The organism is Pseudomonas koreensis, assembly GCF_025447595.1.
Lineage (GTDB): Bacteria > Pseudomonadota > Gammaproteobacteria > Pseudomonadales > Pseudomonadaceae > Aquipseudomonas > Aquipseudomonas koreensis_H.
The window spans coordinates 57,672-114,477 of record NZ_JAOEJU010000022.1; the positions used below are offsets into that span (position 1 = coordinate 57,672).

The following is a 56,806-nucleotide window of genomic DNA, read 5'->3' on the forward strand; positions in this document are numbered from 1 at the left end:
TAAATCTTGTTTACGTACAGCTCAAGGATCTCGTCCTTGGTCAGCTGCCGCTCGATCTGCAAGGCCAGAAGGATTTCCGTGGTCTTGCGTGAAAAGCTGCGTTCGCTGGTCAGGAAGAAGTTCTTCGCCACCTGCATGGTGATGGTGCTGCCGCCGGACTGGATGTGCCCGCTCTTGACCAGTTGGGTCGCGGCACGCATCAGGCTGCTCGGATCGACGCCGTAGTGATTGGCGAAATTGTCGTCTTCAGCACTTAGTAACGCATTGATGAAATTGGGGGGAATGTCGGCGAAACGGATCGGTGTGCGGCGCATTTCGCCAAATTCTGCGATCAACTTGTTGTCGCTGCTATACACCCTCAGTGGAATCTGCAACTGAATGCTTCTCAGCGCCTCCACAGATGGCAAACCCGGACTAAGGTAAAGAAACGCGCCGCTGAGACCTAAAAGCAGTCCGCAGAAAACGGCGACGATGGACCAACCGAAAAATTTCAGCAGACGAATCAAGGCTTTTGGACATCCAGGGCAAAGAATGAATTTGGCGACAGGGTTCCGGAACACACAGAACGGCCCGCGCTGGCAGTAAAAAGCGGAAAAAATCGCTGGGCATTATAAGCACTTTTCCGCCGAGGGCGTCATTTGCGCTTCTGTCAAGACGGGGCGAGGGAACGCAATGCGCATTACAGAGTCCGTAACTCACGGATAGTCATAGGGAATTGGTAGTGCTAGGACTCTTCAATAAAAAGGCCAATACGTTACTGGGGATCGACATCAGTTCCACTTCGGTGAAACTGCTGGAGCTGAGTCGTCAGGGGGAGCGCTACCGGGTCGAGGCGTATGCAGTCGAGCCGTTGCCGACTAATGCGGTGGTCGAAAAGAACATCGCCGAACTCGAGGGTGTTGGCCAGGCGTTGTCCCGGGTGCTGGTCAAGGCGCGCACCGGGTTGAAAACCGTGGCAGTGGCGGTGGCCGGGTCGGCGGTGATCACCAAGGTCATCGAGATGGACGCCGGACTGTCCGACGACGAACTGGAAAACCAGCTCAAGATCGAGGCCGATCAATACATTCCCTATCCGCTGGACGAGGTCGCCATTGACTTCGAAGTCCAGGGTGTTTCGCCGCGCAACCCCGAGCGGGTCAACGTACTGCTGGCCGCCTGTCGCAAGGAAAACGTCGAAGTCCGCGAAGCGGCGCTCGCTCTCGCCGGGCTGACTGCGCGGGTGGTGGATGTCGAGGCCTATGCGCTGGAGCGCTCTTTCGGCCTGCTGGCCACGCAACTGGCCGCGTCCCAGGACCGACTGACGGTGGCCGTGGTCGACATCGGCGCCACCATGACCACCCTCAGCGTCCTGCACAACGGCAGGATCATCTACACCCGCGAACAACTGTTCGGCGGTCGACAGCTGACCGAGGAAATCCAACGTCGTTATGGCCTGACCCTTGAACAGGCGGGGCTCGCCAAGAAGCAGGGCGGTCTGCCGGACGACTACGTCGGCGAGGTGCTGCAACCGTTTCGCGAGGCACTGGTGCAGCAGGTATCGCGCTCTTTGCAGTTCTTTTTCGCGTCTGGCCAGTACAACGCCGTCGATCACATTCTGCTGGCCGGAGGCACGGCGTCGGTGCCCGGGCTCGACCGGCTGATCGAAGAGCGCCTGAACACCCCGACCCAGGTCGCCAACCCGTTTTCCGACATGGCCTTGAGCAGCAAGGTCAACGCCGGGGCCCTGGCGAGCGATGCGCCGGCCCTGATGATTGCCTGCGGACTCGCGCTCAGGAGTTTCGACTGATGGCGCGGATTAACCTTTTACCTTGGCGCGAAGAGCGGCGCGAAGAGCGGCGCAAGCGCTTTCTGCTGGCCTTGACGGGGGTGGTGGTCGGCTCCGTCGGCGCGGTGCTGATTGCCGACCAGATCATCAGCAATGCGATCGCCCGGCAGGTTTCGCGCAATGACTACATCGGCAAACAAATCGCCGTGGTCGACGAGCGGATCAAGCAGATCAGCGAGCTCAAGGCCCATCGCCAGCAACTGGTGGAGCGCATGCGCATCATCCAGGACTTGCAGGTCAACCGGCAGATCAGTGGGCGGATCTTCGATCAGTTGGCGCGCACACTGCCTGACGGGGTGTATTTCACCGACGTGAAAATGGTCGGCAAGACCCTGTCGATCAGCGGCGCGGCGGAATCGAACAATCGTGTGTCCGACCTGATGCGCAACCTTGATGCCTCCGACTGGTTCGACGCGCCCAACCTCAATGAAGTGAAAGCCACCACCGCCGGACAAGTGGATCAGGCCAATGTTTTCCAGCTGACCGTTCGCCAGACTCGACCCAAAATCGAGGAGGACGACCAATGAAACCGTCCGAGTGGCTGGAAAGTCTGCGCAATATCGACTTCAACGACCTTGATACCAGCAATATCGGTTCCTGGCCGGCGGCGGCCAAGAGTCTGGCCGGCGGGCTGCTGATGGTGCTGGTTCTGGCGCTTGGCTATAACTTTTTCATCAGTGATCTGGAGTCCCAACTCGAGCTCAAGCGCGAGGAGGAAGTCACGCTCAAGGAGCAGTTTGCGAGCAAGGCGAGCATGGCCGCCAACCTGGAGCTGTACACGCAGCAGATGAAGGAGATGGAAAACTCGTTCGGCGTACTGCTGCGACAATTGCCCAGCGACACCGAAGTGCCGGGGCTGCTGGAGGACATCACCCGCACCGGGCTGGGCAGTGGTCTTGAGTTCGAAGAGATCAAGTTGCTCCCGGAGGTCACCCAACAGTTCTACATCGAGCTACCCATCCAGATTACCGTGACGGGCGCCTATCACGACCTCGCCACATTCGTCAGTGGCGTAGCCGGGTTGCCGCGTATTGTCACGCTGCACGATTTTGAGCTGGCGCCGGCGAATCCTGAAGGCGGGACGAAGTTGCGCATGAGCATCCTCGCCAAGACCTACCGCTACAACGACAAGGGGCTGCAAAAATGAGCCCGATCCGGTTTTTCACCTTGTCGACCTTGATACTTGCGCTGGGTGGCTGTGGCGGCGATGACTTCAGTGACCTCGACGCCTACATGAACGAGGTGCGGCTTCGCCCTCCCGGCAAAATCGAGCCGACGCCGGCTTTTCGCACCTATCCGACGTTTACCTACAGCGCCGCCAGTCTGCGTAGTCCGTTTTCGCGCCAGGTGCGGGTAGATCTGGCTGGACACAAACAGGGTTCACGAGACGTCAAGCCCGACCCCAACCGGGTCAAACAATACCTCGAAGGTTTCAACATCGAGCAGTTTGAAATGGTCGGCACGATCGCCAATGCCTCCGGCTCCTTCGCGCTGCTGCGGGGGGCTGGGGGAGTTCATCGGCTCAAGGTCGGCGATTATCTGGGACGTAATGACGGGCGCATCGTCGCCATCAGCGCTTCCCAGGTCGATGTGGTGGAAATCGTTCCCGACGGAGAAGGTGCCTGGCTGGAGCGGCCGCGCACCATTCCTTTGAAAGAGCACTCATAGTGGAAGTTGAACAATGAACAGGATTTTATCCACCTTCGGTATTTCGCTATGGATAGCGCTGCTTTCGCCGATGGTACAGGCAGCCAATCTGAAGGCGCTGGACGTCGCGGCACTGCCGGGCGAGCGGGTCGAACTGAAGCTGTCGTTCGACGGCCCGCCCCCGCAACCCAAGGGCTACACCACCGATTCGCCGGCACGGATCGCACTCGACCTGCCGGGTGTCGCCAGTCAGCTGGCGAGCAAGACCCGTGACCTGGGCAGCGGCAATGCCCGCACGGCCACCGTGGTCGAGGCCAATAATCGTACACGGCTGATCATCAGTCTGACGCAACTGGCACCGTACGACACCCGGGTCGAAGGCAATACGGTATTTGTGGTGGTCGGGCAAGGCAGCAAAGCCGCTGCCCCGCGTACGGCGACTCGCACGCCGCGCGCAGCAGCTGCGGCAGTGCCAGTCCGCACGTTTGCGCCGACCGCCAGGGCCATTCGCGGTGTGGACTTTCAGCGTGGAACGGCGGGCGAAGGCAATGTCGTCATCGACCTTTCCGACCCGACCATCGCCCCTGATATCCAGGAGCACGACGGCAAGATCATTCTCAATTTCGCCCGTACCCAATTGCCAGAACCGCTGCGGGTGCGCCTCGACGTCAAGGATTTCGCCACCCCGGTGCAGTTCGTCAATGCCGGTGTCAGCGGTGATCGCGCGACGATCACCGTCGAGCCCAGCGGTACTTTCGACTATTCCACCTACCAGACCGACAACAAGCTGACCGTCAGCATCCGGCCGTTGACCGTCGATGACCTGCAAAAGCGCAACGCTGACCGCAACAGCTATAACGGCGAAAAGCTCTCGTTGAATTTCCAGGACATCGATGTGCGTTCGGTGCTGCAACTGATCGCCGACTTCACCAACCTCAACCTGGTGGCCAGCGATACGGTACAGGGCGGCATTACCTTGCGTCTGCAGAACGTGCCGTGGGATCAGGCGCTGGATCTGGTGCTCAAGACCAAAGGCCTGGACAAACGCAAGGTCGGCAACGTGTTGCTGGTGGCGCCGGCAGATGAAATCGCCGCCCGCGAACGGCAGGAACTGGAGTCGCAGAAACAGATCGCCGAACTGGCACCGCTGCGCCGCGAACTGCTGCAAGTGAACTACGCCAAGGCTGCGGACATCGCCAAGCTGTTCCAGTCGGTCACCAGCGCTGAGGCGAAGGTCGATGAACGGGGTTCGATCACCGTCGATGAGCGAACCAACAACATCATTGCGTACCAGACCCAGGATCGCCTCGACGAGCTGCGGCGGATCGTGGCGCAACTGGATATTCCGGTGCGTCAGGTGATGATCGAGGCGCGGATCGTCGAGGCCAACGTCGATTACGACAAGAGCCTGGGCGTGCGCTGGGGCGGTTCGATCCAGAACAAGGGCAACTGGAATACTTCCGGGGTCAGCAACGGCTCTTCGACCACCATCGGTACGCCGGGCAGCACCAGCACCAACTCGCCGTTCGTCGACATGGGCACGGTCAACAACACGTCCGGGATCGGCATCGCGTTCATCACCGACAATGTTTTGCTCGACCTTGAGCTGACTGCGATGGAGAAGACCGGCAACGGCGAAATCGTCTCGCAGCCCAAGGTGGTCACCTCCGACAAGGAAACCGCGAAAATCCTCAAGGGCACCGAGATCCCGTATCAGGAAGCCAGCTCCAGCGGCGCTACGTCGGTGTCCTTCAAGGAGGCGTCGCTGTCGCTGGAAGTGACGCCGCAGATCACCCCTGACAACCGCATCATCATGGAGGTGAAGGTCACCAAGGACGAACCGGATTACCTGAACAAAGTGCAGGATGTACCGCCGATCAAGAAAAACGAGGTCAATGCCAAGGTGCTGGTGAACGACGGCGAGACCATCGTGATCGGGGGCGTTTTCTCAAATACTCAAAGCAAGGTCGTAGATAAGGTGCCATTTCTTGGCGATGTGCCGTATCTTGGCCGCCTTTTCCGGCGTGATGTGGTTTCGGAGAAAAAATCCGAGCTGCTGGTATTTCTCACTCCGCGTATCATGAATAACCAGGCGATTGCTGTGAGTCGTTGATTCTGTGCGAAATTTGATTCTTGTAGGACCGATGGGGGCTGGAAAAAGCACCATCGGCCGATTACTGGCCAAAGAGCTGCGCCTGCCGTTCAAGGATTCCGACAAGGAAATTGAACTGCGTACGGGCGCCAATATCCCGTGGATCTTCGACAAGGAAGGCGAGCCCGGCTTTCGTGACCGTGAGCAGGCGATGATCGCCGAGCTGTGCGCGTTCGACGGCGTGGTGCTGGCGACCGGTGGCGGCGCCGTGATGCGCGATGCCAACCGCAAGGCCCTGTACGAGGGCGGGCGGGTGGTGTATCTGCACGCCTCCGTCGAGCAGCAGGTCGGCCGCACCTCTCGCGACCGTAATCGGCCATTGCTGCGTACTGCCAATCCGGAGAAAACCTTGCGCGATCTGCTGGCGATCCGTGATCCGCTTTATCGGGAAATCGCCGATCTGGTGGTGGAAACCGACGAGCGGCCGCCACGCATGGTCGTGCTCGATATTCTCGACCGCCTGGCGCAGCTTCCGCCCCGTTAAAGCATCGCTCGAAATGCGCTATCCTCGGCGTCCTGTCACAACCCGCCGAGGTTGTGGCGGATGGCGTGCGAGCGGCGTCATACCCGCTATAGGCCGCAGACAACCAATAATTCAGGGCAGGACGCCTGCTTCCATCTTCACTGTGGGGACACATGCAGACACTCAAGGTCGACCTAGGCGAGCGCAGCTACCCGATTCACATTGGCGAAGGATTACTGGACCAGCCTGAACTGCTGGCCCCACATATCCACGGGCGGCAAGTGGCAATCATCTCCAACGAGACCGTTGCGCCGCTCTATCTCGAGCGTCTGACCCGCAGCCTGGCGCAGTTCTCGGTGGTTTCCGTGGTGCTGCCCGACGGCGAAGCCTTCAAGAACTGGGAAACCCTGCAACTGATCTTCGACGGCTTGCTGACCGCCCGTCATGACCGTCGCACCACGGTGATCGCCCTTGGTGGCGGTGTGATCGGCGACATGGCCGGTTTTGCAGCCGCCTGCTACCAGCGCGGCGTCGATTTCATCCAGATTCCCACCACGCTGCTGTCTCAGGTCGATTCGTCGGTCGGCGGCAAGACCGGGATCAACCATCCGCTGGGCAAGAACATGGTCGGCGCGTTCTATCAACCGAACGTGGTGCTGATCGATACCGCGTCCCTGAAAACCCTGCCAGCGCGCGAGCTGTCGGCCGGCCTGGCGGAAGTTATCAAGTACGGTCTGATCTGCGACGAGCCGTTCCTGACCTGGCTCGAGGACAACGTCGACGCCCTGCGTGCGCTGGATCAAACGGCCCTGACCTATGCCATCGAGCGTTCCTGCGCTGCCAAGGCGGCGGTAGTCGGCGCCGACGAAAAAGAAACCGGCGTACGGGCCACCCTCAATCTCGGCCACACCTTTGGCCACGCCATCGAAACCCACATGGGCTATGGTGTCTGGTTGCATGGCGAAGCGGTCGCCGCTGGCACCGTGATGGCGCTGGAAATGTCCGCGCGCCTGGGCTGGATCAGCGAGCAGGAGCGTGATCGCGGCATCCGCCTGTTCCAGCGCGCCGGTCTGCCGGTGATCCCGCCGGAAGAGATGACCGAAGCCGATTTTCTTGAACACATGGCAATTGACAAAAAAGTGATCGACGGTCGCTTGCGCCTGGTGCTGCTGCGCCGGATGGGCGAAGCGGTGGTGACCGACGATTATCCGAAAGAGGTTCTACAGGCCACGCTGGGAGCGGATTACCGCGCTCTGGCTCAGCTTAAAGGTTAATAAGATTCCGATGACTAGTTTGCATGCCGACGAGGCGTTTCTCGGCCATTTCCAGTTAAGTCACGACCCTTTCGCGCCGCGGGTGCCGGGCTTCAAATTCTTCCCGGCCCAGCGCAAGCCGGTGCTGGGGCAGTTGCATCATCTGGCGCGTTACAGCCAGTTGTTGCTGGTAGTCACCGGCCCGCAGGGCAGCGGCAAGACCCTGCTGCGTCAGGCGCTGGTTGCCAGCACCAACAAGCAATCGGTGCAGAGTGTCGTCGTTTCCGCCCGTGGCGCCGGCGATGCAGCCGGTGTGCTGCGTCAGATTGCCCAGGCGCTGGACGTGGCCCAGGCCGAAGTCGGGGCGATCCTCGATCAGGTCGTGCAGCTCGCGCTGACGGGGCAGGAAGTCTATCTGCTGGTGGACGATGCCGAGCAACTCGACGAGTCCGCACTTGAAGCCCTGATGGCGCTGGGCGCCGGCGCGCCGGAAGGCCGCCCGCACGTGTTCCTGTTCGGTGAGTCGTCGCTGATCGCCCAGCTCGAGGCTTTGCACCTCGAGGAAGAGCGCTTCCACGTCATCGAATTGCAGCCGTACACCGAAGAAGAAACCCGCGAGTATCTCGACCAGCGGCTCGAAGGCGCGGGCCGGGGTGTCGAACTTTTCACCGCGGATCAGATCTCTGATATTCACGAAAGCTCCGAGGGTTGGCCGGGCAACATCAACCAGGTCGCTCGCGATGCTCTGATCGAAGTCATGATTGCCAGCCGCTCTGCGGTCAAGCGTCCAAGTATGGGGTTCAACATGCCGAAGAAACACGTATTGGCGATTTCCGCCGTCGTTGTGGTCGCGGTCGCTGCCGCCTGGCTGATGCCGGGTCGCAACAAGGCACCGACCACCGGTGCGCCGGCCAACGAGCAGGCCCAACTGCCATTGGGCCAGGGCACGCCGCAGGCGGGTGGCGCGCCGTCCGTCGAATTCAACGGCAATACCCAGCCGATGCCGCTGCCGCTGGTCGGCAACTCGCAGCCGGTGATGCGCGGTCCGCTGGCTGAAGCGGCGGGCGGCATTACCGAAGGCGACGACGGTGTGCCAGTCGAGGGTTCCAGCAACACACCGCCGACCGTGACCACCACCGCGCCACCCGCGGGCGTTCAGGCCGGCCCTGCGCCGACCCCGGTTCCAGTCCCGGCACCGAAGCCGACCCCGGCACCGACCCAGGTCGCTACCGCCAAGCCTGCTCCGGCCGCTCCAGCGGCCAAACCGGCTCCGGCGCCTGCCAAGCCTGTTGCCGCCGCCAAACCGGCCGAGAAGCCCGTCACCGTCGCCAAGGCCGCCGGTGGCAGCTGGTACGCCGGTCAGCCGACCAGCAACTACGTAGTGCAGATCCTCGGCACCAGCTCCGAAGCGACCGCGCAAAGCTTCGTCAAGGAGCAGGGCGGCGAGTACCGTTATTTCAAGAAAGTCCTCAACGGCAAGCCTCTTTACGTGATCACCTACGGCAACTTCGCCAATCGTGATGCAGCCGTTTCTGCCATCAAGGCCTTGCCAGCGAAGGTTCAGGCTGGTAAACCTTGGCCTCGCACTGTCGCCAGCGTCCAACAGGAACTGGCAACAACTCGCTGAAGATTCGGCGGCCTTACCCAGGCCGCCTCTCCAAGCACCTCAAAATTTCTACAAGTGCGCGCCGCCCTTACGGGTCGCGTGCCTTGTGGTGTCTGCGTCACAGTAGTCTTTGAGTCGTTGCGGTCAAAATTAAAAAAGTTTTGACTAGCACAGCAGATCGCTTTAAACCTTTCACAAATGCGACATGAATTTGCGACATTTCGTCGTCAAATTTGTGAGCCTCTGTGTCGCTGTGTACAATGACCACCCTTTTGCCCCCGCTAAGCCGGCGTACGTTCGGCGCGAGATGCAAGTGGTTGAATTGAAAAGAAATTTGCCTCGAAAAGAGGCAGCCTGGTGAGAAAGTGTCTATGAAAGCAGGTCTGTACCAACCAGATGAATTCAAGGATAACTGTGGTTTCGGCCTGATAGCCCATATGCAGGGCGAGCCCAGTCATACCCTTTTGCAAACGGCCATCGAGGCCCTGACCTGCATGACCCACCGCGGTGGGATTAATGCCGACGGCAAGACCGGTGACGGTTGCGGTCTGCTGATTCAAAAGCCCGACGCGTTCCTGCGTGCCATTGCCCAGGAAACCTTCAGCGTCGAGCTGCCCAAGCAATATGCCGTGGGCATGGTCTTCTTCAATCAGGATCCGGCCAAGGCCGAAGCCGCTCGCGAGAACATGAACCGCGAGATCCTCGCTGAAGGCCTGCAACTGATCGGCTGGCGCAAAGTGCCGATCGACACCAGCGTCCTCGGCCGCCTGGCCCTTGAGCGCCTGCCGCAGATCGAGCAGGTGTACATCGGTGGCGAAGGCCTGAGCGATCAGGACATGGCGGTCAAGCTGTTCAGCGCCCGTCGTCGTTCGTCGGTGGCCAACGCCGCCGACACCGACCACTACATCTGCAGCTTTTCCCACAAGACCATCATCTATAAAGGCCTGATGATGCCGGCCGACCTGGCCGCGTTCTATCCGGACCTGGGTGACCAGCGCCTGCAAACCGCAATCTGCGTGTTCCACCAGCGCTTCTCCACCAACACCCTGCCGAAATGGCCGCTGGCCCAGCCATTCCGCTTCCTCGCCCACAACGGCGAGATCAACACCATCACCGGCAACCGCAACTGGGCTCAGGCCCGTCGCACCAAGTTCACCAACGATCTGATGGATCTGGAAGAACTCGGCCCGCTGGTCAACCGTGTCGGTTCCGACTCTTCGAGTATGGACAACATGCTTGAGCTGATGGTCACCGGCGGCATCGACCTGTTCCGTGGCGTGCGGATGATCATTCCGCCAGCGTGGCAGAACGTCGAAACCATGGACCCGGATCTGCGTGCGTTCTACGAGTACAACTCGATGCACATGGAGCCGTGGGACGGCCCGGCCGGCGTGGTAATGACCGACGGTCGCTATGCGGTGTGCCTGCTCGACCGTAACGGTCTGCGCCCGGCGCGCTGGGTCACCACCAAGAACGGTTTCATCACCCTCGCGTCGGAAATCGGCGTGTGGGACTACAAGCCTGAAGACGTGATTGCCAAAGGCCGTGTCGGCCCGGGCCAGATCTTTGCCGTGGACACCGAAACCGGGCAGATCCTCGACACCGACGCGATCGACAACCGTCTGAAATCCCGTCATCCGTACAAGCAATGGCTGCGCAAGAATGCCCTGCGCATCCAGGCGACTATGGAAGACAACGATCACGGTTCGGCTTTCTACGACGTCGATCAGCTCAAGCAATACATGAAGATGTATCAGGTCACGTTCGAAGAGCGCGATCAGGTACTGCGTCCGCTTGGCGAACAAGGCTACGAAGCCGTCGGCTCGATGGGCGACGACACGCCGATGGCCGTGCTGTCCCAGCGTGTGCGTACGCCGTACGACTATTTCCGCCAGCAGTTCGCGCAGGTGACCAACCCGCCGATCGACCCGCTGCGTGAAGCGATCGTGATGTCGCTGGAAATCTGCCTCGGTGCCGAGCGCAACATCTTCCAGGAATCGCCGGAACACGCCTCGCGCGTGATCCTCAGCTCGCCGGTCATTTCCCCGGCCAAGTGGCGTTCGCTGATGAACCTCGATCGCCCGGGTTTCGAACGGCAGATCATCGACCTCAACTACGACGAAAGCGTCGGTCTCGAAGCGGCGATCCGCAACGTCGCCGATCAGGCTGAAGAAGCCGTGCGTGCCGGTCGTACCCAGATCGTTCTGAGCGACCGCCATATCGCTCCGGGCAAGCTGCCGATCCACGCTTCGCTGGCCACCGGCGCGGTGCATCACCGCCTGACCGAAAAAGGCCTGCGCTGCGACTCCAACATCCTGGTTGAAACCGCCACCGCACGCGATCCGCATCACTTCGCGGTGCTGATCGGTTTCGGCGCCTCGGCGGTCTATCCGTTCCTGGCCTACGAAGTGCTGGGCGACCTGATCCGTACCGGTGAAGTCCTGGGCGACCTCTACGAGGTGTTCAAGAACTACCGTAAAGGCATCACCAAAGGTCTGTTGAAGATCCTGTCGAAGATGGGTATCTCGACCATCGCGTCCTATCGCGGTGCGCAGTTGTTCGAAGCCATCGGCCTGTCCGAAGAAGTCTGCGACCTGAGCTTCCGTGGCGTGCCGAGCCGTATCAAGGGTGCGCGTTTCGTCGACATCGAAGCCGAGCAGAAAGCACTGGCCACCGAAGCCTGGAGCCCGCGCAAGCCGATCCAGCAGGGCGGTCTGCTGAAGTTCGTCCATGGTGGCGAATATCACGCGTACAACCCGGACGTGGTCAACACCCTGCAAGCCGCCGTGCAGCAGGGCGACTACGCCAAATTCAAGGAATACACCTCGCTGGTGGACAATCGTCCGGTGTCGATGATCCGCGACCTGTTCAAGGTCAAGACTCTCGACACGCCGCTGGACATCAGTGAAGTCGAGCCGCTGGAATCGGTGCTCAAACGCTTCGACTCCGCCGGTATTTCGCTGGGCGCCCTGTCGCCGGAAGCTCACGAAGCCCTGGCCGAAGCCATGAACCGCCTCGGCGCGCGTTCCAACTCCGGCGAAGGCGGCGAAGACCCGGCGCGCTACGGCACCATCAAAAGCTCGAAAATCAAACAGGTCGCGACCGGCCGTTTCGGGGTGACCCCGGAGTACCTGGTCAATGCCGAAGTGCTTCAGATCAAGGTCGCCCAGGGCGCCAAGCCGGGCGAGGGCGGGCAACTGCCGGGCGGCAAAGTGAACGGGCTGATCGCCAAACTGCGTTACGCAGTGCCGGGCGTGACTCTGATTTCGCCACCGCCGCACCACGACATCTATTCGATCGAAGACTTGTCGCAGCTGATCTTTGACCTGAAACAGGTCAACCCGAAGGCGCTGGTTTCGGTGAAACTCGTGGCTGAAGCGGGCGTCGGCACCATCGCCGCCGGTGTGGCCAAGGCCTATGCGGATTTGATCACCATCTCCGGCTACGACGGCGGCACCGGTGCTTCGCCGCTGACCTCGATCAAATACGCGGGTGCACCGTGGGAACTCGGCCTGGCCGAAACCCACCAGACCCTGCGCGGCAACGACCTGCGCGGCAAGGTCCGGGTACAGACCGACGGCGGCCTGAAAACCGGCCTCGACGTAATCAAGGCAGCCATCCTTGGCGCCGAAAGCTTCGGCTTCGGTACTGCACCGATGATCGCGCTGGGCTGCAAATACCTGCGTATCTGCCACCTGAACAACTGCGCCACCGGCGTCGCGACCCAGAACGAGAAGCTGCGCAAGGATCACTACATCGGCACCGTCGACATGGTGGTGAACTTCTTCACCTACGTCGCCGAAGAAACCCGTGAGTGGCTGGCCAAGCTGGGCGTGCGCTCCCTCGAAGAGCTGATCGGCCGCACCGATCTGCTGGAAATCCTCGAAGGCCAGACCGCCAAGCAACATCACTTGGACCTGACTCCGCTGCTGGGCAGCGATCACATCCCGGCGGACAAGCCTCAGTTCTGCGGCGTCGAGCGCAACCCGCCCTTCGACCAGGGCCTGCTGGCCGAGAAAATGGTCGAGATGGCGACGTCGGCGATCAACGACCTCAGCGGCGCCGAGTTCGATCTGGATATCTGCAACTGCGACCGTTCGATCGGCGCACGGATCTCCGGCGAAATCGCGCGCAAGCACGGCAACCAGGGCATGGCCAAAGCGCCAATTACTTTCCGCTTCAAGGGCACTGCAGGTCAGAGCTTCGGCGTGTGGAACGCCGGCGGTCTGAACATGTACCTGGAAGGCGACGCCAACGACTACGTCGGCAAAGGCATGACCGGTGGCAAGCTGACCATCGTGCCGCCGAAGGGCAGCGTTTATAAGACTCAGGAAAGCGCCATCATCGGTAACACCTGCCTGTACGGCGCCACGGGGGGCAAGCTGTTCGCCGCCGGCACCGCAGGCGAGCGTTTCGCCGTGCGCAACTCCGGTGCCCACACGGTTGTGGAAGGCACTGGCGATCACTGCTGTGAGTACATGACCGGTGGTTTTGTCTGCGTTCTGGGCAAGACCGGTTACAACTTCGGCTCTGGCATGACCGGCGGTTTCGCCTACGTGCTCGACCAGGACAACACCTTCGTTGACCGGGTCAACCACGAACTGGTGGAAATCCAGCGGATCAGCGGCGAGGCGATGGAAGCCTATCGCAGCCACCTGCAGAACGTGCTGAACGAGTACGTCGCGGAAACCGACAGCGAGTGGGGGCGTGAACTCGCCGAGAACCTCGATGACTACCTGCGTCGTTTCTGGCTGGTCAAGCCTAAGGCTGCCAACCTGAAGTCGTTGCTTTCCAGCACCCGTGCCAACCCGCAGTGATATGCGCCTGAAGAGTTTGATGAGGTTTTAACAATGGCTGAACGTCTGAATAACGACTTCCAGTTCATCGACGTCGGGCGCAAAGATCCGAAGAAGAAACTGTTGCGTCAACGCAAGAAAGAGTTCGTTGAGATTTACGAACCGTTCAAACCCCAGCAGTCGGCCGACCAGGCCCACCGCTGCCTGGGTTGCGGCAACCCGTACTGCGAATGGAAGTGCCCGGTGCACAACTTCATTCCGAACTGGCTGAAGCTGGTGGCCGAGGGCAACATCCTCCAGGCCGCCGAGCTGTCGCACCAGACCAACACCCTGCCGGAAGTCTGCGGCCGGGTGTGTCCGCAGGATCGTCTGTGCGAGGGTGCCTGCACCCTCAACGACGGTTTTGGCGCGGTGACCATCGGTTCGGTCGAGAAGTACATCACCGACACCGCGTTTGCCATGGGCTGGCGCCCGGACATGTCCAAGGTCAAGCCGACCGGCAAGCGTGTCGCGATCATCGGTGCAGGCCCGGCGGGCCTCGGTTGTGCCGACGTGCTGGTGCGTGGCGGCGTGACCCCGGTGGTGTTCGACAAGAACCCGGAAATCGGTGGTCTGCTGACCTTCGGCATTCCCGAGTTCAAGCTCGAGAAGACCGTGCTGAGCAATCGCCGCGAAGTCTTCACCGGCATGGGCATCGAATTCCGCCTCAACACCGAGGTCGGCAAGGACGTGACCATGGAGCAACTGCTCGCCGAATACGATGCCGTGTTCATGGGCATGGGCACCTACACCTACATGAAGGGCGGTTTTGCCGGTGAGGACCTGCCGGGCGTTTATGACGCGCTGGACTTCCTGATCGCCAACGTCAACCGCAACCTGGGCTTTGAAAAGTCGCCGGAAGATTTCGTCGACATGAAAGGCAAGAAGGTCGTGGTGCTGGGCGGCGGCGACACGGCGATGGACTGCAACCGCACGTCGATCCGCCAGGGCGCCAAGTCGGTGACCTGCGCCTATCGTCGTGACGAAGCGAACATGCCCGGCTCGCGCAAAGAGGTGAAGAACGCCAAGGAAGAAGGCGTGAAATTCCTCTACAACCGTCAGCCGATCGCCATTGTTGGCGAAGACAAGGTCGAAGGCGTGAAAGTGGTCGAGACCCGTCTCGGCGAACCGGACGCCCGTGGCCGTCGCAGCCCCGAGCCGATTCCGGGTTCCGAAGAAATCATCCCGGCTGACGCCGTGGTCATCGCTTTCGGTTTCCGCCCGAGCCCGGCGCCGTGGTTCGAGCAGTTCGAAATCCAGACCGACAGCCAGGGCCGCGTCGTTGCGCCCGAGCAAGGTCAGTACAAGCACCAGACCAGCAACCCGAAAATCTTCGCCGGTGGCGACATGGTGCGCGGTTCCGACCTGGTGGTGACGGCGATCTTCGAAGGCCGCAATGCGGCTGAAGGGATCCTGGATTACCTGGGCGTCTAACCCCGGATCCTGAGCCAAAAGCAATAACCCTGTGGGAGCGAGCCTGCTCGCGATGGCAGTGAATCAGTCACCAGATGTATTGGCTGACACTCCGCTATCGCGAGCAGGCTCGCTCCCACAGTTGTTTCTCAGTGTTGCTGATAGCGCATTTCCAGCGCGACAAATTGACCCGATAGACAAAAGGCTGACCTGCATCCGTGCCTTTTGCGTCGCGCTCTGAGAAAATGCCCGCACTTTTTTTCCGGATGCCGACATGACTGCCCTGAAGAACGACCGTTTCCTCCGCGCCCTGCTCAAGCAACCCGTAGACGTCACCCCTGTGTGGATGATGCGCCAGGCCGGTCGCTACCTGCCGGAATACCGCGCCAGCCGCGCCCAGGCCGGTGATTTCATGAGCCTGTGCATGAATCCGGAATTCGCCTGCGAAGTCACGCTGCAACCCCTCGACCGCTATCCGCAACTGGACGCGGCGATCCTGTTCTCCGACATCCTCACCATTCCCGATGCCATGGGCCAGGGCCTGTACTTTGAGACCGGTGAAGGTCCGCGCTTCAAGAAAGTCGTCAGCACCCTGGCCGACATCGAAGCCCTGCCGATCCCGGATCCGCACAAAGACCTCGGCTACGTGATGGACGCGGTCAGCACCATCCGCCGCGAACTGAACGGCCGTGTGCCGCTGATCGGCTTCTCCGGCAGCCCGTGGACCCTCGCCACTTACATGGTCGAAGGCGGTTCGTCGAAGGACTTTCGCAAGACCAAGGCGATGCTCTACGACAACCCGCAAGCCATGCACCTGCTGCTGGACAAGCTGGCGCAGTCGGTGACTTCATACCTGAATGGTCAGATCCAGGCCGGTGCGCAAGCGGTACAGATCTTCGATACCTGGGGTGGCAACCTGTCGGCGGCGGCTTATCAGGAATTCTCCCTGGCCTACATGAAGAAAATCGTCAGCGGCCTGATCCGCGAGCACGACGGTCGCAAAGTGCCAGTGATTTTGTTCACCAAGAACGGCGGCCTGTGGCTGGAAAGCATCGCCGACGCTGGCGCCGACGCACTGGGCCTGGACTGGACCTGCGACATCGGCAACGCCCGCGCCCGCGTTGGCGACAAGGTCGCGCTGCAAGGCAACATGGACCCGACCGTGCTGTACGCGAAGCCGGAAGCGATCCGCACCGAAGTCGGGCGCATTCTCGCCAGCTACGGCAAAGGCAGCGGCCACGTGTTCAACCTCGGCCACGGCATCACCCCGGAAGTCGATCCGGAACACGCCGGCGCATTCCTGCGTGCGGTGCACGAGTTGTCGGCGCAGTATCACGAGTGATCGGCGCTCAGCTCTAATGGTAGAAATCAAAAACGCCCGGCTTATGCCGGGCGTTTTTGTTTGCGATGGGTTTAGCGACCGATGAGTTGTTCGGCGTAGCGGGCGATGATGTGGTCGAAGGGTTTTTGATTGGGGATTGCGGTAGTTCTGATCGCCGTCACCAACCGCTCAAGCTCTTCCTCGCTGACTTGCATGACGAACTCATCATCGAAGAGGCGGCGGATTGTGTCCTGACGTCGATTTTTGAGGTAGGCGATGTCTAGCGCCAATACCTCGATCATCTTTGTGGCGGGAAGGTCGTCAGAATCTTTTGGTTGAATTTCGCCGTTTTGCAGATATCGGAAACGCTGCTCGCAGTTCTCGTCGGTGGGAGAAATGTGTTGGTTTTCGTCGAACCAGTTGCCCTTCTTATGGCCGCAGTGCAACGGATTGCCGGGCTTGGTTTCTCGCAGGCAGGAGGCATGGAGGTTGTGAAACTCCAACGCTAGCTCTTCGAAATGCTCTTGAGGTCTGAAGTGCTCGATATGGCTGGTCGAGGCATCTATTTCCCGGCCGCAATAACAACAGAAGAAGCCTTGCTCCTTAAGCAGGGCATTATGCAAATCCCGTTTTTGCGGGTTTTGTAGCGTTGGGTAAGTTGGACTCCACTCGTCGTTCGCCGAGTTTTTCCAATCTGTAAATGAAGCGGGTTCAGTTCCTTTGAGCACTCGCTTCATTTGCCGAGAATCTCCTTGCGCCTGATCAGTGCTTCGGCGCCGGCAAATTCCGGTAGGTCGGGGGCTTTCTTTTTCAGCGCCTCAAGTTGTGATTTTGCCTTTTCGAGGTTGTTGTCTTCCAATGTGGAAAAAAGCTCGGACAGCAGATCTTCGATTTCTGGTTCGCGCTGCGTAGCGCCCATTACCTCTTCAAGCACGCTGCTGGAATCCAGACCGTAGGTGACCCGCGGATGAGTAGGATCCCCGTTGTGCAACAGGATCACTTCTTGAGGTTTAAGGCTGCCGATGATTTGTGGGGAGTGGCTTGCGGCGATGAATTGGACTTTGGGAAATGCCTGTCTCAATGCAGGCACGATGCTGCGTTGCCAGGCAGGGTGGAGGTGAATATCCAGTTCGTCGATGATCACCACGCCGGAGGTGTTCTTCAGGACGTCTTTGCCCATGTGGGGATTGAGGATGCACATGCGACGAGCGATATCGGCGAACAGCGCAATCATCCCGCGCTGGCCATCACTCAGATTGCTGAACTTCGAAGTGGTGTTGCCGCCCAAATCAACAATCAAGCTCGCAAGTTCGACGTCGTAATAAAGTCCACGTGAGGCCGGCAACATCGCTTGCAAGGCAGAATTTACGAGTGAAAGCTCATCGTCAAGCTCAGTTCTTGACTTGGCAGACCGATAGGCTCTTTGCAGTTGCTCCAACGTTTTTTTAACGAGCCAACTCTCGAAGTCTTGTAGGTTGGTAGCTGCGTTAGACCAGTTTTTATAACCATCAAGTCGCGATAATTTGAATGTTGCAGCCTGTTCTGTAGATGCACTACTGGTAGTCCAGCGACGGTCTGCTCGATAAAAAGCGATCAGCGGAAGCTCAGTGTTTTCTGCGAGTGTCGACGGGTCGAAGTTCTTCGTTTTCAAAACAGGTAAAGGTGCAAACTCATCATCTGAAAGCCGGTGCTTTGTTCGAGCCCAAAATAAGTTATTAAAGACATCTCCCTGGCAATCAAGAATCAGTGGGAAAGTCTTTTCAAAGCGGGTTCCGTTTGTGTGATGGTTGATAACGGTACGTACATCGTCATCATCAGATATCTGCATAGGGTGGCCCGCCGAGGCGAATATTTCGCCAAAACTCTGAGCCACGGCATTCAACAACGTGGTCTTCCCGCTCCCATTAACCCCCACCACCAGATTGAATCCCGGCTGAAAGTCGAACGTGACATCTTCGTAGCAACGAAAATTCTTAATGTGGAGACGGTCCAGGCGCATTCTGGCTTCCCTTTACCAAAGCGGACGAATGCCGTCAGTGTACCTTGGTCGGTGATTACCGCTAGGGCGCAGTTGTGGCTAAACCTTTTCGCCACCACCCAGCGGCGGTAACTTCGCCAGCTTCAACGCCACCAACAGCGCCACCAGCAACAGCGCGCCGATGAACAGGCCAATCCCGTTCCATCCCGCCATGTGCCAGAACACCCCGCCCGCCGTCCCGGCGATGCTCGAGCCAGCGTAATAGCTGAACAGGTACAGCGACGACGCCTGGCCCTTGGCCTTGAGCGCCCGACGGCCGATCCAGCTGCTAGCCACCGAGTGGGCGCCGAAGAAACCGAAGGTGAAGATCAGCATGCCAATGATCACCAATGGCAGCGGTGTGAACATCGTCAGGGCGAGGCCGGCGAACATCAGTGCGATGGTGGCCCACAGCACTTTGCGGCGGCCCAGTTTGTCGGCCAGCGAACCGATTTTCGCCGAGCTGTAAATGCCTGACAGGTACACCACCGACAACAGTCCCACGAACACTTGATCCATGTGGTACGGCTCGGCCAGCAGGCGATAACCGATGTAGTTGAACAGCGTGACAAACGCTCCCATCAGCACGAACGCCTCAAGAAACAGCAGCGGCAGGCCGGCATCGCGAAAATGCATGGTGAAGCCGTCGAGCAGGCTGCGCGGGTGCAGCGAGCGGGAGCGGAAGTTGCGCGACTCCGGCAGGATTTTCCAGAACACCGCCGCTGCAACCAGCGCCAGGCCACCAATCACCATCATCGCCGTGTGCCAGCTGACGAAGTCGATCAGCACTCCAGTGATTAGCCGCCCGCTCATGCCACCAATCGCGTTGCCGCCGATGTACAGGCCCATCGCCAGACCGATGTGCTGCGGATGGATTTCCTCGCTCAGGTACGTCATCGCCACCGCCGCCAGACCGCTCAATGACAGTCCGATCAGGGCGCGCATGATCAGCACGCCATGCCAGCTCGGCATCATCGAACTGGCGATGGTGCACAGGGCCGCAGCAAACAGCGCGGCAACCATCACCGGTTTGCGCCCGACCCGATCGGAAATCGGGCCGGTGATCAGCAGACCGAACGCCAGCATGCCGGTGGCCACCGACAGGATCAGGCTGCTCTGGGCCGCGTTGATAGAATATTCGTGGGACAGCAGCGGCATCATCGGTTGCACGCAGTACAGCAGGGCGAAGGTGGCGAAGCCGCCGCTGAACAGCGCGAGCACCGTGCGCATGAACGCGGGCGTGCCTTTCTCGATGTAGATCTCTTGCAGTTCGGTCAGCACATCGTCCGCCGCAGCGGGCGGGACTTCATGGGCCAGTGGAGCGACGGCGGTTTTCACATCAGACCTCGGAGGGCGCGGGCAGGCAGGCAATGAAAAAATCATATAGCTGGCTAATGTTTCTATCCAATATATTGTTCGACCTGTTTGATAGCTTTCACGACCTAATGGGGTGTCCATGGAATTGCGTCATCTGCGCTACTTCATCGCCGTTGCCGAAGAACTGCACTTCGGCCGCGCCGCACAGGTGCTGGGCATCTCCCAGCCACCGCTGAGCCAGCAGATCCAGGCGCTGGAACAGGAAGTCGGCGCGCGGCTTTTCGAGCGAACCAATCGTCGGGTCGAGCTCAGCGAGGCCGGGCGCCTGTTTCTGGAGGAAGCGCGGCTGGTGCTCGCGCAGGTCGATAAGGCGGCCGACGTGGCCCGCCGCGCGCAACTCGGCGAACTGGGTGAACTGAAGATCGGCTTCACCTCATCGGCGCCGTTCAACTCGACCATTCCCCAGGCGATTTTTTCCTTCCGTCAGCGCTTTCCTGCGGTACATCTGAACCTGCGCGAGATGAGCAGCACCATGGTGGCCGACGCATTGGTGGACGAATCGATCGAGGTCGGCATCATGCGGCCGCTGGGTTTGCCGGATTCGCTGAGCGTGGTCGAGTTGATGCGCGAGCCATTGGTCGCGGTGCTCAGCTCCAAACATCCGTTGGCGCAGGGATCTGAAGAGGGGCTGTTCCTCTCGGCGCTGGCCCTCGAACCGTTTGTGTTTTTTCCGCGCAGCTACGGCAGCGGTCTCTATTCGCAGTTGATCAGTCTGGCCCGTGACGCTGGGTTCAGCCCCCACTTCGCCCAGGAGGCCGGCGAAGCAATGACCATCATCGGTCTGGTAGCGGCGGGTTTGGGCGTGTCGGTACTGCCGGCGTCCTATCAGCGGATGCGCATCGATGGCGTGGTTTATCGACCCTTGCTCGATCCTGAAGCGATTTCGGCCGTGTGGCTGGTGCAGCGCAAAGATCAGAAATCACCGATGGCCAAGGCGTTTGTCGAACTGCTCACGCGCAAGGTTGAAGCCGGTTGATCAGGGCAGCCGCACCAGATCACCCTTCAACGCCACCCGCGTCACAAACACCCCCGCGCGACACTCGTAAGTGTTCAGATCCTTGCGCACATGCTGGTCGTAGTAGCTGACGATATTGGTCACTGCATTCGCCCCGACACGCTTGGCCTCGGCCTGTAGCGCAATCAGATTCGACTGCAACACCCACTCGCAGGAGTCGTGATCGCTCTTGTTGAAGCCGTTGGTCTTCAAGTCACTGACCACCCCGCGCTGCAACAACCGCTGAGTCCCCTGAGGCCCATTACCGACCAGATAAAACTTCACACTGCCATCCAGCCGCCCGGCGCGCATCGCATCCGACACGACTGTTTCGAACGGCATGTACATCAGATTGGTGGCGTGGCTGGCGCTGGGCAGCAGGCCGAGAAGGGCGGCGGTGATCAGGGCTTTCGCTTGCATGGTTGTCTCCTTGACGGTGAAAGAGAACCGCGAGTACTTGACCGATCGGGCTCGCCGTTCCGGCAGGCGCAGTGTGTCGGCCTGTTTGAGCGAGTGTAGTTGTGGTGCATGGATTTGGTGGCTGGGCTCCGTACATTTCGAGTAACGGAACTGTCTTAGGGAATATGGCCGTTGTTGCGCAAAATCAGTTCTTTTTCAAACGAGTGTCACGGATGCCACTTCGATATCAGCCTAAGGAGGGCAGCGTTTTGATTTGCGATTTCAGGGGTTATGAAATCCCCGAGATGGTCAAAGTCAGACCTGTGGTTGTGATACGTAAACATCGAACCAACAGCTTGTTGGTAACAGTAGTGCCGTTGAGTACCACCGCCCCTGACTGCTTGCTCGGGCACCATCTTGAACTTGCAAGTCACCTTCAGGGAGCCAGTCCGACCTGTTGGGCAAAGTGCGACATGGTTGCCACGGTTAGTCTTTCGCGGCTTGATCGGATCAAAAGTCGGGATCGGCAAAGCAAGCGCATTTACCTGATCTCACATCTTGCAACAGACGAATTTCACGCTATCAAAACCGCAGTCAGACGGGCGTTGGGACTGTGATGGCAATGCAAGTGGCACATCGAAGCCAAATGCTAGCCGTTGCTCGACAGTCACTTTCAGGCAATACTGCCGGCGTTCCCGAAAGGGGCTTGTGAGACTCTGAGGATCCTGGGTAACCAGCCACCGCAGAGCCAGGCAGGTGACAGGCGATGACAAGCCAACCTGTTTGTGAAAGGGCGCCGAAAGGCGCCCTTTGTCGTTTCCGGCAGTTACTGAACCGTCGCCAGATCACCCTTCAATGCTACGCCGGCCATGATTGCGCCCGCGTGGCATTCGTAGGTTTTCGCATCCTTGCGCTCGTTGCTCTTGTAGAAGCTGACGATGTTGGTCACGGCGTTGGCGCCGGCGCTTTTTGCGGCCTGGTGCAGGCTGATGATCGCCGATTGCACGACCCACTCGCAGGCTTCCTGGTCGGTCTTGTTGAAGGCGTTGGTCTTCTTGTTGGTCACGGCGCCGGGGCTGACGACGGTGACTTTGCCGGCCGGGGCGTTGCCCGCCAGATAGAACTTCACGCTGCCGTCGATCTTGCCGGTGCGGGTCGCTTCGGCGACGGCCTTGTCAAACGGCAGGTACACCGCCGTGTCACGGGCTTGGCTGACCGCGGGCAAGGCGCAGATGAGCAGGGTGGCAGCGAGTTTCTTGAAGTGCATGGAGGTCTCCTTGACCTGGATTAATTCGGTTGTGGCCAGCGACGGAAAATCAGCGAGGTGTTGACTCCGCCGAAAGCGAAGTTGTTGTTCATCACGTATTCATGGCTCATCTGGCGGAACTCGCCGCGCAGGTAGTCGAGCTTGCCGCAGTGCGGATCGACTTCGTCGAGGTTGAGCGTGTGCACGTACAGGTCGCGGTTGAGCATCTCGATACTGAACCACGATTCCAGCGCCCCGCAGGCGCCGAGGGTGTGGCCCAGGAAGCTCTTTTGCGAGCTGATCGGCATGCGTTCGCCGAACAGGGCACTGGTGGCCAGGGTTTCAGCGACATCGCCCTGTTCGGTGGCGGTGCCGTGGCCGTTGACGTAGCCGATGACGTCCGGCGCAAGGCCTGCGTCTTCCAGCGCCAGTTCCATTGCCCGGCGCATGGTGACTTGTTCGGGGCGGGTGGTGTGCTGGCCGTCGGCGTTGCTGCCGAAACCGACGATTTCGGCGTGAATGCGCGCACCGCGCGCGAGGGCATGTTCCAGTTCTTCGAGCACCAGCATGCCGCCGCCTTCACCGATCACCAGACCGTCGCGGCCCTTGTCGTACGGGCGTGGCGAGGTGTGCGGCGCATCATTTTTCAGGCTGGTGGCGTACAGCGCATCGAACACCATGGCCTCGGTCGGGCACAGCTCTTCGGCGCCACCGGCAAGCATCAGCGGCAGGCGTCCGAACTTGATCGCCTCGTAGGCGTAACCGATGCCCTGGCTGCCGCTGGTGCAGGCGCTGGAGGTCGGGATCAAACGGCCGGTGAGGCCGAAGAAGATGCTGATGTTCGCTGCCGTGGTGTGCGGCATCATCCGCACGTAGGAGTTGGCGTTGAGGCCTTCGGCCACCGAGTTGAGCAGCATGTTGCCGAACGCTTTGATCTCGTCGGTGCTGCCGGTGGATGAACCGCAGGCCACGCCCATGCGCCCGTCCTTGATCGATTCGTCGCCGAGCAGACCGGCATCGGCCAGCGCTTTTTCCGCCGCGCCGACAGCCAGCCGCGAAACACGGCCCATGCTGCGCAACTGTTTGCGGGTCCAGTGCGCCGGCACCTGGAAATCATCGATGGGCCCGGCCAGACGGGTGTTGAGCTCGCTGAAGCGATCCCACTCGTCCATCCGGCGGATGCCGCTACGATTGGCGGCGAAATTGCCGGCGATGGTGTCCCAGTCGCTGCCCAGCGAGGTAATGCCGGCCATGCCGGTGACGACGACGCGCTTCATCAGCACAAGCCTCCGTTGACCGCCAGCACCTGGCGGGTGATGTACGACGCTTCCGCCGACATCAGGAAATTCACCGCACCGGCCACCTCTTCAGGCGTGCCCATGCGTTGTGCGGGGATCATTTTCATCAGTTCTTCCACCGGCACGTTTTCATCCAGCATCGCCGTGTCGATCAGGCCCGGCGCGACGCAGTTGACCGTGATCTTGCGCTTGGCCAGTTCGATCGCCAAGGCTTTCGCGGCGCCGATCACGCCTGCTTTCGACGCGCTGTAATTGACCTGGCCACGGTTGCCGATCAGCCCCGAAACCGAGGTGATACAAACGATGCGACCAGCGGCGCGGCGGCGGATCATCGGCATCATCACCGGGTGCAGGACGTTGTAGAAACCGTCGAGGTTGGTGCGCAGCACCACGTCCCAGTCATCGTCGCTCAGGGCCGGAAACGCGCCGTCGCGGGTCAGGCCGGCATTCAGCACCACGCCGTAGTAGGCGCCGTGGGCTTCAACGTCGGCTTCGAGGATGGCTTTGCAGGTTTCGCGATCCGCCACGTCGAATTGCAGGATGCGCGCGTTGCGGCCGAGCGCTTCGACTTCGGCTTTCACTGCTTGGGCTTGCGTCATGCCGCTGCGGCAATGCAGAACGATATCGTGGCCGGCGCTGGCCAGGCGCAAGGCAATGGCGCGGCCGATGCCACGGCTGGAGCCGGTGACCAGTATTGATTCAGTCATCGTTCGTCTCCTTGGATTGCTCTAGATAGTCCGCCGCATGGGGCGGGCGGAACACGTTCAGCCGGGCGCTGGCCTCGATGCCGGGCGCGTTGATGTGGCATTCGAATACACCCATGCCGTTGTCGTCTTCCAGCGAGCGCAGGCCATGGATGGTCAGTTCGCTGCCGACCGGAAAGGCCGCAACGTTGCATTCGAACTTGCGTGTGCCGAGCAGAAAGCCCAGCTCCACTGGGTTGCCCTTTTGCCGCGCATGGCAGCCGGCGAACGCGGCGACGCTTTGCGCCATCAACTCGACGCCGACCCAGGCCGGCAGGCTGCCGTCGGGCAGGCTGAACAGGCCGCCGGGCCGGACGGTGAGGGTGGTGTGGATCTGTTCGTCGTCAAAGCTCAGGATCCGGTCGATCAGGATCATGTCGCCAGCGTGGGGCAGCAGTTCGGCGAGCGGCCAGTGGGTCATGGGGCGTCTCCGATAATCAGGCTGACGTTATTGCCACCGAAGGCAAACGAGTTGCTCATCAGGTAGCGGGGTGCAATGGACGCCAAGCGTTCGCTTGCGGTCACCCACTTGAGCGGTGGAAGGTCAGGATCCGGTTGGCCATCCCAGACGTGCGGCGGCAAGGCGTGGTCGGGGTTGTCGGCACTCAGGCTCAACCAGCAGAACGCTGCTTCCAGTGCGCCGGCGGCGCCGAGGGTGTGGCCGGTCATCGGTTTGGTCGAGGAACACGGCACGCCTTCAGCAAACAGCGCGGCGACGGCCAGGCTTTCCATGGCGTCGTTGTGCTGGGTCGCGGTGCCGTGCAGGTTCAGGTAGTTGATGTCGCCGGCTTGCAGGTGGGCTTGATCGAGGGCTTTTTGCATCGATTGCAGCGCGCCACGGCCGCTCGGTTCCGGTGCGGAAATATGGTGCGCGTCGGAGCTGGCGCCAGCGCCGAGCAGGGCAATGCCCGGCCCTGCGCCGCGTTCTTTGCTCATCACGAACAGCACCGCCGCTTCGCCGATGTTGATGCCGTTGCGGTTGGCGGAAAACGGATTGCAACGCTCGTCCGACACCGCTTCCAGCGCACTGAAACCGTTGAGGGTCAGTTTGCACAGGCTGTCGACACCGCCGCACAGCACGGCGTCGCACAGGCCCAGATCGAGCAGGCGTCGGGCGCTCATCAGCGCGCGTGCGCTGGAGGTGCAGGCGGTGGAAATCACATAGGTCGGGCCGCTCAGTTGCAGCCAGTCGGCGAGGAAATTCGCCGGGGCGCCGAGTTCCTGTTGCCGATAGTCGTAATCGGCCGGGAACTGGTGGTCGCGAATGTAGTGCGCCAGGCCACGGCTGGCCTCGTCGATGCCCGAAGTGCTGGTGCCCAGTACCACGCCGATGCGCTCGCGCCCGTACATCTGGATCGCCTGTTCGATGTCATCGCGAATCTGCAACGCGGCTTCCAGCAACAGTTGATTGTTGCGGCTGCGCTGGTCGGCCAATGCATCGGGAATGGGCGCCAGATCGCCGTGCACGGCGGCCACCGGCAGTTCGCGCTCCGGCACCCAGCCGGACTCGCGGCGCATGCCCGAGCAGTCGCCGGCAAACAGGTTGCGTGCCACGGCTTGCTTGTCGCGCCCCAGGGCGCAGATCACGCCGAGGGCATTGAGGTAGGCGGTCATGACGTCGGTTCACCGAGTGGCGTTACGCGATAGTGCGGGCCTTGTGGCAGGTTCAATTCGAAGCTCAAGGGTTGGGTGTAGCGGATAACCCAGCGCGCTGGCAGGGAACGTTGGCCGCCCTGTTGCTGCGCGTCGGGGTAGTTGCGCGACAGCTCGCCCGCCGGGGTCAGGGCGAACAGCAGCGCGGCGAACAGCTCCCGGGCTTCCGGGTTGGGCGGCAGCAGGCCGTCGGCCTGCCAGTGCCCGTCGATCAACTGCTGACGGGCCTGGGGTATGCCCAGCGGATCCATCATCGACCAGCGGATGCCGGGCCCTTCGCGCTGGATCACCAGCAACCAGTCTTGCTGCTGCCCGGCGAGGTGTCGCTCGATATGCAATTGCATCGGCAGCGGCAGGCTCGGGTTGCCGGCCGGCAGCGGCGCCTGACTGGCGCAGGCACTCAAAAGCAGCACAACGCCGAGCACAAAAAACCGGCATACATCGGACACTGTGGGAGCGAGCTTGCTCGCGAATGCGATCTCACATTCAACCTTTCTGGTGTCTGAAATACCGTTTTCGCGAGCAAGCTCGCTCCCACATGCGATGTGTGGCATCAGTTATCACCTTGCAGCGGTTTGCGGGCCACCACGTTGACCAGGGTTTCTTCCCGCTGGCCGAATGGTTTTGGCTTGTGCAATCCAAAACGTTCGAGCAGGCCGAAATCCTTCGACCGGCTCCACCACAGGTAAGGGTATGAAACGTTCTGTTCGCCGAACTCGAAACCCTGCTGGCGAATCATCTCCAGGTACTGCGCCGCGCTCTTTTGCACGTGCATCGGATGGCGGAACAGCCAGCGAATCACCCACGTATCAATGTAAGCCTCGGTGGACTCGGCGAACAGCAGATAACCGCCCGGCTTGAGCACCCGATAGAACTCGGCGAGGGCTTTTTCCTGCTCCACCAGATGATGGAACGTCTGGTGACAGAACAGCAGGTCGACGCTGGCGTCCGGAAGATTGAGTGTCGCGCAGTCGCTGCCGATCAGCTCGACGTCGAAGCCTTGGCGCGCGGCCTCGGCGGCGCTCAATTCAAGGCTGCGCGGGTCGGCATCGACGCCGATCAGGCGCTGTGGCGCGAAAGTCTGGCGCAAGTGGCCGAACGACTTGCCCTGACCGCAACCGGCATCCAGCAGCACCGGACTGGCCGGCAACGATTCGCTGAACAGCCTGCGCAGATCGTTGATCGCCACGCGCAGCACATGGTGCTGCCAGGTGTGGCTGCGCAGGAACCAGAAGCCGAAGCGGGTTTCCTCGACGTAGTTGTCGCTCAGGTAATTCATGTGTCGTCCCTTGCACAGAGTTCGGAGATCGTCTTCAGCCGACGGCGCGCTTCACTGACGAACGGGTTGCGTTCGTCCCAGGCGTAACCGGCGAGGATCGAGCAGATCATGCGGCGGATTTCCGGCGAGCCTTGCTCGTGGAAAATCACATCCTGGAAGGTGCCGGCGTACCAGCCTTCGACGTAGCAGCGGAAGGTGTCGACCCCGCGTTTCAGCGGCTCGGCGAATTCGCTTTGCCAGTCCACCGTTTCGCCCTGCAATTGTCGATGCAGCACAGCGGCGGCCATGCTCGCCGAACGCATGGCAATGGTCACGCCCGAGGAAAACACCGGGTCGAGAAATTCCGCCGCGTTGCCCAACAGCGCGAAGCCCGGTCCGTGCAAGGTTTTGACGTTCGCCGCATAGCCGCCGAGAGTGCGCGCCGGGGTGTCCCACACGGCGTTGTTCAGCACCTTGGCCAGGCTCGGGGTTTCGGCGATGAAACCGCGCAGGCAGGCGTCGAGGTCGGCATCACGACCTGCGAAATGTTCAGCAGCAGCCACCACGCCCACCGAGCAGCGCCCGTTGCTGAACGGGATCGACCAGAACCAGATATCGCGGTGCTGCGGGTGGGTGGTGATGAGGATCTTCTCGCGGTCGAAACCGGGGTGATCGATATGGTCTTCAACGTGGGTGAAGATGGCCTGGCGAACCGGGAAATTCGATGGTGCTTCCAGGTCGAGCAAACGTGACAACACGCGGCCGTAACCGCTGGCATCGAGGACAAAGTCGGCTTCGACGCGGTACTCGCTGCCGTCTTCGCGGCGCACATTCAGCTGCGGTCGCGGACGTTCGAAATCGGCGCTGACAATCGCGTCGCCGTAGCGGATTTCCGCACCCTGCAACGCAGCCTGATCGGCCAGCAATTTGTCGAAGTCGGCGCGTTGCACCTGCAGGGTCGTGGGCTTGCCGGCAGTGAAGGTGTCACCAAAATCGAAGGCGCTGTAGCGTTCGCCCCAGGCGAACGCCGCACCGTTCTTGCGCTGAAAACCGGCGGCATTTACCGCCTCGAGCATGCCGGCTTCTTCGACGAAGTCCAGGCAATGGCAGAGCAGGCTTTCGCCGATGGAGAACCTCGGGAAATGCTGGCGCTCGATCACCAGTACGTCGTGTCCCTTGCACTTGAGCAGTGCGGCGGCAATGGCGCCGGAGGGGCCGGCGCCGATGATCACGACCTGACGGGATTCCATTTCAACGATTGGCACGCGAGCTCCTAGGTACGGCAATAGGGTTCAGTGACGCCCGGTGCAGGCCGATGAAGGCCGGCAACAGCGTCGCGATCAGACCCATCAGCATCAGCGCAAAGTACAGCGCCGGGCTGATGAGCTGTTGTTGCAACAGCAAGTTGAGAAAAACGATTTCGCTCAGGCCACGAATATTCAGCAGCACACTTTCGCGCCAGCGGCTGGCGCCTGCGAACGACGCACCGGCCCAACCGAGGCCGAGCCAGTTGCCCACGATTTTGCTGGCGACCGGCAACAGCAGCAGCGCCACCCATTGCACGGCGCCGAGGCTGGCGAGGGCGCTGTGCACGTCGATCTGGACGATACCGAAAGTGAGGATCAGCGGAATTGCGAACCACGTCTGCAAGCGGTTCATCCAGTGCGCCGGCAGCGGCAACACCAGTGGCACCTTGAGCGCTGCCATGCACAGCAGATAACCGATGCCGAAAATCAGTGCGTTGAGTTTGTAGTGTTCGGCCAGCACCAACAGCGCAAAAAACCCAAGGCTGTAGGTCAATGGACGGCGTATGCCGAACACCCGCAGCAGCACCGGCACGCAGGCCATCCCCAGCGGCAGCAACAGACTGCTCAGGTGCAGGCTGCCCTGAGCGAGGCCGAAAAGGGTCCAGCTGGTCAGGTCGATCAGGATTGCGGTCTGCACCAGACGCCGGGTGGCGGCGGGCGGGTAGTCGATGTGGCGCAGGTACAGGTACAACACCGGGATCGCGGTGATGGCGAACACCAGACCAATGGCCAGCGAGTTGATCCACGGCTGCGTCGGCAACAGCCAGTACGCCGTCGCCAGGCCGCAGGTGAACGGCACGGCGAAACTCGGCAGGGCGATCTTCACGCTCTGACGGTCCAGGCGCAGGTCGATCACGTCGCTGAGGATGTGCCCCAGCAGCAGGGCGAAGCTCAGGCTGTAGAGGTTTTTCAGCCAGCCCGGCGCGATCAGTTCGGCGCCGTTGAGTTGCCAGCCCGGCTCGATCCAGAAGTACATCAGCAGCGGCAGGCCGAAGCTGGCCAGCAGCAATTGACTGACGATCGGGATCAGCCCGAAATGCCGGCCGACCCGGGTGGCGACGAAGAACAGCGCCAGGGCCATCAACCAGAAAATCACCACCATCATGCTGAAGGCTCCGTGACGGCAACCGCGTGGGCCTGACGCCCGGCCCACGGCGCGAGCATGAAGCTGAACGCCAGACCGAGGCTCACCGACAGGCCGAAGTTGCTCACTGCCGGCGTGCTCGACACCGCCAGCAGGCCGAACGACAGCCAGGTGGTGGCGGCCGCCAGCAAGGTGCCGAGCAGGCTGACGGCCGCGCCGCCAACCTGCTCGCGCATGAGGATCGCGTAGTCGACGCTGATTGCCGTCACCAGCAGCAGGCCGAACAGGCTGAACAGGGTCAGCGGTTGCCCGAGCCAGCCCAGGCTGGCCAAGCTGCACAGCGCAGCAAGCAGTGGCAGGGCAACGATCCGCAGAGCAACGCCGAGACCGAACGGCAGCATCAGCACCAGCACGATCAACACGCAGGACGCGAGTTTCAGTTCAGCGGCGCTGATCTGGGTCTGGGCGAACACCTTGTTCAGATCACCGAGCCGATCCACCAGCATCACGCCGGGCAGGTCCAGTGCCTGCACCCGCAACAGCGACGGATTGTTCAGGCCTTGCAGGCTGACCATTGCCGCCACGCCGTCCTCGGTTGGCCCGAGCCACAACGTGCGGTAGGGCTCACCGAGCGGGCCGGCCAGCGCTGCATCGATGTCTTCGGCGGGCAGGGTCTGCAACTGTTGCAGTTCGGTTTGCAGCGCCGCCAGCGGCACGCCGACCTCCAGCAATGGCTGCCAGAACTGCGGCAACTTGCTAAGCGCTTCACGCACCTGTTGTTGCTGAGCCGGCGGGCTGACCAGTTGATTGAGCGCCAGATAACCCTGCAGTTTGTCGAGGTTGACCAGTTGATCCAGCCGCTCGCTCAGGGCCGCTTGCCGCTCCAGCAATTGCTGCTGATCGGCAGCGCGCACCAGGAAGAACTGGCTGGTCGGCTGATAGCCGGTAATCCGCGCGATGGTCTGCGCCTCATCGGTCAGGCGTTGCGGCGCGCCGACCCATTGGCGAATGTCGTTCTTGCTCTCCAGTTGCAGCAGGCCACCGACGCAGAAGGCGATAAGCAACGCCAGCAACACCGGCGTCCTGACGTGTTCGAGCAGGTTTTCCCGCAGTCGCACCAGACGCTCGGCCAGTTGCAGCGGCCATTGCGCCGGGCGCAGTTCGACATTTTTCAACAACGCCGGCAACAGGCACACCGCCGACAGGTAGGCGCCGAGCAAACCGGCGGCGGAGAACACCGCGATCTGGGTCAGCGCCGGGAAAGGTGTCCAGGCCAGCGCCAGGTAACCGATGGCGCTGGTGATCAGGCTCAACGTCAGCCCGGACAGGGTCAGACGCAACGCCGGCCAGCTGTGCCATGGCTTGAGGCTCCAGCTCTTGGACAGGTAGTGCAGCGGGTAATCCACCGCTACGCCGATCAGGCTGGAACCGAGCACCAGGGTCATCACGTGCATGTGCCCGAACAGCGCCACACAGGCCACCGCACCGAACAGCATGCCGACCAGCACCGGAATGAACGCCAGCAGCACCCGCCAGCGGCGGAAAGCGAGCAGCAACAGCAACAGGATGCCGACCGTGGCGCCGCCGCCGACCCAGGTCATTTCCCGGGTCGCCTGTTGCTGGCCGTTGGCGGCGTACAGCAGACCGCTGGCGGCCAGCAATTGCACGTCGGCACTCGCCGCTTGCTCACGGCTGTGTTGCAACAGGGCGGCGACTTGCAGCGGTTGATTCATGTCGAAGGCGCTGCCGGTGGTGCGCGCGCGCAGCAGCACCCAGCTTTTGCCGTCGGCGTCGGCGATCAACGCGCCGCTGCCGATGTCCAGTTGCACCGCGCCATGTTGCGGCTGGCTGTTCTGGATGCGCCCGGTCAGGCCCAGCCAGTCGTCCTGGCTCGGTACCAGGCTGAATCCGGTGAACGGGTCGAACAGCGCCTGCACCCGTTGCTGGATGAAGGCGTCGGGATGTTCGGTCAGCAGTTGCCGGTCATCCGCCGAGAGCATCGCCAGCCGCCCTTGCAGCAATTGCGTGCGCAGGGCCGGCAGGTCGGCTTGCAGATTCCACTGGACTTTTTCGAACAGCCCGCTGGCCTGCCATTGCTCACCCAGGGTCTGGGCCATCGCGACGGCTTGCTGGCGATCGGCATGGCCGACCAGCACCAGCATGTCGCGGTTGAGCGGTTCCTGCATGCGTTGTTCGGCGCGCAGTTCGAGGGCGTCCGGGTGGGTACCGGGCACCAGTTCCATCAGGTTGGCCGACAGCGGCGCGCCGTCGCGCCACTGCCAGGCGCCCAGTGCCACGACGGACAGCAGCAGGATCAGGAACAGCCAGGGCAGCCTGCGTTCACTCGGCAAAGTCATGTTGCTCCGCGTCGCTCAGAGGTTGGCCGGCGGTGCTGTCCTGCATGCGCAGCACGGTGCTGTCGCCCTGGGTTTCCAGCAGTTCGATGGTGCTCACCAACGCGCCGCCGCTGATGTTGATCTGATTGAACACCTGCTTGAGCAGCACCGAGCGCGGGGTCAAGGTCAGTTGCCATTTCTGCGCGTCGCCGCTCAGGGCCAGTTCGAAATCCCGTTGCAAACCGCTGCTGTCGCCTTGCAGCACGGCGAGGAACAAGCGGTTCTGTTCGGCGCCGGCGCTCTTGCCGGGCAACAGTTGCCAACCGCTGACGTCACGACGGGCGATGCCCTTGGCGCTGATGCGGTAGTCCTGCTGCAGCGGGGTTTTCAGCAGCCACAGCAGGCCGTGGTTTTTGGCGAGGACAAAACTGCCCTTGCTGATCAGCGGCTGGGGGAGGGCGCGCAGGTGCTTTTCCTGGATGAACTGGCCGTGGATCACATCCGGTTTCGCCAGTTGTTCGCTCAACTGTTGCAGGTCGAAGGCGTTGGCCAGCGCCGACAGCATCAGCAGCGCCAGGGCCCCAAGGGATTTCAACAACACATTCATCGCAGCATCCTTTCCACGGCATCGGTGAAGACTTTCGGCGAAGCCAGTTGCATCTCGCGGCTGCTCACTTCGACGGCGACCTGCACCGAGCTGGCGCGGGTCAGGCGTTCGCCGGTCTGGGCATCGGTGATCAGGTAGTTAATCTTCAGGCGGTTTTCCCACTCCACCAGACTGGCGCGCACGTTCAGCCGCTGGCCGAACACCGCGCCACGCACGTAGCGCAGTTGCAGGTCGATCACCGGCCAGGCATAGCCAGAATCGACCATCTGGTTGTAGTTGTGGCCGATCTTGTCGAGCAGTGCGCAGCGCGCCACTTCCAGGTATTTCACGTAATGGCCGTGCCAGACGACGTGCATGGTGTCGACGTCAAAGAACGGCACGAGGATTTCCGTATCGGCGTGAAGCACTCCGGCACTACGCATGCAGCCTCCAGTGTTGCTCGGCGATGCGTTGCAGGCACAGGCGCAATTCGCCTTCCAGGGCGCGGTCTTCGATCACTGGCGGGAAGTCTTGCGCCAGTTGCTCATGCATGGCGGCCAGCGATGGCGGTAGCGGACGGGCGTCTGCATCGCGGCTGCGCAGCCACACGCCCTGATTGGCGGCGAGCAACGTGGCGGCGGCGACCTGTTCGGTCAGCTCCAGCACACGAATGGCGTCGCGGGCGGCGATGGTGCCCATGCTCACCTTGTCCTGGTTGTGGCACTCGGTGGAGCGCGAGAACACGCTGGCCGGCATGGTGTTTTTCAAGGCTTCGGCGGTCCAGGCGCTGGCGCCGATCTGCACGGCTTTGAAGCCGTGGTTGAGCATCGCGCGGTCGGCGCTGGCGCCGGACAGGTTGCTCGGCAAACCGTGGTTGTAACGCTCGTCCACCAGCAGCGCGAGTTGTCGGTCGAGCAGGTCGGCGACGTTGGCCACGAGGTTTTTCAGGCTGTCCATGGCGAACGCGATATGCCCGCCGTAGAAGTGCCCACCGTGCAGCACGCGTTCGGCTTCGGCGTCGATGATCGGGTTGTCGTTGGCGCTGTTCAGCTCGGTCTCGATGAACGAGCGCAGCCAGTTCAGGCTGTCGGCCAGCACGCCGAGCACGTGCGGTGCGCAACGCAGGGAATAGCGATCCTGCAGACGATGCAGCGGCGCGGTCGGCGCGTCGATCGCCAGATCCTTGCGCAGCCACGCGGCGACCTGCATCTGACCCGGATGCGGCTTGGCGGCGAACAGGCGCTCGTCAAAGTGCTCCGGATTGCCTTGCAGCGCCACTACGTTTAGCGCGGTGATGCGGGTGGCCAGTTGCAGCAGGTAATCGGCGCGGGCGTAAGCCAGGCAGGCGAGGCCGGTCATCACGGCGGTGCCGTTCATCAGCGCCAGTGCTTCTTTCGGGCGCAGCACCAACGGTGTCCAGCCCAGTTCGCGGTGCACATCGGCTGCCTGGCGGCGCTCGCCACGGAACATCACTTCACGCTCGCCGGACAGGGTCGCGGCGACGTAGGACAGCGGCGTCAGATCGCCGCTGGCGCCCACCGAGCCCTCTTCGGGGATCAGCGGCAAAATGTCGTGTTCAAGGAAGGCATGCAGGCGCTCCAACAACTCGATGCGCACCCCGGACACGCCGTGGCACAACGACTGCAAACGCGCCGCCAGCACCGCGCGGGTGGCCTGGGCGTCGAGCAGTTTGCCCAGCCCGCAACCATGGAACGTGTAGAGATGACGCGGCAGCGCCTCGACGTGATGCAACGGCACCGCGACCACGCAGGAATCGCCGTAACCGGTGGTCACGCCGTAGATCACGCCTTCCTTGTCCAGCAGCGAATCGAGGAACCGCGCGCCCTTGGCGATGCGTTCGCGATAAGGCGCGTCGCTCTGCAACTGCACGGGAGCCTGACGGTTGGCCAGGGCCAGCACGTCTTCGATGTGCAAAGGGCGTTCGCCGAAGGTGACCGGCTCAAGAGTTGGCGTTGTCATCGGTTTTCCAGAATGGGTAAAAGTTGAACCATTGGCACGGTGCTTCGAGGCAATAGTGACTCAGGCGTTGCGCATAGCGGGTGGCCCACTGATGAATGACCTGTTCGCGCTCGCGGCGTGACCACACCACGGCGTCGGCGAAGGGTTCGAGGGTCAGACGATAGTGGCCGTCAGGTTGCTTGAGGCACATCAGCAGGTTGACCGGGCATTTCAGCAGGCCGGCCAGCAGCCACGGCCCTTGCGGGAATGGCGCCGGGTGGCCGAGAAAGTCCACAGTCACACTGCGCCCGCCATGCAGCGGTACGCGGTCGCCGGCAATCGCCAGCCACTCGCCGCGCTCCAGGCGCTCGTGCAGTTGCAGCATGATCACCGGGTCCAGCTCGCTGACCTGGATCAGTCGCAGGTTGGTCGCCCCGGCCTCGCCCAGCAGGCGATTGAATTGCTCGGCGTGCTTGGTGTGCACCAGTACGTTCATGGTGACTTTTTCGCCCAGCTCCGCCAGTGCCCGGCACACTTCGAGGTTGCCCAGGTGCGCGCCCACCAGCATTTGCCCGCGACTGCCGCGCAACTGATTGCGCAGCAGCGCCGGGTCGATGATTTCGATCTGCTCGATCTTCAGCTTGCCGTTCCACACGTCGAGCTTGTCGAGCAATGAATCGGCGAATGCCATGAACTGGCGGAACACCCGCCACCGGGTCGGACGCAATTCGTGGCGACCGCTCCAGTCGGCGAGGCGCTGCTGATACTGCCAGGCACTGCGTCGGGCGGTGCGGCCGAACAGGAAAAAGTACAGAACGATGCCGTACAGCAACGGGCTCAGCAGGCGTCGGCCAAGGACTTTGGCAGCGAACGCGGTGAATTTCATCAGCAGGAAACTGCCGCGCTCTTCGCGGTCGGCCCAGTGCTTCTTGTCGGTCTCGACGGTCATGGACGCCACCGTCGCCAGAGGATCACGGGCAGGCGCAGCAACATGCCGAAGAACAGGCGCGTGTGCATGCTAGAAATCAGCACGTTGTCGTGGAACAGGCGAAAGTGCGACACGCCGTCCAGCGGGTAATGCACGCTGGTCTGCAACCAGCGCATCGGCTGATTGCGCCACGCCAGGCGCACCAGAATGTCCGAGTCGAAATCCATGCGTTTGCCGATTCGCGCCGAGTCGATCACGCCCAGTGTCGGTTCCAGCGGGTACACGCGGAAGCCGCACATCGAGTCGCGAATCTGCAGCGACAAGGTGTTGATCCACACCATCACGTGGGTCAGGTAACGCGCATACAAACGGCCCTTGGGCACGCTGGCGTCGTACAGCGGATAACCGCAGACCAGCGATGCGGGGTGCGCGCGGGATTCTTCGATGAACCGCGCGACATCCTGCAAGTCGTGCTGACCGTCGGCATCGACCTGCAAGGCATGGCTGAAGCCCAGCCGGGCGGCTTCACGCAGACCGGTCATCACCGCGCCACCCTTGCCCTGGTTGGCGGTGAGGCGCACCAGATGAACTCGCTCGCGTTCGGCCAGCACGTCCAGCACTGCGGCGCAGGATTTGCTGCTGGCATCATCCACCAGAATGCATGGCAGATCCTCGGCGAGCAGGGCGTCGACCACCGTGCCGATGGCGGTTTCGTGGTTGTAGACCGGGATGACGGCGCAAGGGTTATGCATCGCCAACTCCCAGCAGAATCCGCCCGCTGGAGCAGGTGGCCGTGTCGTTGCGGTAGGTGAAATACAACTTGCCGCGTTCCTGGTCGAAGCGCAGGTGCAGCTGGATTTCATCGCCGGGGCGCACCAGTTGCTGGAATTTCAGCACTTCCATACCGGCGAACGCGCCGGGCAGGCTCAGCAGTTGCCGACCCAGGTTCAGCGCCCATTCGACCTGCACCACGCCCGGCAGCACCGGGGCTTTGGGGAAGTGGCCGCTGAAGTAGGCCAGGTCCGGCGGAACGCTCAATTGCAGGTTCCATTCGCCCTTGGTTTCGGCCTGTTCCAGAATCTCCGGTGCCTTCGGCCGTGGGGCCAGCAGCAAGGCTTCGACGTCGGCTTGAGGCAACTTGCCCTGCGAGGTCAGCGGCAACTGTCGCAGCAGACGCCAGCGGCGAGGCAGGGCGAGGGCCTCGCAATGGTCGCCGAGATGACGGCGCAGGGTTTCAGTCAGGCTACGCCGACCGTGTTCGCGCAGGGCAAACAGGCCGGATTCGCTGAGCACCAGCAGCGCGCCGAGGGACGCGCGGTTTTCCTGCACCACGCCCAGACGCGCTTCGGCGACCCAGTCGTGGGTTACCAGCGCCTGTTCAAGCATCGGCAGGGAGATACGTTTTTCTTCGAGTTTGACGATCCGGTCGAGCCGCCCGAGCAATTCAAAGCGGCCATCGGCCTGAATGCGCGCCGCATCGGCGGTGTGTTCGACATGCCCGGCGGGCAGATAAGGCGAAGCGATCAACAAGGCGCCGTCGCTGTCCTGGCTCAACTCGACACCGGCAAACGGCTGCCACAGCGATTCGCCCTGACGCCAGGCGATGCCGCCGGTTTCCGAGCTGCCGAGGATTTCCGTCGGCCATTGTCCCAGACGTTGATACAGGCTTTTGGCGGCATCTGCCGGTAGTGCGCCGCCAGATGAAAACACTCTGCGCACAGCGCTCAGCGCTGGCCAGTCGAGGTTGTCGCCCATGCGTTTGAGCAGCGCCGGACTGGCGACCCAGGCAAAGGCCGGGTGCTCGCGGCTGGCGCGTTGCAGGTCTTCCGGGAAGGCCAGTTGCTTGCGCAGGAACGGACGCCCGGCGCACAGCGGCCACAGCACGCGGAACAGCAAGCCATAGATGTGTTGGGTGGCGACGCTGCCAAGAATGCAGGCCTCACCGAGATCCGCGCCCCACAGTTGTTCGAGGGCTTCGACTTCGTTGGCCAGTTGCCGCAGGGACTTGTCGATGCGCTTGGGCTCGCCACTGGAGCCGGAGGTGCACAGGCTCAGGCGGCACTGGTCGAGATCCAGTTCGGCAGCGGGCAGGGGAGGCTGCAGCAGATCGCTCAGGCGAGCGTCACCAGCCTGATCGGTCAGCCACAGATCGACGTCGTTCGACCAGCGCTGGCGGGTCTGCGCTTGCAGATCCGAAGGCAGCAACACGCTGACACCGGCGCGCCAGGCGCCGAGCAGGGCGACGGCAAGGTCGGCGGCATCTTCCAGATGCACCGCCAGACGCTGTACGCCTTTAGCTTGCAGACCGGCGGCCAGGCTCAGGGCCTGTTCACACAGTTGTGCATGATCGAGTGCCGGCGCGACGGTGACGGCGCGCTGCGGCAGATCCTTGAGCAACAGCTGCTCAAGTTTTATCCAGTTCATGGGCGACCTCTTACCCGTTGTCGTATCAGCCATTCAATGGCAAACATCAGGCCGATCAATCCGTAGGAGATCAGGCCGGTGTACAACATCCACCAGTTCAACGGCGCCCACAGTGTCAGCAGGGCGGCGCACAAACCGTTGCAAAAGAAAAACACGCTCCAGGCCACGGTGACCTGGCGGGTGTAACGAATCGCCTTGGGCGGCAGTTGCGGTTCACGCAGGCGCGCCAGACGCTCGACCATCGGCGGGCCGTATTTCAGGCTCAGGCTGAACAGCACCAGCATGAAGCCGCTGATCAGCACCGGGTACCAACGCAACAGCAATGGGCTGTCGAACACCGCCAGCAGCAGGCAGAACACAATCGCCACGCAGGCCATCCACAAACTGCCGGGTTTGCGTTCGCCGGTCAGCGCGCGGGCCAGCCACAGGCTGCCCAGCAGCAGGCCGAACTGCCATGGCGCGAAATGCTCCATGCCGAAATACACCGCAAAGGGATACAGCAGGCCTGCCAGCAGCAGGCCGAGGCCGATCAGTCGGCTCATGCGGCCGGTTGAACCAGACGGTAGACCGCCTCGACCACGTCACTGACGGTGCGCACCGACTTGAATTCCTCGGCGGCGATTTTCTTGCCGGTCTGGCGCTTGATGTGATCGATCAGGTCGACCGCGTCGATGCTGTCGATTTCCAGATCCTGATACAGGTTCGATTCCAGGCTCACACGGGCCGGATCCAGTTCGAACAGCTCGACCAAGGCATCGCGCAGGGTGTTGAAGATGTCGTCACGAGTTTGCATGGTCCGGTCTCAAGCTGCCTGTTTTGCCGTGACGAACGCCGCAAGGCTCGCCACGTTGGAGAAATGGTTGCGGGTGTCCTTGGCGTCGGCGTCGATCTTGATGCCGTACTTTTTCTGGATCGCCAGGCCCAGCTCCAGGGCGTCGACGGAATCCAGGCCCAGGCCTTCGCCGAACAGCGTCTGGTCGTCGCCGATGTCCTCTGCGCTGATATCTTCGAGGCCCAGGGCGTCGATGATCAGCTCTTTGATGTCACGGTTTAGATCGCTCATCTTCGGCGAGCTCCTTGATAAAGAATTGGTGCAAATAGTCGTTGAGCTTGCGCGAAGCCTGGGGCGCGGGCCCCTGCGCGGCGAAAGTCTGTGGGTCTATATCGGCCCCGACGCGAAAACTGAAGTGCACGCGGCGACTGGGAATGCGATACCAGGGCTCGGCCTTGGTCAGGGTGGTCGGACTGACCTTGATGACCACCGGGGTGAGGATTTTCGCACCCCGCAGGGCGATGGCCGCCGCGCCCCGATGGAAGGCCGGTGCCTGACCCGGTTGGGTGCGGGTGCCTTCAGGGAAAATGATCAGGGTCTGCCCGTTCTGCAACGCTGCGGCGGCAGCGTCGAGCATGTCCATGCTGCCGTCGTTGCTGATGTATTCGGTGCTGCGCAGCGGGCCACGGGTGAAAGGGTTTTCCCACAGGCTTTTCTTCACCACGCAGTTGGCCCGGCGCACCAGGCCGATCAGGAACACCACGTCGATCAGCGACGGGTGGTTGGCAATGATCATTTGGCCCGGACGGCCAAGACGTTCAGCGCCCTGAATGTCGTAGGTCAGCACGCCGGTACGGGCCATGAATCGGACGAAAAACCAGAACAGCCGGCTGACGGTCTGGCGCGCCCGCTCGCGATGGGCCCTGGCATCGCCCGGCAGACAGCCGAGCAATGGAAATACCAGCAGGCGCAGGCACAGGCCACCGAGCCCGAACAGGGCGAAGCTGGTGGCGGTGGCCAGCAGACGCCAGTAATAGGCGTCGCGGTTTTTTCCGATTACGGGTTGCGTTGCCAGGTCCATAGACGAGTCTTCCAGGCATGTTGGCAATGGGGTTGCTGACCGAGCAGGGTTCGCAGCAGATTCAGCGCGTGGGGCCATTGCGCTTTGGACAGTGCTGGCGGGGCGCTGTTCAGGGTCAGCCGCCAGTCGGTACCGGGGGTGAGCAACAGCCCGACCGCGTAGGGAAACGGTACGTCGTCGATCCACGTCGAATACGCTTCGGGCGGTTGTTCCTCGGTGATCACCAGCAGCACCGCTGGAGCCCCTTCGCTGAGCAAAGTAGCCGCTTCGAACATGCCGTGTTCGAGGCCGTCGCCGGCAGCAGCAAGCGCGGTCATTTCGCTGGTTTCGCCGCGCATGATCGACCACAGGCCGATGATCGCGTTGTGCACCGACAGGCTGAACTGGGTCGGCGACAGCGGCTGTTCGTTGGCCAGATCGCTGAGGATTTCAAAGGTGCGCGGGGTTTCGCCGTGCCGGGAGACAAACACCAGCGGCAGATTTTCCCGACCGTCGGCCAGCGGCCAGCCGACACTGAACGCCATCCGCGCCAGACGACTGAGACGACGGCGCTGCATGGCCGGCAGAAACGACACATCGGGTGCGGCATCGCTGCCTTCGAGCACGACCGGCTGTCGGCTCCAGGCCTGCCAGGCTTCCACACTGTCGAGCCCGGGAGCCCAGGCGCGCCATTGGGCGATGTTGAAGTTGATCACGGACATTTATCCCGCCCCTGCGGACTGATTTGACGCGGTTTTGCCAACGTCGCCGCTGAGCTGATTTAGCCGGAAATGGCATGGCGCTTGACGCCGGGTGGCGCGCATTATCCCGGTGCGATGAGTGTGTAGCAAATGCTGGTTACATTTTGCGCAGTGAAATGGACCGAATGGTACGCGGCAAAAAAAATGTCACTTGGCCATTATCCAGATTGTCGGAGGTCTGTCTGTCGGGTGAATCGGCGATCAACGGGTGTTTCTGCGCCGTATTCATTGGGATATTGGCGTTAGACGCTGTAGTCCGTGTCCATCGAGGTAGCGAACCGGCACCGGGCACCACTACACTCGGTCATTCTTTGATACACGGAGGTTTTGTCATGCGGCGCGTGGTGTTCAATCAGAAAGGTGGCGTGGGCAAATCCAGCATTGCCTGCAATCTGGCGGCGGTTAGCGCCAGCGAAGGTTATCGCACGCTGTTGGTGGACCTCGATGCCCAGGCCAATTCCACTCAGTATCTGACCGGGCTCACGGGTGACGACATTCCGATGGGCATTGCCGACTTCTTCAAGCAGACCCTGTCTTCCGGGCCGTTCTCGAAAAAGAATCAGGCAGATATCTACGAAACGCCCTTCGACAACCTGCACATCATCACCGCCACCGCCGAACTGGCCGACCTGCAGCCCAAGCTCGAGGCCAAACACAAGATCAACAAGCTGCGAAAGCTGCTCGACGAGTTGTCGGAAGATTACGACCGGATCTATCTGGATACGCCGCCGGCGCTGAATTTCTATGCGGTCTCGGCCCTGATTGCCGCCGATCGGGTACTGATTCCCTTCGACTGCGACAGCTTCTCGCGTCAGGCCCTCTACGGCCTGATCGCCGAAATCGACGAGTTGAAGGAAGACCACAACGAAGGCCTGGAAGTCGAAGGCATTGTGGTCAACCAGTTCCAGGCCCGGGCCAGCCTGCCGCAGCAGATCCTCGACGAACTGATCGCCGAGGGCCTGCCGGTACTGCCGGTCTACCTCGCCAGTTCAGTGCGCATGCGCGAATCGCATCAGGCCAACACGCCGCTGATCCACCTCGACCCACGGCACAAGCTGACCCAGCAGTTCGTCGAGCTGCATAACCTGCTCGAAGACGCCTGACCGTCGGAGCCAACACAAAGAACTGTGGGAGCGAGCCTGCTCGCGATAGCGGTCTTTCATTCAGCACATTTGTTGAATGAGCAACCTTCATCGCGAGCAGGCTCGCTCCCACAGGCAATATGCGCTGCGCTCAGATGCCCTGGCTGCGCAGCCAGGCCATCAACTGCGGCAACGGGAAGGCCCCGCTCTGACGGGCCACTTCCCGGCCGTTGCGCAACAGAATCAGGCTTGGAATCGAACGAATCCCCAACTGCGCCGACAACTGCTGATTGGCCTCGCTGTCCAGCTTGGCCAGCCGGCATTTGCCCGCCAGCTGCGCGGCCGCCTGCTCGAACACCGGCGCAAACGACTTGCACGGCCCGCACCAGTCCGCCCACACGTCCACCAGCAACGGCAGATCGCCCTTGATCTGACTGGCGTAATCGCCCTGCTTGAGTTCAAACGGCTTGTTCAACAGCACCTCGGACTTGCAGCGTCCGCACTTCGGGTGATCGTTGAGGCGCTCGGCGGGAATGCGGTTGAGGCCGTTGCAGGAGGGGCAGGGGATGAGGAGTGGGTCGGTCATGATCGGGATCCAGTGGATAGCTGATATCTCCTAGTTGGAGACGTTTGCTCATATTTTCAATCGTGCAGTGTTTGGCTGTGAGCCTAGGCTGAGATGGACCGGTCGAGACCCGTTGGTCTGCTCGGTCATATCTCAACTTGCGATAATTTTGATCTGTGATTAACTCCCCATAGCAGAATGCGATAAGGATGTTGCATGCATGTCATCACCGGAAAACGAATACGAGAAGCGAAGGCCAAATGGCCTAACGCAGCTACAGCACTGGACCACTGGCTGGAAGTGGCGAAAGGGAGCAAATCGCCAGATTTTGCGGCGCTGAAGGCCTTGTTTCCAGCTGTCGACAAAGTGGGTGATTTTCACGTTTTCGATATTGGCGGTAACAAGCTCAGGTTGATCGCTTATGTCAGATATCGACCTCAAAAGTTGTACATCAGACATGTGTTGGATCATCGCGAATATGACCGCGGTAAATGGAAGGAGGCTAAGGCATGAGTGTTCTGATCAAAAAAGCCGCTGAGCACTGGGAGTTCGTTTCGCCTTTGCTGCGCAAGCCGAAAAGCGAAGACGACTACGACAGGCTCGTTCAAGCCCTTGACGAGCTGCTCGAAATGACGGGCGATGATGAGTCTCATCCTTTAATGAGTCTGGTGGATATCATCGGTGACTGGATTGAAGAATGGGATCGCGTGCATCACCCGACGCCTAAACCGCCCGGTTTTGAAGTGCTGGGGTATTTGATGCGTGAGCATGGTTTGACCCAGAGCGATTTGCCGGGTGTGGGCACTCAGTCTGTTGTTTCGGAAATCCTCAGTGGAAAGCGCCAGTTGAATCTGCGGCAGGTCCGCTGGCTGGCCGAGCACTTCAAGCTACCTGTTGACGTGTTTATCTGAAAGCAAACCAGTGTGTCCAGAGTCGTGGCATTTGCACTCTGAGCATGTCGCGCGGCTTTTTCAGCCGGCGCTGTCATCTAGCAGGTTGCCTGACACGAGGGTGCACGGCTCCGAGACAGGAGACCGTGCGCATCATGAGGAACAACTGATCTCCAAATGCTTGCCCCACTCCGGCGGCCGTTCCGCGTAACTCTCCATTCCAGGTTGTTCCTCGAATGGATTGCTCAGCACCGCATGCAGCCGCCGCACCTCGGAGTAGTCGCCCTGTTCCGCCGCATCAATCGCCTTCTGCGCCAGGTAGTTGCGCAGGATGTACAGCGGATTCACCGCATGCATCCGCGCACGGCGCTGTTCCTGATCGGTCGCGCCATCGCGCGCAACCCGGGCGACATAGCGCTCGCCCCAGGCATCGAAACCCTTGATATCGACGAAGTCATCGCGCAGGCGAGTGACGGCCTGTTCGGCTGACTCTTCGCCCAGACGCCGGAAGAACAGCGTGTAGTCGACGCCGCTGTTCTGCATCAGTTGCAGCAGGCTTTCGAGCAACGCCTGGTCATCGTCCTCGGCGGTGGTGAAGCCGAAGCGGCGGCGCATCAGGTCGAGGTAATGCGCCTGGAACAGCGGCAGGTACAGGCCGAGGGTTTCGCGCAGGGCTTCGACGCTGATGAACGGCGTCAGTGCCTGGGCCAAGGCGCTGAGGTTCCATTGGCCGACCGGCACCTGATTGCTGAACGAGTAGCGGCCCTGATCATCGGAGTGATTGCAGATGAAGTTCGCGTCGAAGTCGTCGAGGAAGGCGAACGGGCCGAAGTCGAAGGTGATGCCGAGGATCGACATGTTGTCGGTGTTCATCACCCCGTGGCAGAAACCGTAGGCCTGCCACTTGGCGATCAGTTCGGCGTTGCGCTCGACGATTTCGCGGAACATCGCCAGATACGGTTCCGGCTGTTCTAGGCACTCGGGGTAGTGCATCGCCAACACGTGTTCGCCGAGCTGCTTCTGCTGTTCGGGACGCTTGGTGTAATAGAAATATTCGAAATGGCCGAAACGGATGTGGCTCGGCGCCAGGCGCAGCACCATCGCGGCGCGTTCCTGTTTCTCACGCCACACCGGGGTGTCGGAGCCGATCACGCAGGCGGCGCGTGAAGACGGGATGTTCAGCGCATGCAGCGCTTCGGATGCGAGAAACTCGCGGATCGATGAACGCAGCACCGCGCGACCATCGCCCATACGCGAAAACGGCGTCTGCCCGGCGCCCTTCAGATGTAAGTCCCAGTGCTCGCCGGCCGCGTTGTAGACCTCGCCCAGCAACAACCCGCGACCATCGCCCAGTTGCGGGGTGTAGCCGCCGAACTGATGCCCGGAATAGACCATCGCCCGTGGCTCGGCATCGGCCCACAACTTGTGGCCGCCGAACAGTTCAGCGAATTCCTGAGTGTCGGCCACCGCTGGGTCGAGATCCAGCAGCGCCAGGGCCGCGGGGCTGGTCACCACCAGCCGCGGATTGTCGATCGGTTCGGGCAGCACATGGGCCGAGAACGCATCGCCCAGGCGGGCGAAGCGGTTGTCGAAGGTCAGTTCGTCGAGGGCTTTCAAGGGCCGGCTCCAGCAGAATGTCCGAGCATTCTGCTGGGAATGGCCGGGTTAGTCGAGCTTGGACGGCGGCGGTTCCTGCAACGGTTTCTGGTCGTCGCTGACCGGCACGATGGTTTTGGTTTCCGGCTCGATCGGCACCATCTTGTATTCCTGACCGTGGAGGTTCTTCAGGTAAACCTCCATCTGGCGGAACGAGATGTTGATGTGCTGCTTCTTGAACTCGCGGTTGATGAAGCGGTTGACCTCGTCGAGCACTGGGTTGCGGTCGCCGAGATCACGCACATGCATGCGCAATTCGTGATCGAGGGTGCTTTCGCCGAAGTTGAGGAAGTACACGTGCGGCTCGGGTTCCTTGAGCACGCGCGGGTTTTCCCGGGCGGCCTTGAGCAGCAGCTCCTTGACCAGATCCAGGTCGGAGCCGTAATCGACGCCCAGTTTCAGAGTCACCCGGGTGATGGTGTCGGTCAGCGACCAGTTGATCAGTTGCCCGGTGATGAACGTCTTGTTCGGGACAATGATGTCCTTGCGGTCGAAGTCGGTGATGGTCGTGGCGCGGATGCGGATCTTGCTCACCGTACCGGACAGGTTGCCGATGGTGATGGTGTCGCCGATCCGCACCGGGCGCTCGAACAGGATCATGATGCCGGAGATGAAGTTCGCGAAGATCTCCTGCATACCGAAGCCGAGGCCGACCGACAGCGCCGCCACCAGCCATTGCAACTTGTCCCAGCTCACGCCGAGGGTCGACAGGGTCGAGACGAAACCGACCCCGGCGATCACGTACGACAGCAGCGTCGTGGTCGCGTAGGCACTGCCCTGGGCCAGATTGAGTTTCGACAACACGAACACTTCAAGCAGGCCCGGCAAGTTGCGGGCGAGCGCAAAGGTAATGCCGATGATGATCAGCGCGCCGAGCATGTCGCCGATGCTGATCGGCACCATGCTCATGTTGGCGCCAGTACCGCTGGTGTATTCGTAGAGCGTGATGTTGTCGAGGTACGAGAACACCGTGATCAGGTCCGCCCAGACCCAGTACAGCGCGGCGATGAAACCGCCGAGCAGTGCCAGACGGATCAGGCGCAGGGACTGTTCGTTGACCTTTTCGATGTCCAGGGTCGGTTCTTCGATGACAGCTTCGCCGTCGCCGGCCTCCTTCGCGGCCTGACGTTTGGCCAGGGCGCGCTGGTAAGCCAGGCGACGTGCTGCAACCGCGAGGCCACGGACGAAGGTGGCTTCGATCACCAGCCAGAACATCAGCAGGTACAGGGTGTTGATCAGGCGGTCACTGAGTTTCAGCGCTGTGTAGTAGTAACCGAAGCACACGGCGACAAACAGCGCGATAGGCAGCAGGGTGAACATCACACCTACGGCCTTGCGGAACAGCGAGGCGTTTTCGTGGGTCGGGCTGCTGATCAGCAGGCGGCTGAGCAGCCACGCCATCAGTGCGTAGCAGGTCAGCACCACCGGCATGCCGATCACGTCGTCGGCCAGCGCCGCCGGTTGCAGCTCGGCAACCGCTACCACGGCCACCAGCGCCATGACCACCAGTCCGAGGCGACGCACCCAGCCCTGAAGGAATTCGACCTGCGGCTTCTCCCAGCGAAAGTGCAGTTCAGCCACGCCGCCCGGCGCGAGGATCCGGTAAGCGGTGTAGAACACCAGCCACGCCTGGGCCATTTGCAGCAGCGCCGCGCCCATGTTGGCGTTCTGCCCGCGAGCGTCGATCTGTAACGCCAGACCGCACAGGGCCAGGCCCAGCGCCACCGGCATCGCCAAGAGGATATTGATCAGGATTGCCTGCGGCGTGTGCCACTGGCTGTCGCGCTTGAAGTGACCGATGTCCTGGTGAACCTTGTTCAGACGCGAATACAGTTGCTTGCGTCGCCACAGCAGCGCGCCGATCAGCAGCGCCAGCGGCAGGAACAACAGCGGTCGCTGGGTCAGACCATCGGTCAGTTCGCTGAAGCTCGAGGCCAGCGGCAAAGTGTCAATCTGACGCTTGAGGCGCTCCGGCACGCCGCGCATCCATTCGGTGTCCAGCGGCTTGTTGCTGGGAATCCAGAACATCTGCTCGTCGAGGGTCGCGCGCAGGCTTTGCGCGGTGCTCAGCAGTTGCTTCTGGTTCAGTTGCAGGGTGATCGACTCGTTGAGCATCGCGCTCAGTTCGCGATTCAGACGCTCCAGCAGGTCGGTGCGGGTGTTGGCCAGTTCCAGCAGGTTCTTGCGAAGCTGCGGCGTGACCTGTTCCGGTGGCTGGGTCGACAACAGGTTGTCGACGTAAGTCGTCGGGTTGCTCAGCAGTTCACGCTGCTGGCTCACTTCGAACTGGTACAGGCGGATATCGGCGATCTGATCTGCCAGATCACGGTCGACCTTGAGTCGCGGCAAGGCCTGTTTCTGTTTATAGAGGATTTTCGACAGCAGCAAACTGCCCTTGAGCACGTTGATCTGCTCGTCGAGGGCCAAATCGCTCTGGGTCAGACTGTCCAGTTGCTGTTTGGTCTGCAGGTTCTGCTGGGTGAGTTCGTTGAGGCGGTCGGTGCTTTTGAGCAGGTAATCGGAGAGTTTGAGGTTGGCCGCGCTTTCGGTGGCGAGCAGAGTGCTGCCGCCAGACTTCTGCGCTTCGATCGATTGCTGGGTCACGGTTTCCTGAGACAGCGCCAGACGTTTCTGGTTTATCAGGGTTTGCAGTTCCTGAATTTCGCGGTCCAGACGGTCGGACTTCTCCGAAAGCAGGTCATGCTGGCTGTTGCCCAGATCCTGCAACTGGTTGTTGCCGGCCAGCTCCTGACGCCGCAGCGGAATCAGCGCGTTCAAGGCTGCCAGCTCGGCGTTGATCTGGTCGCGTTGCTCGGCGCTAAGAGTCTTGCCGGCGTCCTTGCCGGTCTTGAGGATGTTGTTGATCTGCTGGATGCGTGTCTGGCTGCTGGCGATTTCTGCTTGGGCGCGCTCGGGACGGGTCTGGGCGGTGATGATCAGGCTGTTGGCCTCGGCCAGGGCTTTTTGCAGATCGCTTTGCTGGGTCGAGCGCTCGGTGAGCATCTGCTCCAGCTGCTGGATGTTTTCCTTGGGGAAGCGCTGCGCCACCGGCACCACGGCGCTGGCCTTGAGGCGAGTCAGTTCGCGTGCATTCTCGATGGTCTGTTTCGGCGCAGTGGCCAGTTGCTGCTTGAGGTCGCTGAGCTTCTGCTCGTAGTCCCTGCGGTTGTTCAGCTGGGTCAGCGTGTTCTGCAGGACAGTTTGCAGGGTCTTTTTATCGGCGTCGGGCAGTTTGCTGTCGGCGATTTTGTCCAGACTGGCCTGCACGGCTTCGCTGGACGGCGGTTCGGCGGCTTGCAGCGGGCCGACAGTAAGACTCAGGCCCAGCAGGGCCGCGACGAAAAAGGAGCGCAGGGTAGGCATAGAGACCGGTCAAGCAAGTTGGAGTGGACGCAGTTTAGAGGAAGAGTCCGGGGCCCGGGCGACTTCCTTCGGGGAATCTGACGCCCACTTTGCCGATCTTGTTCCCGTCCATGACCGCAACCGTCCAGTGAGTGTTGTTCCATTCCACCTGGTCGCCAACGATCGGTGCACCGCCGACTTTCTGGGCAATGAAGTGGCCCAGGGTCATGTCCGGATCGATGCCGTCGGCGGGCAGGCCGTACAGGGCGGCAACCGCTTTGAGCTGGGCGTCTCCTTCGAGTACGAAGTCGCCGAAGAAGCGCAGATCGAGGCCGCGTTGCGGCGCCTGGCTGAACAGTTTTCCGAGGGCCGGAAGGTTGTGTTCATGGCCGATAACACACAGCAAATCATCGACTTCCAGCACGGTACTACCCGACGGATGGAGCAGTTGCTGGCCACGAAACAGGGCCGCGATACGTGTGCCGTCGGGCATTTTCAGTTCCCGCAGGGGAGAACCGATACACCATTTTTCCGCACCGAGCTTGTAAACGAACAGCTCCCACTCGCTGGTGACGTGCACTTCGAGGGCGGCGCGGGAGATCGGTGCCGGCTCCGGCGGTACCGTCACCTTCAGCAGCTTGGCCACCCACGGCAGGCTCGTGCCCTGCACCAGCAGCGACACCAGCACGATAAAGAAGGCGAGGTTGAAGTACAGCTGCGCGTTCGGCAGCCCGGCCATCAACGGGAATACCGCCAGAATGATCGGCACTGCGCCACGCAGGCCGACCCAGGAAATGAAGGCTTTCTCGCGACCGTGGAAGGCCTTGAACGGCAGCAGCCCGACCAGCACCGACAGCGGCCGTGCGAACAGGATCATCCACAGCGCCAGGCCCAGGGCAGGCAAGGCAATTGGCAGCAGATCGTGCGGAGTGACCAGCAGCCCCAGCACCAGGAACATACCGATCTGTGCCAGCCACGCCATGCCGTCGAGCATGTGCAGAATACCGTGACGACTGCGTACCGGACGGTTGCCGATCACCAGACCACACAAGTACACGGCAAGGAAGCCGCTGCCGTGCAGGGCGTTGGTCAGGGCGAACACCACCAAGCCGCCGGCGATCACCAGAATCGGGTAGAGGCCGGTGGCGAGGTTGATCCGGTTGACCAGTTGCAGCATCAGCCAGCCACCGCCCAGACCGATCACACCACCGATGCCGAACTCGCGGATCAGGTGGGTCAGCAGGCTCCAGTGCAGGCCGGTCTGGCCGCTGGCGAGCATGTCGATCAGGGTCACGGTGAGGAACACCGCCATCGGGTCGTTACTGCCGGATTCGATTTCCAGGCTGGCGGTCACCCGCTCGTTCAGGCCTTTGCCGCCGAGCAGCGAGAACACCGCTGCGGCGTCCGTCGAGCCGACGATGGCGCCGATCAGCAGGCCTTGAATCAGATTGAGGTCAAACAGCCACGCGGCAGCCATGCCGGTGAGGCCGGTGGTGATAAGAACGCCGACCGTGGCCAGCGACAAGGCCGGCCACAGGGCCACGCGGAAACTGGACACCCGGGTGCGCAAGCCACCGTCGAGCAGGATCACTGCCAGCGCGAGGTTGCCGACCAGATAGGCCGTCGGGTAGTTATCGAAAATGATGCCGCCGCCATCGACCCCGGCAGTCATGCCGACCGCGAGGATGATCACCAGAATCGGGATGCCGAGACGGGAAGAAAGGGAGCTGACAAGAATGCTTGCGCCTACCAGCAACGCGCCGATCAAGAACAGGCTGTTGATGGTCGTCGCATTCAAAGGCAGTACTCCAGAAGCGGAAAGACGGGCACAAACTGACCATGCAGTCTGCGTGCCAGCGATTCTAACCTGTTGAAATGTGATGCTGTCAAAAAGGTTTTTCAGCGGGGTGAAAGATCGTCCCCACGGGCGTGGGAACGATCAGTCTTGCGCAGGGTTAGAGGCTGAACCGCCCAACCATATTGTTCAGATCCAGCGCCAGACGCGACAGCTCATTACTCGCCGCACTGGTCTGATTCGCGCCGGTCGCCGATTGCACCGACAGATCGCGGATGTTCACCAGGTTGCGATCCACTTCCCGCGCCACTTGCGCCTGCTCTTCGGCGGCGCTGGCGATCACCAGGTTGCGCTCGTTGATTTCGACGATGGCCGTGTTGATCGTATCCAGCGACAGGCCGGCGCCACGGGCGATGTTCAGGGTCGACTCGGCGCGCTCGGTGCTGTTGCGCATCGAATCCACGGCGTGTTCGGTGCCGCTCTGGATGCTGCCGATCATGCGTTCGATTTCGCTGGTCGACTGCTGTGTGCGGTGCGCCAGGGCACGGACTTCATCGGCCACCACGGCAAAACCACGGCCTGCTTCACCGGCACGGGCTGCTTCAATCGCAGCGTTGAGTGCCAGCAGGTTGGTCTGGTCGGCCAGGCCACGGATCACATCCAGCACCTTGCCAATGTCGCGGGACTCATTGGCCAGATCGCCGATCAGGGTCGCGGTGCTCTGCACATCGGCACTCATGCGTTCGATGGCGCTGACGGTTTCCTGCACCAGATCGCGACCGTCGCCGGCGGAGGTGGTGGCGTTCTTCGAGGCTTCCGAGGTGCTGACGGCGTTGCGCGCGACTTCTTCCACGGCGCTGGTCATCTCGTTGACTGCGGTAGCGGCCTGCTCGATTTCGTTGTTCTGCTGAGTCAGGCCACGGGCGCTTTCATCGGTGACGCTGTTCAGCTCTTCGGCGGCGGAGGCCAGTTGGGTCGCCGAGCCGGAAATCCGCTGCAGGGTGTCGCGCAGCTTCGATTGCATTTTGGCCATGGCCGCCAGCAGGCGCCCGGCCTCGTCGGTGCCATCCACGTGGATCGGCTGGGTCAGGTTGCCTTCGGCGATGGTTTCCGCCGCATCCAGCGCCTTGGCGATCGGCTTGGTGATGCTGACAGTCAACAACCAGGCGAACAGGAAGGTCAGGCCGGTGGCGATCACCAGCAGCGTCACCACCAGGGTGAACGACATCGAATACTGGTTGGCTGCGCCTTGATCGGTCTCGGCGATCTGTTGGGTGTTGATCTCCAGCAGGCGCGCGAGGGCGGTATTCACCGCTTCGGAGTTGGCGAGCAAATCGGTGTTGAGCATCTGCCGCAACTCTTCGACCTGGTTATTGCGCGACAGGGTTTTCATCCTGTCTTCGAGTTGCCGGTACTGAGCCAGCAACTGCACATATTGTTCGTACGCGGCGCGCTCCTGAGGGCCATCGATGAGCGGTTCATAGACCCGTTGTGCATCGGCGATCTGCTTGTTGCGCATGTCGAACAGTTCGATGGTCTTTTGCTGGACGTCCGGCTCGCGGTTGAGCAGCAAACGATACGACAGCACGCGCAGACGCAGCGTCAGTTGGGTGAACTCATCCAGCGACTTGATCGATGGCACGCTGGCACTGGCGATATCTTCACCTGCTGCGCGGATTTTGCTCATCTGGTTCAGGGCGAACACGCCGAGGATCAGCATCAGGCCACCGATAAGGGCGAAGCCGGTGAATGCCCGAGGGGCGATATTCATATTGCGAAGGGACATGGAGGATACCGAGGAAGGGCCGCATCCATGCGGGCTGAGACTGCTGTTGGGTGACTTATCGGTCAGGCGAATGAACTCTTTAGTCCATGTGCGTATTTGTCGCATCTGCACGCAAGCGACGAAGTGCAGGAACCAGATCGGCAGATCACAGTCTCTAAGACTCGCAAGAACGGTCGGGCCGCCAGGAAAATCAAGGCCTTGCGCCGGTTTAATCCTGGCATCCACGATGACTTTTCTTTATCGTACGCGCCCTTTGAAAAACGCTTGGAAGATCAAAATGTTGGAAGCATCCCTCAGCCAATTGGAACAGCTCGTCAGCGACCTGGTGCAACAGAACCAGACCCTGTCGGAAACCAACCAGACCCTGTCCACGGAACTGGCCCAGGCCAAGGATGAAAACGAAAGCCTGCAACTGAGCCTGATGGAACAGGAAGAAAAGCACGGCGCCACCGCTGCGCGCATCCAGGCCCTGGTTGATCGCGTCAACGCAGGTCCTGTCAGCGCATGAACCACGGCACAGCAGGGGTAAAAGTCATCTCCATCATGGGGGAGGACTATTCGATCAAGGCACCGGCCGGGGAAGAACAGACCCTGCTGGACGCTGCATTGATGCTCAAGGCCGCATTGGCCGACACCAAGCGCAAATACCCGACCCTGATCGGCGACCGCCTGCTGGTGCTGGCGGCGATGAATCTGTGCTCACAGCAAATTGAAATGAAGAAGCAGCATCAGGAAGAACTCGAGCGTTACCAAGAGCAAGTCAGCGCCACGGTCGAGACCATCGCCAAGACCATCAATCAGGGTTGATGGGGTTGCGCACAACCAAAGAATAAGATTGTCGATTGCGTTGTATACAATCGGCACGGCTGTTGCAGTGTTTCAGCCTCTTATTCTTTGGGGGTGCTCCATGCAGTTCTGGCGTCGCAGTATTCAATGGCAGTTGATCCTCGGCATGGGCAGCGCCCTGCTGATCAGCATTCTGATCGTGGTTGGCATTTATACCCTGGTGGTCAACCGCCTCGCCCAGAGCTATCTGGTCGAACAGGCCCTGCCGTCGAGCATCGAAGCGACGCGCAACGATATCGAACGAATCCTCGTTCAACCCCTCACCGCCGCCAAGGACATCGCCAGTAACACGATGGTCCGCGACTGGCTGGCCAATGGTGAAGACTCCGCCAAAACGGCGGGCTTTGCGCAGTATCTGGAAGGCATCCGCGCCGAACACAAGGCGTTTACCGCGCTGATCATCGGCACCGAATCCAATCACTACATCACCGAAAAAGGTCTGGATCGCACCCTCAGTCGCGACAAACCGGCCGATGCGTGGTTCTACTCGTTTCTCGACAGCAATCAGCCGCGAACCCTGAACATCGACAACGACGGGGCCACCGGAGAGTTGGCGCTGTTCATCGATTTGAAGGTCGAGCAGGCCGGCAAAGTGGTCGGTGTTGCGGGTCTTGGATTGAGCATGAAAGAGCTGTCGGAGCTGATCCACAACTTCAGCTTTGGTGAGCGCGGGAAGGTCTATCTCGTGCGTTCCGACGGTCTGATCCAGGTCCATCCCGAGGCGCAGTTCAGCGGCAAGCGCACCTTGAGCGAGCAGATCGGCGGCTCAGCAGCGCAAGCGGTCATGGGGCATAAAGTGGCGACCAGCAGCAGCTTCCAGCGCGATGGCGAAGATTTCCTCGCCTTCAGCCTGCCTTTGCGCGACCTCGGCTGGACCCTGGTGGCCGAAGTGCCACAGTCGCAGATCTACGCCGAAGCCCGCCGGGCGATGTGGATGAGCAGCGGCATCGGTCTGGCGGTGGCGCTGGTTTGCCTGGCGCTGGTGATCTGGCTGGCCCAGGGATTGGTGCGACCGATTCGTCAGGTAACAGCTGCGCTGGTAGCAATCGGTAGCGGTGGTGGAGATTTGACCCATCGGTTAGATTCCAGCCGCGCTGATGAGCTGGGCGATCTCGCTCGGGGTTTCAACCGTTTCCTCGACAGCCAGCGCGGGATGATCGGCGAAGTGCTGACCACCAGCGAGCGTCTGCGCGTTGCCGTGGGCCAGGTGGCCAAGGTTGTGGATAACACCGCCGAGCGCTCAGGTCGTCAGCAGGAAATGACCGACATGGTCGCCACCGCCGTTCATGAAATGGGCCTGACCGTGCAGGAGATCGCCCAGAACGCCGGCAACGCCGCACTTGCCTCGCAAACTGCTCGCGATGAAGCGATGCAGGCGCGGGAAGTGGTCGGGGGTTCGATTCGCCATATAGAAAGCATGTCCGATGAAATTGGCGTCGCGGCCGGCGCGGTGGGTGAGTTGGCGCATCAGGTGGCGTCGATCGATCAGGTGCTGGCGGTGATACGCGGGGTGTCCGAGCAGACCAACCTTTTGGCGTTGAACGCTGCCATCGAGGCTGCTCGAGCCGGCGATATGGGGCGCGGTTTTGCGGTGGTGGCGGACGAGGTGCGGACGCTGGCGCGCCGGACTCAGGCGTCTACCGACGAGATTCAGCAGATGATCGGCAGTCTCAAGCAGGGTGCGGAGAATGCGGTTTCATCGATGCGCACCGGTCAGGCTGCGACTGGCACCGGGGTTGAATCGAGTCAGCGCACCGGAGCCTCGTTGACTGCAATCACCGGGCAGGTCGAGCGCATCAGTGACATGAACCATCAGGTGGCGACGGCGACGGAAGAGCAGTCTGCGGTGACTGAAGAGATCAACCGCAATGTGCAGGGGATTTCCGATCTGGCCCGGGCGACGGCGGGGGAGGTTCGGGCTTGTCGTGAGGATTGTCAGATGCTGCAGCGGCTGTCGGATGATCTGGCGCGGCAGATGGGTGGGTTCAAACTTACCTGATTAATGCGGCGCCCGTGATGGCGCCATCGCGAGCAAGCTCGCTCCCACAGGTATCGTGGGGAGTTCACTGCATGTGTGAACACCCGATAACCCTGTGGGAGCGAGCTTGCTCGCGATTGGATCTTGACCGTTATACAAGGCTCGGATCAGAACCACGCATCCTGCATTGCCAGACACGTATCATCCCGCGCCTCCAGCAACGCCAACTCATGCTGGCACCCCGGCACTTCCCACGTCAGGAAATACCGCGACGCCTGCAACTTGCCCTTATAGAAGTCGACATCCGCCGCATTCCCATTGGCCAGTCCTTCCTCCGCTCGAATCGCCTGTTCCAGCCAGCGCCAGCCAATCACCGCATGCCCGAACACCTTCAGGTACAACGCCGAATTCGCCAGGCTGCTGTTGACCTTGCCCTGAGCCAGGTCGGTCAGCAGACCAATGGTCACGCTCTGCAGGCGCGCGACCAGTTTCTCCAGCGGCTCACGCAGTGCGGTCAACGATTCGTAAGCCACCGCGCGCTCCGCTGTGTCGGCAATCAGGCGAATCAGTTGCTTGAGCCCGGCGCCACCGTTCTGCGCCAGTTTGCGCCCGAGCAAGTCCAGCGACTGAATGCCGTGTGTGCCTTCGTGGATCGGGTTCAGGCGGTTGTCGCGGTAGTACTGCTCCACCGGGTATTCGCGGGTGTAGCCATGGCCGCCGAGAATCTGGATTGCCAGCTCGTTGGCCTTCAGGCAGAACTCCGATGGCCAGGATTTGACGATCGGCGTCAGCAGATCCAGCAGTTCATGGGCCTGTTTGCGCTCCGCTTCGGTCTCAAGCGTGGTGGTGTCATCGAACAGCCGCGCCGCGTATAACCCGAGATCGAACGCACCTTCGACGTAGGATTTCTGCGTCAACAGCATGCGTCTGACATCCGCGTGCTGAATGATCGCCACCGGCGCCGTCGTCGGGTCCTTGCTGTCCGGCACTCGCCCCTGCGGACGTTCGCGGGCGTATTCCAGCGAATACAGATAACCGGCATAACCAAGCATCACTGCGCCCATGCCGACGCCGATCCGCGCCTCGTTCATCATCTGGAACATGTAGCTCAAACCGTGATGCGGCTTGCCCACCAGATAGCCGACGCACTCGCCGTTATCGCCGAAGTTCAGCGCCGTGGAAGTCGTTCCGCGCCAGCCCATCTTGTGGAACAACCCGGCCAGCAACACGTCGTTGCGCTTGCCGAGGCTGCCGTCATCGTTGACCAGAAACTTGGGCACGATGAACAGCGAAATGCCCTTCACCCCGGCCGGCGCGTCCGGCAACTTGGCCAGCACCATGTGCACGATGTTTTCCGAGAGCGGGTGATCGCCACCGGAGATGAAGATCTTGTTGCCCTTGAGGCGATAAGTGCCGTCGGATGCCGGCTCGGCGCGGGTACGAATATCCGACAGCGACGAACCGGCATGGGGTTCGGTCAGGGCCATGGTGCCGAAGAAACGGCCGTCGATCATCGGTTGCAGGAAGCGTTGCTTCTGTTCTTCGGTGCCGAAGCTTTCGATCAGGTTGGCCGCGCCCATGGTCAGGAACGGGTACGAGGTCGACGCCGCGTTGGCCGACTGGAAGTGGGCGAAGCAGGCCTGGGACAACAATGTAGGAAGTTGCATGCCGCCGGCGTCGAAACTGCGCGCGGCGTTGAGGAGTCCGGCTTCGAGGAAGGCATCCACCGCCGGTTTCACCTCGGGAATCAGAATCGCCTGACCGTTCTCGTAGCGCGGCTCGTTTTCGTCGCCCTTGCGGTTGTGCGGTGCGAAGTACTTCTCGGCGATGTTGCGCGCCGTGCCGATGGCGGCATCGAAGGTTTCGCGGTTGTGCTCGGCAAACCGCTCGCGCCGGGTCAGGCCCTCGGCATCGAGGACTTCGTACAGCTCGAAAGCCAGATTGCGGGAACTGAGCAGCGTCTCGGACATGGCGGCCTACCTTTTTTTGGAATGGGCCGAGTCTAGGCGTGCGAATAAAGGCTGAACAGGAAGATTGATAACGGTGATATTGGAGCCGAGCAGCGGCTTAACAAACACCACAAACCACTGTGGGAGCGAGCTTGCTCGCGAAGGCGGTCTGCACATTCAACATTTGCGTTGACTGGCAG

51 protein-coding genes and 1 pseudogene (1 of these 52 running past the window's edge) are annotated in these 56,806 nt (G+C 61.3%); 20 read left to right on the top strand and 32 right to left on the bottom strand.

The window, feature by feature from the left end; translation table 11 throughout:
- Positions 1–506: the start of a penicillin-binding protein 1A gene (locus tag N8H71_RS22810; protein ID WP_262195766.1), read on the bottom strand. It extends 1,942 nt beyond the left edge of the window; the window shows 506 of its 2,448 coding nt (coding positions 1–506); it begins with the start codon at positions 504–506; the stop codon falls past the left edge of the window.
- A 215-nt stretch (positions 507–721) separates the two neighbouring features.
- Here N8H71_RS22810 and N8H71_RS22815 point away from each other — a divergent pair, with 215 nt between their 5' ends.
- From N8H71_RS22815 to hemE, 11 genes are all read left to right on the top strand, one after another.
- Positions 722–1,786, top strand: coding sequence for a pilus assembly protein PilM (locus tag N8H71_RS22815; protein WP_262195767.1), 1,065 nt, complete (start codon positions 722–724; stop codon positions 1,784–1,786).
- A complete protein-coding gene (locus N8H71_RS22820; RefSeq protein ID WP_262195768.1) occupies positions 1,786–2,352 on the top strand; it encodes a PilN domain-containing protein in 567 nt (188 codons plus the stop codon). The genes N8H71_RS22815 and N8H71_RS22820 overlap by 1 nt, the downstream gene beginning before the upstream one ends.
- The gene (gene pilO / locus N8H71_RS22825) at positions 2,349–2,972 is read left to right on the top strand and encodes a type 4a pilus biogenesis protein PilO (protein WP_262195769.1); all 624 of its coding nucleotides are present in this window, start codon (positions 2,349–2,351) and stop codon (positions 2,970–2,972) included. Before N8H71_RS22820 ends, pilO begins: the two co-directional genes overlap by 4 nt.
- Positions 2,969–3,493 carry a pilus assembly protein PilP gene (locus N8H71_RS22830; RefSeq protein ID WP_262195770.1) on the top strand — a complete coding sequence of 175 codons (525 nt, stop codon included), beginning with the start codon at positions 2,969–2,971 and terminating at the stop codon, positions 3,491–3,493. The genes pilO and N8H71_RS22830 overlap by 4 nt, the downstream gene beginning before the upstream one ends.
- A 13-nt stretch (positions 3,494–3,506) precedes the next feature.
- Positions 3,507–5,585 (top strand): type IV pilus secretin PilQ family protein, encoded by a 2,079-nt coding sequence (pilQ, locus tag N8H71_RS22835; RefSeq protein ID WP_262195771.1) that lies wholly within the window; start codon positions 3,507–3,509, stop codon positions 5,583–5,585.
- Positions 5,586–5,589: 4 nt separating this feature from the next.
- Positions 5,590–6,108, top strand: a complete 519-nt coding sequence (gene aroK / locus N8H71_RS22840) for a shikimate kinase AroK (protein ID WP_045122915.1) — start codon at positions 5,590–5,592, stop codon at positions 6,106–6,108.
- A gap of 152 nt (positions 6,109–6,260) precedes the next feature.
- Complete coding sequence (gene aroB / locus N8H71_RS22845; RefSeq protein WP_011332082.1) at positions 6,261–7,361, top strand: 3-dehydroquinate synthase; 1,101 nt, start codon at positions 6,261–6,263, stop codon at positions 7,359–7,361.
- Between the two features lie 10 nt (positions 7,362–7,371).
- A complete protein-coding gene (locus tag N8H71_RS22850) occupies positions 7,372–8,967 on the top strand; it encodes an AAA family ATPase (RefSeq protein ID WP_007952374.1) in 1,596 nt (531 codons plus the stop codon).
- Between the two features lie 350 nt (positions 8,968–9,317).
- Positions 9,318–13,763: a glutamate synthase large subunit gene (gltB, locus tag N8H71_RS22855; RefSeq protein WP_262195772.1), complete on the top strand. Its 4,446-nt coding sequence runs from the start codon at positions 9,318–9,320 to the stop codon at positions 13,761–13,763.
- Between the two features lie 33 nt (positions 13,764–13,796).
- A complete protein-coding gene (locus N8H71_RS22860; protein WP_007909438.1) occupies positions 13,797–15,215 on the top strand; it encodes an FAD-dependent oxidoreductase in 1,419 nt (472 codons plus the stop codon).
- Positions 15,216–15,468: 253 nt separating this feature from the next.
- Positions 15,469–16,536 (top strand): uroporphyrinogen decarboxylase, encoded by a 1,068-nt coding sequence (gene hemE / locus N8H71_RS22865; RefSeq protein ID WP_007952372.1) that lies wholly within the window; start codon positions 15,469–15,471, stop codon positions 16,534–16,536.
- A 71-nt stretch (positions 16,537–16,607) separates the two neighbouring features.
- Here the strand turns inward: hemE and N8H71_RS22870 are convergent, their stop codons facing one another.
- The 3 genes from N8H71_RS22870 to N8H71_RS22880 form a co-directional block, all read right to left on the bottom strand.
- Positions 16,608–17,252 carry a retron system putative HNH endonuclease gene (locus N8H71_RS22870; protein ID WP_262195773.1) on the bottom strand — a complete coding sequence of 215 codons (645 nt, stop codon included), beginning with the start codon at positions 17,250–17,252 and terminating at the stop codon, positions 16,608–16,610.
- The gene (locus N8H71_RS22875) at positions 17,249–18,514 is read right to left on the bottom strand and encodes an AAA family ATPase (RefSeq protein ID WP_262195774.1); all 1,266 of its coding nucleotides are present in this window, start codon (positions 18,512–18,514) and stop codon (positions 17,249–17,251) included. Before N8H71_RS22875 ends, N8H71_RS22870 begins: the two co-directional genes overlap by 4 nt.
- Positions 18,515–18,592: 78 nt before the next feature.
- Positions 18,593–19,870: an MFS transporter gene (locus tag N8H71_RS22880; protein WP_262195775.1), complete on the bottom strand. Its 1,278-nt coding sequence runs from the start codon at positions 19,868–19,870 to the stop codon at positions 18,593–18,595.
- Positions 19,871–19,988: 118 nt separating this feature from the next.
- Here N8H71_RS22880 and N8H71_RS22885 point away from each other — a divergent pair, with 118 nt between their 5' ends.
- Complete coding sequence (locus tag N8H71_RS22885; protein WP_262195776.1) at positions 19,989–20,885, top strand: LysR family transcriptional regulator; 897 nt, start codon at positions 19,989–19,991, stop codon at positions 20,883–20,885.
- Here the strand turns inward: N8H71_RS22885 and N8H71_RS22890 are convergent, their stop codons facing one another.
- Complete coding sequence (locus N8H71_RS22890) at positions 20,886–21,323, bottom strand: excinuclease (RefSeq protein WP_102686841.1); 438 nt, start codon at positions 21,321–21,323, stop codon at positions 20,886–20,888.
- A gap of 212 nt (positions 21,324–21,535) precedes the next feature.
- On the opposite strand from N8H71_RS22890, the gene N8H71_RS22895 reads away from it, so the two are divergent.
- Positions 21,536–21,919 carry a type II toxin-antitoxin system PemK/MazF family toxin gene (locus N8H71_RS22895; protein ID WP_262195777.1) on the top strand — a complete coding sequence of 128 codons (384 nt, stop codon included), beginning with the start codon at positions 21,536–21,538 and terminating at the stop codon, positions 21,917–21,919.
- Between the two features lie 209 nt (positions 21,920–22,128).
- Here the strand turns inward: N8H71_RS22895 and N8H71_RS22900 are convergent, their stop codons facing one another.
- From N8H71_RS22900 to N8H71_RS23000, 21 genes are read right to left on the bottom strand one after another with little or no spacing between them, the layout of a single operon-like run.
- Positions 22,129–22,569 carry a hypothetical protein gene (locus N8H71_RS22900; RefSeq protein ID WP_007952363.1) on the bottom strand — a complete coding sequence of 147 codons (441 nt, stop codon included), beginning with the start codon at positions 22,567–22,569 and terminating at the stop codon, positions 22,129–22,131.
- 20 nt (positions 22,570–22,589) lie between these two features.
- Positions 22,590–23,825: a beta-ketoacyl-ACP synthase gene (locus tag N8H71_RS22905; RefSeq protein ID WP_085685425.1), complete on the bottom strand. Its 1,236-nt coding sequence runs from the start codon at positions 23,823–23,825 to the stop codon at positions 22,590–22,592.
- Positions 23,825–24,553: a 3-ketoacyl-ACP reductase FabG2 gene (locus N8H71_RS22910; protein WP_262195778.1), complete on the bottom strand. Its 729-nt coding sequence runs from the start codon at positions 24,551–24,553 to the stop codon at positions 23,825–23,827. Before N8H71_RS22910 ends, N8H71_RS22905 begins: the two co-directional genes overlap by 1 nt.
- On the bottom strand, positions 24,546–25,010 hold the full coding sequence (locus tag N8H71_RS22915; RefSeq protein ID WP_262195779.1) for a hotdog family protein: 465 nt from the start codon (positions 25,008–25,010) through the stop codon (positions 24,546–24,548). The genes N8H71_RS22910 and N8H71_RS22915 overlap by 8 nt, the downstream gene beginning before the upstream one ends.
- On the bottom strand, positions 25,007–26,203 hold the full coding sequence (locus N8H71_RS22920) for a beta-ketoacyl-[acyl-carrier-protein] synthase family protein (protein ID WP_262195780.1): 1,197 nt from the start codon (positions 26,201–26,203) through the stop codon (positions 25,007–25,009). Before N8H71_RS22920 ends, N8H71_RS22915 begins: the two co-directional genes overlap by 4 nt.
- The gene (locus N8H71_RS22925) at positions 26,200–26,796 is read right to left on the bottom strand and encodes a DUF3261 domain-containing protein (RefSeq protein WP_262195781.1); all 597 of its coding nucleotides are present in this window, start codon (positions 26,794–26,796) and stop codon (positions 26,200–26,202) included. Before N8H71_RS22925 ends, N8H71_RS22920 begins: the two co-directional genes overlap by 4 nt.
- Positions 26,796–27,521: a class I SAM-dependent methyltransferase gene (locus N8H71_RS22930; protein ID WP_262195782.1), complete on the bottom strand. Its 726-nt coding sequence runs from the start codon at positions 27,519–27,521 to the stop codon at positions 26,796–26,798. The genes N8H71_RS22925 and N8H71_RS22930 overlap by 1 nt, the downstream gene beginning before the upstream one ends.
- Entirely contained in the window at positions 27,518–28,765 is a 1,248-nt protein-coding gene (locus tag N8H71_RS22935; RefSeq protein ID WP_262195783.1) for an NAD(P)/FAD-dependent oxidoreductase, read from the bottom strand. The genes N8H71_RS22930 and N8H71_RS22935 overlap by 4 nt, the downstream gene beginning before the upstream one ends.
- Positions 28,752–29,912 (bottom strand): sodium:proton antiporter, encoded by a 1,161-nt coding sequence (locus tag N8H71_RS22940; protein ID WP_262195784.1) that lies wholly within the window; start codon positions 29,910–29,912, stop codon positions 28,752–28,754. The genes N8H71_RS22935 and N8H71_RS22940 overlap by 14 nt, the downstream gene beginning before the upstream one ends.
- The gene (locus tag N8H71_RS22945) at positions 29,909–32,248 is read right to left on the bottom strand and encodes an MMPL family transporter (RefSeq protein WP_262195785.1); all 2,340 of its coding nucleotides are present in this window, start codon (positions 32,246–32,248) and stop codon (positions 29,909–29,911) included. The genes N8H71_RS22940 and N8H71_RS22945 overlap by 4 nt, the downstream gene beginning before the upstream one ends.
- Positions 32,232–32,834, bottom strand: a complete 603-nt coding sequence (locus N8H71_RS22950) for an outer membrane lipoprotein carrier protein LolA (RefSeq protein ID WP_262195786.1) — start codon at positions 32,832–32,834, stop codon at positions 32,232–32,234. Before N8H71_RS22950 ends, N8H71_RS22945 begins: the two co-directional genes overlap by 17 nt.
- Positions 32,831–33,256, bottom strand: a complete 426-nt coding sequence (locus N8H71_RS22955; protein WP_085648031.1) for an acyl-CoA thioesterase — start codon at positions 33,254–33,256, stop codon at positions 32,831–32,833. The genes N8H71_RS22950 and N8H71_RS22955 overlap by 4 nt, the downstream gene beginning before the upstream one ends.
- On the bottom strand, positions 33,249–34,793 hold the full coding sequence (locus tag N8H71_RS22960; RefSeq protein ID WP_262195787.1) for an HAL/PAL/TAL family ammonia-lyase: 1,545 nt from the start codon (positions 34,791–34,793) through the stop codon (positions 33,249–33,251). The genes N8H71_RS22955 and N8H71_RS22960 overlap by 8 nt, the downstream gene beginning before the upstream one ends.
- On the bottom strand, positions 34,774–35,721 hold the full coding sequence (locus tag N8H71_RS22965; protein WP_039766474.1) for a glycosyl transferase: 948 nt from the start codon (positions 35,719–35,721) through the stop codon (positions 34,774–34,776). Before N8H71_RS22965 ends, N8H71_RS22960 begins: the two co-directional genes overlap by 20 nt.
- Positions 35,718–36,452 (bottom strand): glycosyltransferase family 2 protein, encoded by a 735-nt coding sequence (locus N8H71_RS22970; RefSeq protein WP_262195788.1) that lies wholly within the window; start codon positions 36,450–36,452, stop codon positions 35,718–35,720. Before N8H71_RS22970 ends, N8H71_RS22965 begins: the two co-directional genes overlap by 4 nt.
- The gene (locus N8H71_RS22975; protein ID WP_262195789.1) at positions 36,445–38,124 is read right to left on the bottom strand and encodes an acyl-CoA synthetase family protein; all 1,680 of its coding nucleotides are present in this window, start codon (positions 38,122–38,124) and stop codon (positions 36,445–36,447) included. The genes N8H71_RS22970 and N8H71_RS22975 overlap by 8 nt, the downstream gene beginning before the upstream one ends.
- The gene (locus N8H71_RS22980; RefSeq protein WP_262195790.1) at positions 38,121–38,666 is read right to left on the bottom strand and encodes a hypothetical protein; all 546 of its coding nucleotides are present in this window, start codon (positions 38,664–38,666) and stop codon (positions 38,121–38,123) included. The genes N8H71_RS22975 and N8H71_RS22980 overlap by 4 nt, the downstream gene beginning before the upstream one ends.
- Positions 38,663–38,917 carry an acyl carrier protein gene (locus N8H71_RS22985; protein ID WP_007947135.1) on the bottom strand — a complete coding sequence of 85 codons (255 nt, stop codon included), beginning with the start codon at positions 38,915–38,917 and terminating at the stop codon, positions 38,663–38,665. Before N8H71_RS22985 ends, N8H71_RS22980 begins: the two co-directional genes overlap by 4 nt.
- Before the next feature lie 9 nt (positions 38,918–38,926).
- A complete protein-coding gene (locus tag N8H71_RS22990) occupies positions 38,927–39,187 on the bottom strand; it encodes a phosphopantetheine-binding protein (protein WP_007952344.1) in 261 nt (86 codons plus the stop codon).
- Positions 39,168–39,977 (bottom strand): lysophospholipid acyltransferase family protein, encoded by an 810-nt coding sequence (locus N8H71_RS22995; RefSeq protein ID WP_262195791.1) that lies wholly within the window; start codon positions 39,975–39,977, stop codon positions 39,168–39,170. The genes N8H71_RS22990 and N8H71_RS22995 overlap by 20 nt, the downstream gene beginning before the upstream one ends.
- Positions 39,953–40,678, bottom strand: coding sequence for a beta-ketoacyl synthase chain length factor (locus N8H71_RS23000; protein WP_262195792.1), 726 nt, complete (start codon positions 40,676–40,678; stop codon positions 39,953–39,955). Before N8H71_RS23000 ends, N8H71_RS22995 begins: the two co-directional genes overlap by 25 nt.
- 371 nt (positions 40,679–41,049) lie before the next feature.
- Between N8H71_RS23000 and N8H71_RS23005 the strand changes: the two genes are divergently transcribed.
- Entirely contained in the window at positions 41,050–41,820 is a 771-nt protein-coding gene (locus N8H71_RS23005; RefSeq protein WP_007952339.1) for a ParA family protein, read from the top strand.
- A gap of 130 nt (positions 41,821–41,950) precedes the next feature.
- Here N8H71_RS23005 and trxC read toward each other — a convergent pair whose 3' ends face one another.
- Positions 41,951–42,385, bottom strand: a complete 435-nt coding sequence (gene trxC / locus N8H71_RS23010; RefSeq protein ID WP_011332109.1) for a thioredoxin TrxC — start codon at positions 42,383–42,385, stop codon at positions 41,951–41,953.
- A 195-nt stretch (positions 42,386–42,580) separates the two neighbouring features.
- Between trxC and N8H71_RS23015 the strand changes: the two genes are divergently transcribed.
- Together N8H71_RS23015 and N8H71_RS23020 are read left to right on the top strand one after the other, a co-directional pair.
- Entirely contained in the window at positions 42,581–42,877 is a 297-nt protein-coding gene (locus N8H71_RS23015) for a type II toxin-antitoxin system HigB family toxin (RefSeq protein ID WP_007952335.1), read from the top strand.
- Positions 42,874–43,275: a helix-turn-helix domain-containing protein gene (locus tag N8H71_RS23020; RefSeq protein ID WP_039766491.1), complete on the top strand. Its 402-nt coding sequence runs from the start codon at positions 42,874–42,876 to the stop codon at positions 43,273–43,275. Before N8H71_RS23015 ends, N8H71_RS23020 begins: the two co-directional genes overlap by 4 nt.
- Before the next feature lie 132 nt (positions 43,276–43,407).
- On the opposite strand, the gene selO is transcribed toward N8H71_RS23020, so the two are convergent.
- The 4 genes from selO to N8H71_RS23040 form a co-directional block, all read right to left on the bottom strand.
- A complete protein-coding gene (gene selO, locus N8H71_RS23025; protein ID WP_262195793.1) occupies positions 43,408–44,871 on the bottom strand; it encodes a protein adenylyltransferase SelO in 1,464 nt (487 codons plus the stop codon).
- A gap of 48 nt (positions 44,872–44,919) precedes the next feature.
- On the bottom strand, positions 44,920–48,273 hold the full coding sequence (mscK, locus tag N8H71_RS23030) for a mechanosensitive channel MscK (RefSeq protein ID WP_262195794.1): 3,354 nt from the start codon (positions 48,271–48,273) through the stop codon (positions 44,920–44,922).
- Between the two features lie 34 nt (positions 48,274–48,307).
- Positions 48,308–50,050, bottom strand: a complete 1,743-nt coding sequence (locus N8H71_RS23035; RefSeq protein ID WP_262195795.1) for a potassium/proton antiporter — start codon at positions 50,048–50,050, stop codon at positions 48,308–48,310.
- A 157-nt stretch (positions 50,051–50,207) separates the two neighbouring features.
- Complete coding sequence (locus tag N8H71_RS23040; RefSeq protein WP_262195796.1) at positions 50,208–51,833, bottom strand: methyl-accepting chemotaxis protein; 1,626 nt, start codon at positions 51,831–51,833, stop codon at positions 50,208–50,210.
- Between the two features lie 277 nt (positions 51,834–52,110).
- Between N8H71_RS23040 and N8H71_RS23045 the strand changes: the two genes are divergently transcribed.
- The 4 genes and pseudogenes from N8H71_RS23045 to N8H71_RS28965 all read left to right on the top strand — a co-directional run bounded on the left by N8H71_RS23045 (position 52,111) and on the right by N8H71_RS28965 (position 54,678).
- Positions 52,111–52,341 carry a hypothetical protein gene (locus N8H71_RS23045; protein WP_007952320.1) on the top strand — a complete coding sequence of 77 codons (231 nt, stop codon included), beginning with the start codon at positions 52,111–52,113 and terminating at the stop codon, positions 52,339–52,341.
- On the top strand, positions 52,338–52,640 hold the full coding sequence (locus tag N8H71_RS23050; protein ID WP_007952314.1) for a cell division protein ZapA: 303 nt from the start codon (positions 52,338–52,340) through the stop codon (positions 52,638–52,640). The genes N8H71_RS23045 and N8H71_RS23050 overlap by 4 nt, the downstream gene beginning before the upstream one ends.
- A 145-nt stretch (positions 52,641–52,785) precedes the next feature.
- Positions 52,786–53,811: pseudogene (locus N8H71_RS28960) on the top strand (cache domain-containing protein); the annotation flags it as partial.
- Positions 53,812–53,946: 135 nt separating this feature from the next.
- Positions 53,947–54,678 carry a methyl-accepting chemotaxis protein gene (locus tag N8H71_RS28965; RefSeq protein ID WP_431768321.1) on the top strand — a complete coding sequence of 244 codons (732 nt, stop codon included), beginning with the start codon at positions 53,947–53,949 and terminating at the stop codon, positions 54,676–54,678.
- Between the two features lie 146 nt (positions 54,679–54,824).
- Here N8H71_RS28965 and N8H71_RS23060 read toward each other — a convergent pair whose 3' ends face one another.
- Complete coding sequence (locus N8H71_RS23060) at positions 54,825–56,627, bottom strand: acyl-CoA dehydrogenase (protein ID WP_262195798.1); 1,803 nt, start codon at positions 56,625–56,627, stop codon at positions 54,825–54,827.
- Positions 56,628–56,806 lie beyond the last annotated feature (179 nt).

Bases quoted from the DNA above. Each gene is read 5' to 3' on its own strand.
- N8H71_RS22820 (WP_262195768.1), top strand. From the start codon at position 1,786: ATGGCGCGGATTAACCTTTTACCTTGGCGCGAAGAGCGGCGCGAAGAG.
- pilO (WP_262195769.1), top strand. From the start codon at position 2,349: ATGAAACCGTCCGAGTGGCTGGAAAGTCTGCGCAATATCGACTTCAAC.
- N8H71_RS22830 (WP_262195770.1), top strand. From the start codon at position 2,969: ATGAGCCCGATCCGGTTTTTCACCTTGTCGACCTTGATACTTGCGCTG.
- pilQ (WP_262195771.1), top strand. From the start codon at position 3,507: ATGAACAGGATTTTATCCACCTTCGGTATTTCGCTATGGATAGCGCTG.
- aroB (WP_011332082.1), top strand. From the start codon at position 6,261: ATGCAGACACTCAAGGTCGACCTAGGCGAGCGCAGCTACCCGATTCAC.
- N8H71_RS22850 (WP_007952374.1), top strand. From the start codon at position 7,372: ATGACTAGTTTGCATGCCGACGAGGCGTTTCTCGGCCATTTCCAGTTA.
- gltB (WP_262195772.1), top strand. From the start codon at position 9,318: ATGAAAGCAGGTCTGTACCAACCAGATGAATTCAAGGATAACTGTGGT.
- N8H71_RS22860 (WP_007909438.1), top strand. From the start codon at position 13,797: ATGGCTGAACGTCTGAATAACGACTTCCAGTTCATCGACGTCGGGCGC.
- hemE (WP_007952372.1), top strand. From the start codon at position 15,469: ATGACTGCCCTGAAGAACGACCGTTTCCTCCGCGCCCTGCTCAAGCAA.
- N8H71_RS22870 (WP_262195773.1), bottom strand. From the start codon at position 17,252: ATGAAGCGAGTGCTCAAAGGAACTGAACCCGCTTCATTTACAGATTGG.
- N8H71_RS22875 (WP_262195774.1), bottom strand. From the start codon at position 18,514: ATGCGCCTGGACCGTCTCCACATTAAGAATTTTCGTTGCTACGAAGAT.
- N8H71_RS22885 (WP_262195776.1), top strand. From the start codon at position 19,989: ATGGAATTGCGTCATCTGCGCTACTTCATCGCCGTTGCCGAAGAACTG.
- N8H71_RS22890 (WP_102686841.1), bottom strand. From the start codon at position 21,323: ATGCAAGCGAAAGCCCTGATCACCGCCGCCCTTCTCGGCCTGCTGCCC.
- N8H71_RS22895 (WP_262195777.1), top strand. From the start codon at position 21,536: ATGCCACTTCGATATCAGCCTAAGGAGGGCAGCGTTTTGATTTGCGAT.
- N8H71_RS22900 (WP_007952363.1), bottom strand. From the start codon at position 22,569: ATGCACTTCAAGAAACTCGCTGCCACCCTGCTCATCTGCGCCTTGCCC.
- N8H71_RS22905 (WP_085685425.1), bottom strand. From the start codon at position 23,825: ATGAAGCGCGTCGTCGTCACCGGCATGGCCGGCATTACCTCGCTGGGC.
- N8H71_RS22910 (WP_262195778.1), bottom strand. From the start codon at position 24,553: ATGACTGAATCAATACTGGTCACCGGCTCCAGCCGTGGCATCGGCCGC.
- N8H71_RS22915 (WP_262195779.1), bottom strand. From the start codon at position 25,010: ATGACCCACTGGCCGCTCGCCGAACTGCTGCCCCACGCTGGCGACATG.
- N8H71_RS22920 (WP_262195780.1), bottom strand. From the start codon at position 26,203: ATGACCGCCTACCTCAATGCCCTCGGCGTGATCTGCGCCCTGGGGCGC.
- N8H71_RS22925 (WP_262195781.1), bottom strand. From the start codon at position 26,796: ATGCCACACATCGCATGTGGGAGCGAGCTTGCTCGCGAAAACGGTATT.
- N8H71_RS22930 (WP_262195782.1), bottom strand. From the start codon at position 27,521: ATGAATTACCTGAGCGACAACTACGTCGAGGAAACCCGCTTCGGCTTC.
- N8H71_RS22940 (WP_262195784.1), bottom strand. From the start codon at position 29,912: ATGATGGTGGTGATTTTCTGGTTGATGGCCCTGGCGCTGTTCTTCGTC.
- N8H71_RS22945 (WP_262195785.1), bottom strand. From the start codon at position 32,248: ATGACTTTGCCGAGTGAACGCAGGCTGCCCTGGCTGTTCCTGATCCTG.
- N8H71_RS22950 (WP_262195786.1), bottom strand. From the start codon at position 32,834: ATGAATGTGTTGTTGAAATCCCTTGGGGCCCTGGCGCTGCTGATGCTG.
- N8H71_RS22955 (WP_085648031.1), bottom strand. From the start codon at position 33,256: ATGCGTAGTGCCGGAGTGCTTCACGCCGATACGGAAATCCTCGTGCCG.
- N8H71_RS22960 (WP_262195787.1), bottom strand. From the start codon at position 34,793: ATGACAACGCCAACTCTTGAGCCGGTCACCTTCGGCGAACGCCCTTTG.
- N8H71_RS22965 (WP_039766474.1), bottom strand. From the start codon at position 35,721: ATGACCGTCGAGACCGACAAGAAGCACTGGGCCGACCGCGAAGAGCGC.
- N8H71_RS22970 (WP_262195788.1), bottom strand. From the start codon at position 36,452: ATGCATAACCCTTGCGCCGTCATCCCGGTCTACAACCACGAAACCGCC.
- N8H71_RS22975 (WP_262195789.1), bottom strand. From the start codon at position 38,124: ATGAACTGGATAAAACTTGAGCAGCTGTTGCTCAAGGATCTGCCGCAG.
- N8H71_RS22980 (WP_262195790.1), bottom strand. From the start codon at position 38,666: ATGAGCCGACTGATCGGCCTCGGCCTGCTGCTGGCAGGCCTGCTGTAT.
- N8H71_RS22985 (WP_007947135.1), bottom strand. From the start codon at position 38,917: ATGCAAACTCGTGACGACATCTTCAACACCCTGCGCGATGCCTTGGTC.
- N8H71_RS22990 (WP_007952344.1), bottom strand. From the start codon at position 39,187: ATGAGCGATCTAAACCGTGACATCAAAGAGCTGATCATCGACGCCCTG.
- N8H71_RS22995 (WP_262195791.1), bottom strand. From the start codon at position 39,977: ATGGACCTGGCAACGCAACCCGTAATCGGAAAAAACCGCGACGCCTAT.
- N8H71_RS23000 (WP_262195792.1), bottom strand. From the start codon at position 40,678: ATGTCCGTGATCAACTTCAACATCGCCCAATGGCGCGCCTGGGCTCCC.
- N8H71_RS23005 (WP_007952339.1), top strand. From the start codon at position 41,050: ATGCGGCGCGTGGTGTTCAATCAGAAAGGTGGCGTGGGCAAATCCAGC.
- trxC (WP_011332109.1), bottom strand. From the start codon at position 42,385: ATGACCGACCCACTCCTCATCCCCTGCCCCTCCTGCAACGGCCTCAAC.
- N8H71_RS23015 (WP_007952335.1), top strand. From the start codon at position 42,581: ATGCATGTCATCACCGGAAAACGAATACGAGAAGCGAAGGCCAAATGG.
- N8H71_RS23020 (WP_039766491.1), top strand. From the start codon at position 42,874: ATGAGTGTTCTGATCAAAAAAGCCGCTGAGCACTGGGAGTTCGTTTCG.
- mscK (WP_262195794.1), bottom strand. From the start codon at position 48,273: ATGCCTACCCTGCGCTCCTTTTTCGTCGCGGCCCTGCTGGGCCTGAGT.
- N8H71_RS23040 (WP_262195796.1), bottom strand. From the start codon at position 51,833: ATGTCCCTTCGCAATATGAATATCGCCCCTCGGGCATTCACCGGCTTC.
- N8H71_RS23045 (WP_007952320.1), top strand. From the start codon at position 52,111: ATGTTGGAAGCATCCCTCAGCCAATTGGAACAGCTCGTCAGCGACCTG.
- N8H71_RS23050 (WP_007952314.1), top strand. From the start codon at position 52,338: ATGAACCACGGCACAGCAGGGGTAAAAGTCATCTCCATCATGGGGGAG.
- N8H71_RS28965 (WP_431768321.1), top strand. From the start codon at position 53,947: ATGGTCGCCACCGCCGTTCATGAAATGGGCCTGACCGTGCAGGAGATC.
- N8H71_RS23060 (WP_262195798.1), bottom strand. From the start codon at position 56,627: ATGTCCGAGACGCTGCTCAGTTCCCGCAATCTGGCTTTCGAGCTGTAC.